Origin of the sequence: Acetobacterium sp., from assembly GCF_039830195.1 — a bacterium.
In the GTDB taxonomy this organism is placed as follows: Bacteria; Bacillota; Clostridia; order Eubacteriales; family Eubacteriaceae; genus Acetobacterium.
In genome coordinates, this window is sequence record NZ_JBDODG010000006.1 from 173,015 (window position 1) to 230,685 (window position 57,671).

Sequence of the window (57,671 nt, forward strand, 5' to 3'; positions counted from 1 at the left end):
TATCGGGATTGTTTTTTCGGGCCATGGCAAGCAGCTTATGGGAGGGATCAATCCCTACCGCATTGAGCCCATGGGTCTGGTCCAGGTAACGGACCGTGGCTCCCTGACCACAGCCCAGATCCAGTAATAAATCTGCTGATGTCCAATGACAGCATTCAACCCCCTTGGCGGTTAAATCAAAGCCCCCGGGCCGCAGGGTTTCACCCAGAAGTTCGGTCATCTGAGGACTTTCGTAGGCACAATTTCCAGACAATTATTTGTCCTCCAGTCCTTCTTCTACTTCCTTCATCTTCCCGAGGGCCAGTGCCTCGTCAATAAATACCTGGTTACAAGTGGGACACTTCATCAGATCCACTTCGAAATTTCCTTCCAGATATCGAACCTTGACCTTGGATAATTCGAGCTCCTGCTGACACTTATCGCAAAGCCATTTTGCTTGATCGTCGCTTTCATGCTTCATCTTAATCCTCCACTATTTCCATACGATGACTGTAGACGCTTTTAATCAAAAACGCTTCTCCCTCATTGGTATACTTCACCCAATAGGTCACGTTTTCCAGCCTCAGTTTTGCCAGATAATCCCCGGTTTCCGGGTTACAGAAACGTTCTTTGTTTTCTTCGGCATTTTTCAATACCGCCAGAATATCTTCCATTAATATGTATCGGGTTTCCATGCTCTTTTGAACATCTTCGTGAATAATCAGGGTAAACTCTTCTTCCATCTGTACCTCCATGGGATCCTCTCTCCAAATTTCTTTCAATAAGATCTGCTTCACACGACTTCGGTTTTGATGTCGTTCTGACAGGGTTGGACTTTTTCGGGTCGCAGCATCCGAATTATCTTTGGGATAAATCAGATCCAGTAAATGATAGGTTCGTTTCCCACCCGAAACAAAAAGATCCTTGCACATGCTGCAGTAAACCAGCAAGTCATTTTCGCTTTCCCCGATCCGTTCGACTACAAAGGCATTGGATTGCTCCCGATTGGCAAAATAAACCAATCCACCATAGCCGCAACACTTTGTTTTTTCCCTGGTATATTCCAGTTCTTCAATCCCGTAGCCCAATTTAGCCACAATTTTTCTGACACTTTCATGAAGCTCACTGTTTTCCCGGGTGGCACAGGCATCGTGGATGCTTAAAGTTTGGGGAGTTTTTATGTGATCCTTATTAGGTAGTCCTTCTCGGACATAAATATCCCATAGCGATTCGACTTTAATTTCCGGACAGTACTTCTCAAAAACACTGATACAGCTGGAACAAGCCAGAATAAAGGTCGGTCGTTCCATTTCTTCCCATACTTTTTTGATGACTTCAATGTTTTCACTCATTAAGCCCTGTTGACCGGCCCAATCCGCCGGTGCCCCGCAACACCCCAGATAAATACCGACATCCCCATTGACATGGCCAACCAGATATTCATAGATACTTTTGATATCATCAGGATAGGAAGCCGGCAACTGACATCCGGGATAAAAGAGATACTCCGTTTTACCGGTTCCTTTATATAAACCTTTGACATAATCCGAAAAAGAAATCAGTGGATAATAAAACAGGTCTTTGGACTCTTCCTTACTGGGTTGTTTACGTACCAGTGAAAAACGGGAACTATTGGAGAAAGCCATATCCTTAAGCGCAAAATCATGGGCTGATACTGGCATTTTCCCACGTTCCACCATACTTTCCCGGGTTTCCTGAATTATATCCTTCATACTGATATTTAAAAAACACTCTTCCATACACAATCCGCACTCGGTACAGGAATTAATCATTTTATTAGCATAATGCGTTCCTAAAATAATCCGTTCACTGTGGTTGATTTGCCGGATATAAGCATCCGGGGACATTTCATATTTGCGCAAATGGACACAGCCCTCAATACACTTTCGGCATTGACATTTGACACAGCGTTTAGCCTCTTCCATCGCTTCTTCTTGACTGTAAATTACCCCCGCTTTGGCAATGGGAGCGAATACCGCTTTGTTACTGATATCAAACTGGAGCGGTGTTACAAATGCGCCTTCCCGTTCCCGGGAATCAGTGAGGGATACTTTTGAAAGATAACGTTCAATCGAAATTGCCGCTCGTCTTCCAGAACTGGTCGAAAGAATCACCGAGTCAGATTCATTAACCAGCCGCCCCCCGACAAACAGGGTTGAATCTCCGACCTGAAAAGTCACTGGTTCATACTCAATTTTTTTTTGCCAATCACCGGTCCCCAGATAGACCGCATCGTACTCGGTCTGCAGCTTAGCCAGTTTATTTTGATCTATGGTTTCTTTAAAATGGATGGCTATTTTTTTATCAGCAATAACCTGTAATTCCTGTTGTAGTAATTCTTCGGGCAGCGAATCGCCCACAAAATCCCACAACCGGCCACCCAATCGATTGTTTTTTTCATAGATCGTTATAATATAACCCTTCTTATCCAGATCAACAGCAGCAGTCAAACCACTTAATCCCCCACCAATAATGGCAACCTTGCCTTTGTTTTTAGGCAACGGCCACACTTTTTTCGGTTTATAGGCACCATATTCCAGCACCGCTTTTTCAAGCTCTGATATCCGGATTGAGCCGCCGGCTTTGCTTCTTTCACAAGGCGCTTCGCAGGGATGATCGCAGATTCGTCCGATAATTTTGTGAAAAGGCATTTTCTTTTCCATCAGCTTATAAGCATTCTGAAAATTTCCTTTTTCTATCTCTGATAGAAAATCGATAATTTCCAGATGAACGGGACACTGGGCAGTACAGGTTGGGGGTTCCTTATGAATACAGCGATCCCCGGTTTCCAATAATTTATCTAAATTCATTGTTGGTCTCCTAACTCTTTTTATTATTCGGGACATTGTAGCAACTAAACATCATCACCTTGATTCGTTCCGATGTCTATTTCTATAATCAATTTTTATTTAAAATCATTGTGAAATTGATCGTAAAATGTGTGGCAATTTAATTAACACAAAGACAAATACACTTACCTTAAATTATATCATAGAAACAAACACCAGCGTCCAGTAACCCTTAGCAAAACCGGTGAATTTAAAATAGGAATTGAAAGCTTAGAAGCTTTCAATTCCTTTGGTAATGAGACTTGGTTTGCTTATTTTAAGGCTTCTAAACCTTCAAGTACTTTTTCTGGATAGGCTGGCAAATGTTTGATGCGAACGCCACAGGCATTGAAAATCGCATTTGCTATTGACGCATGTGGTGCTGACAATGGCATTTCACCAGAACCAGCAGCACCGTATGGTCCTAATGGACGTGGTGTTTCCTGATGAATCAAGACGATTTCATCGGGTACATCTTTAACTTGCGGAATTCCGCATCCGGTTAAGCTGGTGTGTTTGTTCAGATCTTCAAAGTCTTCGCTTAAGGCTAAACCAATCCCCTGAGTTAAACCGCCCCATAACTGACCTTCAAGAACAGTTTTATTAGTAATAGTTCCACAGTCAGATACTAACGTCATTTTGTCGACATGAGTTTTTCCAGTGGTGGTATCAACCGACACTTCGGATAATAATACCCCATACATGTAAACAGGGAATGGATTCCCTTGACTGGTTTCAACGGATGGAGCGGTACAAGGTGCTGTCCAGACGCCTTCATAACGTAATGGCAGGCCTTCGGCAACCATTTCATCATAGGTTCTGAACGTTCCATCGGCTTTTTTCATAGCCGCCAGTAAGTTTTCGCAGCCAACTTTGATGGCATTCCCAACCATTACGTTTGAACGGCTACCACCAGCTGGTCCACTGTTTGGTGTCAGTTTCATATTGTTCATAACCAGTTTGATTTGTTCTGGTTTGATGCCTAATGGTCTTAAGGTTTCGTGAGCAAAGGTTAATGTTCCCATGTCTGCCCCCTGGCCATGATCTTCCCAGGAATTTCCGACGATTACGCCATCCTTTGTTAATTCAATCCACATTTCCGCTGAGTCAGGGCCATCAAGACCACAACCATAGATGTTGAGTGAAATTCCAACACCATGTTTGATATTTCCCCCTTCGGCATTTAATGCTTCCGCTTTTGCCTTGGCAGCCTGATAAATAGGTCGAATCGTATCAATTGCCTGGGGTAAAGCGATGACATCTGGTGGACAACCTTGTGGTGTGGTATCACCTTCACGATAAACATTTTTATAACGCAGTTCCAATGGATCTTCACCCATTTGATCTGCCAGCATATCAATTAAGGTTTCAGACGCGAACAAACTCTGTGGTGAGCCGTAACCTCTAAATGCTGAACCCCAAGCATGATTGGTGGCAACCGTTCGGCCTTCACCGCGGATATTGGGAATATTGTAGCCGGCACCGATAAATTGTGAACCACGGGTCGTTACCAGATCACCAAATTCGCAATATGGACCATGATCCACTGACCAGTCCGTTTCCATCGCTTTCAGGATACCATTTTCGTCGGCACCCATTTTTACATTCATAAAGAATGGTGAACGTTTCCCGGTATAGGTGATTTGTTGGTACATATTAAATTCCAGGAATACAGGTCTTTTAGTAACTAATGCGGCGACACCAAGCAGGCCTTCGATGGTTGGGCTGAATTTATATCCGAAGGTTCCCCCGGTTGGGTTTTGAACGATGAAATATTTAGTCGGATCAACGCCAATCGCCTCAGCGGTCATCAGTTGGTGGAAATGCAGGGCAATACTCTTGGAATGAACCATCAGGTTATCTTCTTCGTCAAAATATGCAAAGCCGACATCTGGCTCTAGTGGTAAATGTGGTTGACGGCCAACATAGAAGTCATCTTCGATGATATTTGGCAGTTTTTCCATTAATGGCGCTGGATCGTCACCCTTAACGATATTGGTTTTGAAATAAACATTTGGTGTGCCAGGATGAATTTCGATAGCATCATCTGCCATAGCCGCCGGTGCACTCATATATGGTAGTAATTCTTCAACTTCAACAACTACCTTTGCAGCGGCTGCTTCGGCCTGTTCTGGGGTATCGGCCAATACCATTGCGATGGCATCCCCAAACTGGAAGATTTTTTTGTCATTTAAAATCGGGCGCTCCAGACCATCCCCTAAATTCGTCGGGAATGCCAAACCGTTGATACGGTTGGTTCCGGGAACATCTTTGGCAGTAATTACTTTAAAGACGCCTTCCATTTTTTCTGCTTCTGAGGTATCAACCGAAATAAGATTAGCATGAGAAACCTGAGCCTGAACCAGTTTGATGTGCAGAGTGTTTTCTGGCAGTTTTAATCCTAAATCGGCACCAAAATCCCAGGTTCCGGTCACTTTAGCAACAGCTGAAGGACGAGCCATGGTTGAGCCCATAATGGAAGCGCCTTCTTTTAATTGGAACCATAAATCTTCTTTTTTAATTTCGCCACGCATCAGTTTTGCTGCATCCATAACCGCATCAATGATGGGAATATAACCGGTACAACGACATACATTTCGATGTTTCTGGAACCAGGCCCGAACTTCTTCTCGAGTTGGGCTGGCGTTTTCTTCTAGCAATGCTTTGGCTGACACGATAAAACCGGGTGTACAGAAACCACACTGTGCAGCACCGTTGACCATCCACGACAATTGCAATGGATGCAGATTATCATGAGTTCCAACCCCTTCAATGGTGATGATTTCAGACTCGTCGTCTACCCGTTTCATTTTCATAACACAGGATCGCACAACCTTGCCATTTAAAATAACTGAACAGGCTCCACACTCCGCTTTGCCGCAACCAATTTTTGTTCCGGTAAGTCCCTGCTGTTTTCTGATTAAATTTGCCAGGGTTGTTTCCGGATCTACAATAACCGTCCTTTGAATCCCGTTAATGAACAATGTCTTTTTTTCCACGTGAAATCCTCCTTAAAATATTAAAAACTATTTACTCTATATGGATGCAAAAATCAACCTTTTCCAAATCCGCAATTGGGATAATGACAGTCCGGACAGGTAGAGCATAGTCCTCCATGTCCCAGTTTGGATATGTCTTTGGGAGTTAATCTTTCGCCGACCATCAGCTTAGGTACCACCAAATCAAAGACTGTTCGGTGGCTGTACATAATGCAACCGGGTAATCCCAACACCGGAATGTCACCCCGATAGGAAAGTAAAAACATCGCTCCTGGCAAGGTGGGTGCCCCATAAGAGACAAACTTGGCTCCAGTTTTTCCAATCCCCTCCGGTGTTACATCATCCGGATCCACAGACATTCCGCCGGTCACGGTGACAATGTCTGCCCCTTCTGCTATTAAATCCAGGATGCATTGGGCAATCATGTCCGAATCATCCCGGGAAAAAACCTGTTTAAACACATACGAATCAAGTTCTGCGAATTTCTCTCTGATCACATCTCCGAACTTGTCTTCGATTCGGCCATAAAAAATTTCGTTACCGGTGGTTACAACCCCCACTTTGAATTTTTTTAAGGGCAATACTTCTACAATCGGTTTACTTCTTGCGCATAATTCTTCCATCTTGATCAGTTTTTCATTATCAATCGAAAGCGGAATGATTCGAGTAGCGCCGACCAGGGTTCCCTTAGTCACCATGGTATCGGTATGAAGAGTCGCCATCATCATTTCACCAAATTCGTTGATTTCCTGTAAAGTTTCCACATTTATTTTTAGCAATCCCGATTGAGTCGCTGTCATCGTCACTTTTCCTTCGGATGTGCCGACAAATTCAACCCCAATTCCTGAAGCAGCTTTTCCTAATCTTAAGGCCGCGTCGTCTTCATGGATTGTTCCATCATTAAATTCAATAATGGCAATGTGTTCTTTTCCCATGTTCAATAATCGGGGGATGTCTTCTTCCTGCACAATATGCCCCTTCTTAAATGCTGCTCCTTTAAACTCCCCAGGGATAATCTGGGTCATATCATGTGCCAGGAACATACCCACTGATTCACGAACAGGTACTACCTTCATATTGTTTCCTCCATTAGCTTGATCTGGATCATTTTCACTGAGTTACTTATGATGGTTGTAATATATAGCAATAAACGTGCCAAATAAAAAAAAGCCTATTTAAAGGCTTTCTTTCTTATTTCCCATACTTGAGTGCTTATATTTTGATCATTTATCAGATCTGTGTTGTTCATTAATTGATCAACCGCTTCTTTATCGAACATAAAGGCTGATTTATTTTGAACAGTAAATGGTTTATATTCTCTTTTTCAGATTTAATGCTCAATTATTAATACATCTTACTCTCTTTCTATACCTGCTCATTTTTTATAATCATATAGGGCACGATCATATCTTCATAACAGATTCTGCCATGGGTTCCCCCTGAACCGCTTGGGTGGAGCCCATGGTCAGCGGTAATGATGATGGTTCCCCTAAAATCGCGGGTCAGATCCTGGACCATTCTATCCACTTCGTAAATTTGCTCGATTGACTCCCGGGAATAAGGACCATAGGTGGTAGCATCATCATCAATGCTATGAAAATGGGTGAAGATCAGTTGATTTTTTGCGTTGATTGCTTTTTTTGTGTTTTCAAAAACATTCCGGTCCTGGTCACCCACATTGACTGAAAGCACCGGTTCGATGGAGGTGTTCAGCATTTTAACGTCGCCTTCGATATAAGCTGCCGTCTTGTTGAGTGCCCGGGCTTTGTCAAAAATATCCGTACCGTTAAAGTCCATAACTTCCCGGTTGTTAATCCCATTACTATTGGGAAGTGTTCCAGTAATCATGGCCGCCAGTCCCGCCGGAGAAATTGGCGGATAAACAGATAAAGCCAACTGAGCGGACAAACTGGACAAATAAGGAGCTTTCCCCTGTTCCCCTGCCATTTTCAGCATTGTCCAACCCAGACCATCCAACTCAATGACCATCACATCACTGCCTTTTTCCAGCTGATGGATGGCATCCGAGGTCACATCGGTAATGGAAAACCGGGGCGGATCGCCGAGAACTCCAGCAACATCAGTGATGGTTGTCAGATCCGAGGCCGTGTAGTTGATCCCAGTCTCACTGATTTCAAAAAAACTTTTATCGCTCACCTTATCAAATTTGATGCTGCCATCCCGTCCAAATACAGCGATTTCTACCTGGAAATCGAGCAGATCTTCCGGTAAAACCTGCTTGTGGGTGGTGTAAACAGTGACTGTTTTTTCATTAATTTCAGACTGACCTTCAAATATTTGCTTCTCGGTGAAGCCACTCAGGTACAAATTACCGGCCGTGGTGCTCCGGTATCCCCTTTTGTCATCAATTCCGATGGCCTTTTTATCCTCATCCAGATCAGTCGAAATCACGATGATGGCACTTAGATTTTTGATCTGACTGGAGATCGGATGGCGGGTATTGATCAATTCCCAGTCATAGCGATTTGAATAGCTCAGATGGCAGTCACTGAGATCATTTCCGTTTATTTTGGAAGACAATCCATCTGCCCCGATTAACAGTAGATCATAACTGGTTGATCGGGGTTGGGCCGAAGCAATCACCTTTTCCAGGGCAATTGTGGTATAATTTTTTTCATCTTTGGTAACCCGCTTGATGGGATAACCCATCATGGTATTGATGGTCAATGGCGTCTCGACATCACCACCGATTGTAAAGCTTTTGGGATACTCACCGCCTAAGCCCTGAAAATCGCATCCGGAAAGAATGAAAGTGAGCAGTATCAAGGGGATCATTATCCGGATTTTTTTTACATAGCCGGTCATCTTTTCACCTACACAACCGCTTTAATGAAGAGTAGTCCTTTCACCGGAACTGCGTCTGCCCCTTCAAAAAAGCCATCAATACCACTGTCAGAACACGTTAAAATCCCCTTTTTAAGTTCTTCCAGGGTCATTTCTGTTTCGTACCCATCGGAACCCGTCAGCTTGTATCTGGCTGCCTCCCGGATTTTTAGCTCCTGGAATATTTTTTCGATAGCAACCCCGGATTTTCCATTCAGGGTGGTGGTGCCATATTTTTCCTGTGCTTTTGAAACACTCAAAAGCAGATCTTTTCCCAGCTTATTATAGAGCATATCCTTCATCCGCATCCCTTCCGGAAGATCCGGACCAATAAACATTGGCGCATTTTCGCCGGTAATTTTAATATACTGATTTTTATATAGATCATAATTTTCGGTTCGCGCCCAGCCATCCATCCCGGCCACATCCACTGTCTCTGTTTTCACAGCACCGGTTTTTTCCAATAGCTGACTGGTTGGTACCGCCTGATCAATGGCATCATAATATTTGTAGGTTTCTGGTGTACACATCAAAACTGCCGTTTCCAGCATGGCCAGATTTTCGGTTTCGACCTGGGTCACAGCCCCCTTAATTTCGATTTTATTAAGGAATTTCACCCAGTACATCGCCCGTTCCTCCGGCACCACCGTCCGCAAATCACAGGCTGCACCATTAACCTCATAAGCAATGATCACATCCCGAATCGCCAATACATCCCGGGGGATTTCGATGGCATAACCATCAGTGGCATTTAATACAATAGCATCATAGTTTTTTTGCGATTCCCCATATTGCGCCAGAATATCTTCCAGTTTGACTCCTTTTCCGGAGGTGGGCGTTTGTGTTCCACTGGCATCAATTGAAATCGCTTCGAATGTCACTGGCGTCATGGCCTTGATTTCATCGCCGGTGACGATCTTTTCATCGGCCAGACCGGTAATCAGCACTTCCTGACTGTCGGTTTTCTTTGCTACCGATGTGTAGCCCAGCTTTTGGGGATCGGCGCCAGCATCTGTTACACATTGAGCCACCGCACCAATGATGCCCCGGCTGGTCAGGGTCGCCCCAGAAACTGCATCAACGTCCAGACGTTGTTTTTCAATGATAATTTCCGGCATCCCTTCGACCGCTTTGGTTGCATAGTCCAGATCATCCTTGTGCGAAACCACTTGTACCGATTCAATTTTGTTTTTAGAAAAGGTCACCTCCACCTTGATGGGACCATTTTTCCCTTGCGCTGACCCTACATAGCTGCCAGCTTCATAACTGATGCCACCGGCACAACCGGCTAACATCACCATCATCAGACCGGTTAGAACCCCTATATAACCTCTTTTCATCTTTCCCTCACTTTCTCTTATCGCATAAATCCGTTAATCAGGAAATCTCAATTTCCTTCAGAAATTTTGTCCAGTTTTGTTTAAAGTTCTCATTCTTGGCCACGATAAAAAAACAATCATCATTCTCAAAGGCCAAATTTTCTCCATCCATTGCAAAGGTCAGAAAAAGTTTTTCCGGATCTTCCAGATCTGCTTTACTATAGGCCTTTGAAAAACCGTCCCGGGAAGTACAGGTGATCTGATTAACCGTACTCAAATCCACGCCGGTTGTTGCCAAAATATCTTTTAAGAGGATTCCCAAATGTTCATTGGTTATTGGTTCTTCGCCGCTTTTTCCCTGGGTCGTTTCAAACGCCACCAGCGGGGCGGTGGACATCGTTTTCTGATCAATGATCCATTCCTGACCAGCGGCAGTGAAGACCTTTACCTGGGCCGTTCCCGAAAATTTCGGTGCACTTGCAGAAGTTTTCTCACCACCGCCACTGCATCCCACCACCAGAAACATTGCCATCATTATCGCCAAAAACAGGCTGATACTCTTTTTCATTAAACTCTCCTGTTGATTTTTATTTTAAATAAGCTTATATATTTGCGGCATTGTTTTATTGCTTCTCTAGATCATCAAAGCCGCCGAAACGTAGCTGATACTCAGAAGAACTGCTGCAATCATCACCCCATAATCATATCCTTTTAGTCTGAGCACCAGGTATTCCACCCGGCTTTGATAGGCGCCGAAGGCTCTGCTTTCCATCGCAATGGCGATTTCTTCGGCGTGCTTTAATGAGGACAGAATAATTGGCGTAATCAGATAGACATAGATTTGAGTTTTCTTACCAAAGGGGATCTTTCTGAAATCAATCCCCTTTAACTGCAGCGCCACCATGGAATCCTGAAATTCTTCGGTGAAGATGGGAATAAACCGCAACGACAACGCCGTCATAAAGGCGATTTTATAGGGCACCTTCCACTGGATCAACCCCTGTATGGTCTCCCGGTAGTTTGAGGTCGACATAATAACCCCGGAAGTCAGTATGACCAGCATCCGGACAAATGTTTTAATCCCCATTTCAAGCCCTTTTTCGGTCAGCAGCGGGATCCCAAACACTTCAAAAATCACCTTTGTACCAGGTGTAAAAATACTCTGGACAATCGAGAGGGTCAAGAGCAAGATCAGAATCCGCCGATACCGCCTGATCAGCGCCAATAACTCCACCCCCATCAGCAGCGCGCAGGCAATTGAAATGATACCAATCCCCACAACAAAAGCCAGATTCTCGACCACCAGTACCATGGAAGTCAGACAGAGGACCAGCACTATTTTTGTCCGCGGATCGATCTTAGCAGCCATCGTCCACAACCTTTCCGTTTTCCAGTCTGATAATGCGATTGGTATGATCCCTGATAAATTGAAGATCGTGGGAAATCACGGCCAGACCAATGCCTTCCCGTGCCAGTTCTTCCATCAACTGGTACAGCGCTTTTTTTCGGTCCCGATCGAGCCCCGTAGCGGGTTCATCCAGAATTAAAAACCCGGGCTCCTGCGCCAGGGTTGCCGCCAGCACCAGGCGTTGTTTTTCGCCCCGACTCAGCCGCATCGGCACCCGTTCTTTGAGATGACTCAGCTCAAACCGCTCCAGCAGTGCGGCGGCCCTTTCTAGTGCGGTCGTTTTATCCACTCCCTTAATTTCCAGCGGAAAGATGATTTCATCCTGAACATTCGCAGCAAAAAGCTGACGATCCGGGTTTTGAAAGGCATAACCAATCTTAAATCCACGCTCACACAGCTTCAAGTTCTTTCCGTCGACTCCGTCGATTACGATATTTCCCGAATCAGGCATCAGAATACCCATGATAATTTTTCCCAGGGTGGTTTTCCCTGACCCATTTTCACCGGTGATCCCGACAATTTCGCCCTGATTCAGGGACATATTGATATCCCTTAAGGCAAACCTGCTGCGGGGATAGCCGTAGGATATTCCCTTGAGTTTGATATAGCTCTCCATTCTGGCTCCATTCATTGTTTAGCGCTTAATTTTTCACCGTTTGATCTAAATTTTTCTACAAGCTGCCATCATAGGGAATCAGACGGCCATGCTTCAGCACCAGAATGCGATCGGCAAGATTCATATTTTCAAAATCATGTTCCACCATGATGATTGATTTCCCCGCTTCTCTTAAGCGCCCCATGACCGCTTTAATCAGCTCCCGGCCGCGGGTATCGATCTGAGACAAGGCTTCATCAAACAGCAGTACCTGTGGTTCCATACTGAGGACTGAAGCCAGGGCAATCAGTTGCTTTTGACCACCGGAAAGATTATTAGGCGAATCAAACCGGTAATCCTCCATTCCCACCATTTTTAGCATCGCTGCAATCCGTGCCCCGATGATCTCCCGTTTGATACAAAGATTTTCAGGACCAAAGGCAACCTCCGCCTCAATGGTGGGGGAAAACAATTGATTATCCGGCTCCTGAAAGACAATTCCCACCGTTTCGGCTAATCTGGGCGTTTTCATTTCAAAAATAGATTCGCCAAACACGGTCACTTCGCCCTGTACTCTGCCCCGGATGGTTTTGGGAATGATCCCGGCCAGAATATGACACAGCGTGCTTTTGCCACAGCCAGAATGACCAGCGACAGCCAGAATTTCATTCTTTTCCAGACTCAGATCCAGTCCATGGAGGATATTGACCTCGCTGCCGGGATAACGAAAATAGAGATCGCGCACTTCTATGGGATTCATTTCGGCCTCCAGTTTTACTGATGATTATTTTTTGAATATCAACTGACTTCTTTTGTACTTGTGGCTTATTCATGGTTTGTCTTTTCCGCTGGATCGACTAATCCGGGATCACCACTGCGGCTGATATCGATCTCCTCCATCAGTTCCGGCTCATTGAAAGACCCCAAGCGGTTGACCTGATTGGCAATGGCGTAAGCCAGCAGTCCTCCCAGCCCTCCCGATAAGGCCGACAAACTCAAAGTCAGCAGCAGCGGGATCAGCGGCAAGCGGAAGAAGACAAAATTAACGCCAAAGCTCCCCAATACATTTGCCACCACCCCGGCACTAAAGCAGCCCCCTTTGGTGTATTTGTATTTTCCAATTAAAAAATAAAGCATTTCCACACCGATGCCCGGCATTAAATAGGTGAGCATACTCATGATGCCATGGGAACCCATGGTACCGGTGACGGTGACCAGAATCGCCTGAACCAGACAAACCAGAACGGCCGCTCCGGTTTTTTTTACCAGCATCGCCCCTAAAACAATAAACAGCATATAGATGCCCCCGGAAATGGATCCCCCCGGGATGAAAAATGGACCGGTGATAACATGTACCAGCGGCACCAGGACAACCTTTACCGCAATCCCCAAAGCCGCCATCATGGCAATTGTGACCAGGTCGAAAAGGGTTAGTTTTTCAAACTTTTTTTCAAACAAGCTTAGCCCTCCTTTCACTTATACGCACAAGCTCTTTTTCTTTTTCCTGCCGGACTTCATCCATATCAACCTTGAACTCGGTATCAAGGTAGTCTTCCAATTCCCGGATCAAAGCTTTTTTCCACTCGGTAAAGACCGGTTTATAGGTCAGGATAAAGGCTAGCAGTCTGCCATAATCAACCGCCGGCTTAAGCTTACTGAAATCTTCATAATCAATGGCATAAATAAGATTATCCCTAACGATGAAATTTCTGAGATTGATATCATAAAAAGTCAGACCTGTTTTTTGATGCAACCGATTCAGCCAGTCAATGGTTTTTTTTAACAACGCAGTGATCTCACTGTTCCGGTTGACGGGGCCTGAAAATAAGTCCGGTTCACAGACTTCCGCTATTTCCAGTTTCTCACAAAGCGTCATTTCGCCAAGATATTCGTACAAAAGGACCCGGCCAAACCGCCCCAAACATTCGGGGACGCTAAACTCCATTTCATGAAGCAGGCTTAACATTGACAATTCTTTTTTTAGCGCTGCTGCTTCTGTAAATGTTTTTTCGATCAGCCGGATCACCTGCTGATCCGCTGATATTTCGATCAGCTGAACCCGGTTTTTTTTACTTTTGAATTGTCTGAGCACCTGATAGTTTCCAGTTTGATAGTATTTTTGAATGGTCTCACTCATCATCTTCTGGTCTGCCAAGGTGAATTTTTATATCGGCACCTTTTTCATATCCTTCCAGTTCCGAAACGACACTGAGCACCACATTTTGAATCAGTTTTTGAACAAAGGGGACCATCACGACCTTTTGCTCATTGATTTTCAGCGTCACCCCGTCATCTTTGAGGGGACAATCCGCTCTTTTTACCTCGTTAGCGACAATCTGCCGGCAAAAACCAGCACAATCAGTGCCACATAAACCACAGCATTTTTCTGAAAAACCGGGCAAAAGATCAAACGCATATTGCTGAACCAGATCAACCAAACGATCCGGTTCTTGTAAGCAGTGAACCACTGCTTTTCCCCGATAGTTACTGCACTGGTCTGCGATAACTCCGGAAAATGCGAACACCGTGTCATCCAACCGCTCTTCAAGACCCTCATAATCGTGTCCGGTGACAATTTTGGGAATGGCCGGATCGTCAACACCCTCCAGTATTACATAATCATGATCATAGTGAGCCAGCAGCTTTCGAAGCGGCAGTTTTTCCTGGTAAAGAATATCTGTTTCTGCCATTCCCAACGCCGTTACCAGCTGTGCCCCCGCCTGTTTATGGCGATATGTGTTCGTTCCCGGTTGATCCATGGCAAAAGCTTCATAATGAATTTCCTTAACCGATCCCACCGAGTATCCTCTTCTTTGCAAACCGCTGATAATGGTTTCAATAACCGTTGTTTTTCCCGAATGGGTCAATCCCCGTACCGATATTACCTTCATCACTTCTCCTCATCTTCGTATGGTAACAGTCTTTTTACTCAAAATAAATTTCACTTAGATATTTGCAATTTCGCAAACTGAAGGTCTCACCAGTTATGACTATTTCCATCGGGCCCGTTCCACCCTGGGTTTTATCGGTATTTACGACGCCGTTGCGTTCATAGACAAGATAAACCCCATCGCCATCCAATTCGGCAATCGTTCCGGGAGAAGCATAACCATCAATCGCTTTATAGGTTACTTTTTCATACTGGTGATAGTCAAAATCAATGGTATCTAATACATCTTTTAGCAATACCCCGCCAAAGACAATCTCTTCCTTACCTTGGCTGGTATTTAAACCTTCATCCGTGAGAACCTTTGGCAGCGCTTTGACCGCATCCAGATCAAACTGAGCGACCATTTCATCATTGACGATGATTCTAACCGTTTCCCGGCCCAGCGCCGCCAACCGTTCCTCCGTCTGCGTTTTATTAATCGTGATCAGAAGCACTGACGAAAGGGTTAAGAATAGAATTATCAGTGGCAGAATCCATCGTTTGAGACTTTTCTTGTGATTGACAACGCGATCTTCTCTGAGTTCTTGTCTGCTCATCTTTATAGTTCTCCTCAACTGCTGAATTACTGATTTATTCCCAAACTAAAATAAAGCAGGCAAAGATAACCTTGCCCACTTAAGTCTTTATTATTTGACAGCACTCATTTTACTGATGTTCTGAACCCAGGCACTGGAACCTAAACTGCCGGCAACTACGCTGACCAGTTCTTCACCGTCTAATGAAACGGTCAGTAGCGAATCCTCAGCCTCAACTGTCGCCTTGTCATAGGCCTTGGAATAGCCATCTGATGCTGCCATTGTGATGCTGATGAAGTCGGTGATGCCTAATTGTTTAGCGACATCCTTTAAAGCATAACCTTGAAAAACACCACCCGTTTCTGAACCATCTTTTTTAGTCATTTTAATGGTTTTTTCTACCAGTGGAAGAGCGGCCAGATCTGCCTGAGTCAACTGGGTTTTTCCATCAACCCCTTCCAGAGTGATACTAAATTGCGCAACCGTCTCCTGACTCTGGGTTGCCGTTTCCGTTTTGGAAGCGTTTTCTTCTTTGCCTGAATTTGCTGCTGGCGCACTGCAACCAAGCAGACCAACCCCTAAAACCATCACCAATGCCAGTGTTAACAACTTCTTTTTCATTTTTTCCTCCTGAGCTTTCTTTTTAACGGAAGGCTGCGCAAACCAAAAATCCCAAAGGAAACATAAAAAAATTCAAATTCTGCAAAAAAAAGCAGGTTCAGCAAAGCTAAACCCACAAAAAATTCCATGCAAACATGATTTTTCTTACTTTTCCAATGTGGGAGGCCCTGTCGTTTCCCGCAGAACCCTAACGTCTTAACCTCCATGACATTTCCATGTTTTAGGAAGATAAGATCAGTAAGCAATTTCATTCCGTATTTGATTATTTTCATTATATTTTTTTAGCCTTTAATTGTCAACTTCTATTTGTAAATGGCACCGATAAATTTTCAGTTGCCACCCACTATCTCTTCACATAACGCTCACCTGTCCGAGATATGATAATAAAATGAAAAGCAACAATTCCTCTGGCTGGTTCTTTATAAATTAGGAGGTAATTATGAAAAAATCAACCCTATCCATGATCTCAGCAATGACCATCCTGTCGTTGAGCTTCTCAACCAATGTTTTTGCTGGATCCGATCGATCCACCACTACAACCGCAGTTTCAAATAGTATCGGCGTCGAGTACCGGGGCCATATTCAGAATACCGGGGACTCCCCCCTGGACAACACCTGGATCCAAGGCCCTACCGAATTGGGCACCGAAGGTCAAGGTCTGCGTCTGGAGGGCTTCTGGATTGAATTAACAGGAACCGTACCAGAAAATGCCCATATCGAATATCAGGTCCATGTTCAAAATGAAGGCTGGATGGACTGGGTTTCTGATGGTGAGTTTGCCGGAACCAGGGATAAAAGCCAACGAATCGAAGCCATCAGAATCCGTCTGGTGGATGATGAAGGCAATGCTTTGTCCGGTTATTCTGTGACGTACCGCGGTCACATTCAGAATCAGGGCGACACCGATTGGGTCGCTGACGGTGCCGAATTGGGAACGACGGGCTTGAGCCAGCGGTTGGAAGCGCTGGAGGTTCAAATAATACCCTCCGATTCGGACAGCAGCGATTCCGACGAGACCGACACCGATGATGAAAGCAATGAGGACACCGATGATTCATCAACCCCTTCAGCCGCCATCGCTTCACCAACTTCAACCATTGCGGTGGATAAGGAGTTCTCAAACCGCGAGCAAAATGGCAGTTACGAAGACAGCACCGCTACCCACGTAGTTTTTAACGGAACTGACATCCAGGTAACTGGTGCCGGCGCTACTGCCGAAAATGGCATTCTTACCATTACCGCAGAAGGCACCTATGTCGTGACCGGAAATCTTACCGAAGGCCAGATAAGGGTGGAAACCACGGATACGGAAAAGGTGCAGCTTGTCTTAAACGGCGTCACCATACATAATAGCAACAGTGCCTCCATTTATCTTATGAGTGCCGACAAGGTATTTATTACCCTGGCTGATGGCACAACCAATACCTTGTCCGATGGAACTGAATATATCCAGACCGACGACAATACGGTTGATGCCGTCGTCTTCAGCAAAACCGATTTAGCCATCAACGGTTCTGGTACCCTCAACATCACAGCTAACTATAAGCATGGGATTGTCTCCAAGGATGACCTGGTCATTACTAGTGGCACCTATAACATCTCCGCGGTAAAAGCCGGATTAAACGGCAAGGATGCCATTAAAATAAACGACGGTGTCTTCAACATCAGTTCTTCAGACGGTAAAGGCCTCACATCAAAACACGATAGTGACACCACCAAAGGCTATGTCTATATTGCCGGTGGGACCTTTAATATCACCAATTGCAGCGAAGGTATTGAAGGCACCGCCATTGTTATTGAGGGCGGTGACATCGACGTCACCGCCACCGATGACGGCTTAAATGCAGCCAGTGAAACAACCACCGATGCTGAAACAACGGAAACAACTGAAACCGCACAGATGCCTGATGGTGGTGCTCAAACACCCGGTGGTGGTGGGATGATGGCTGCTGACACCAATGCTTATATCTCCATCGCCGGCGGTACCATCCGTCTCAATACAACTGGCGACGGCATCGACTCTAACGGAAACCTCTACGTTTCTGGCGGAACCCTTTACGTCGACGGTCCCACCAGTGACGGCGAGGGTGCCATGGATTATGACGGTACTGCCGAGGTCAGCGGTGGCACGATTATGATTGCCGGAAGTTCTGGGATGGCCCAGAGCTTTTCGAATTCATCAACCCAGGCATCGATTCTCTATAATTTCACTTCAAAAATTGAAGCAGGTACCGAGATCAGTTTAACGGATGCCAGCGGGACGATTCTGGCTTCATTTACACCAGAAAAAGCCTACCAGGCGGTGGTGATCAGCACCCCCGAGATGAGCGTTGGATCAACCTACACCTTAACTGCTGGTAGCCAGACTGTTGAAATTGAGCAAACCGCTATCGTCACCAGTAACGGCAATGCCGCTGGCAGTCGTCCCGGTGGCGGCACTGGAGGAACACGTCCCGAACCGGGGACAACCCCAATGACACCACCAACCGAAACCGCTGTCTGATCTTAACGACGGTCAGATCAAAAAAGATGCCATCACAAAATGGCATCTTTTTTTGATTATCGATTAATAATAATACATAGAACTCATAATGGAAGCTATAATCGCGCCCATTACAATACTTAGCAGAATCCCTACCCCGATGGCAATTGCCATCATCACCAGGTATGCCCGGGCAAAATTCTTTTTGTTGGGGCCCGTTTCGCTACCGAAACCCCAGATAAAGAGCATCACAATACCGGCAATAGGGATACACATGATTAAAAACATAATCAGGTACTGACCCATTGTGATCAGATCTACTCCCCCGGATGCCTGAACCGATGGTTGAGGCGAACTCGGTCTAACCGGTTGGGGCTGTTGAACACGGTTCACGGTTTGCGGCGGTGCCGGCGTTCTTAACTGTTTAGCCCCGCAATGTGTACAAAATACCGCATCATCGGGAATTTGTTTACCACAATTTTCACAAAACATTGTCTTTCCTCCTTAGATTTTATTTTCCGTTTTTTCGTCTTCCGTTTTATCCGGTTTACTTTTCCCGCTTTTGTTCTTTTTATCTTTATTCTTTTTTCTGATCTTTATAAAGATAAAGAATCCCAAGCCGGCTAAGGCTGCAAATGGGATCAGTCTGAAAATCAAAACGATCAGAAATGATATGATATAGAGCAAAAGATTTAACGAGGTGACAAAACCTTCCCCAATTTTCGTGAATATTTCTGAAAATGGTGAATTGACCGCGGTGGAGGATAATCTCTTTTCATAGAGTGAAACGTAAATCGTTGAGTAAGCCATTTCGGTATCCCAGTTTTTAATGGTGGATGTCAGACTGTCAATTTCTGTTCGTACGCGGTTCAGTTCACTTTCGATGGCCAGCATGTCGGTAATGTTAGTCGCCTGCTTTAAGTAATCCAACAACCGCCCCTCTTCAATTTTCAGATTGTTGAGTTGCGCCTGAACATCCTGATACTGCTGAGAAATGTTGGTACTGCTGACGTTGGCACTGTTCGGGCTGCCCCATGACTGAATCTGCGTCATGGCTTCTGAAAATTTATCCGATGGCACCCGAATGGTAAGATAACCGGAGTTGGCCTGAACACCAGCCTGTTCCGAAGCATAGTTTGATCCAGAATCTTGAACAAATCCCCCCAGTTCGACTGCATAACTGCTGATTTTTTCAAAGGTATTCTGGTAGTCTTCGGTATTCAGACTGATATTTCCGGAATAAATAATTTTGGATGTATCAAAGGGAGTACAGGCATTGGCCGTAGCCTCAGGTACTGGCACGGCATTCGCAGTCTCACCGCCTGCCTGATCAGAGACCATCAATTCATCAGTTGCAGTTTTACTGTTTTCCTGAGTTGAGCCACTAAAACAGCCCCCAGCCACAATCATTATCAGACAGCATAAAATAATGGCTATACCCCCAAGCCAACCTGTTCTTGCTTTGAAAAACACGGGCTTCCCCTGCCTGAAATCCGCTGATGTATTTTTTTTAGATCCCATGTTTTGGTTCGGTTTTTCCTGATCCATGAATCCACCTCCTTAATAAAATTCCAAGCTGATGACTTTTCTTAGTCTCCTTACTTTTTACCCTAATTTTTAATAAAAATGCAAAACACTATTTTTTTATCATTTCCAGCCAATTCGCCTGTTTTTTAATGCGCCGTTAATTAATCTCTAAATTATCATAGGGGCATTTTGCCTGATCCTCAATCCCCTTTTCTCTTCGGTCTTTGTCAATTTTACGGTTCATGAGTGTTGCCATAATCCAATAAACCAGTCCAGGCATTTTTAACTGGGCCTGATAATACAGGGACGGTGGAGAACTTGCCTGCTTTGCCACATTCTCCAGAAATTGTTCAAACCCGCTCACAGCTTTTTTTCCATTTAGGAGCTTGTCCAGAGGCTGCCCATTTAGCATTGCCCCCATGCCGATCACAAATCCCCCTTTGTAACTGAGATCATTCTCTCCGGCAAATAATTCCAGCATTTTCAGACCTGATTCATGGGTATGGACATAGGGCATGCCGCCCTGGATAATGCCATAAAGATCTTGTCCATGGAGGACCTCCCGTTTTTTTTCAAGCGCTTCCAATAAATAAACCGTGTCTGCCGGATAGGTATCAATGTAACTGGGACCAACCATAATGATTGACTCGGCTTCATTGATCGCCGTCAATAATGGGTTCAGGTCATTCAAATTTGGATATAAATGCAGGATTTCCACCAGATAATCCCGGGCAGACAAAAATTCTTTGCAACGATTGGCCAGCATCATGCTTGTCCCTGCTTTTCGGGGGCTTAAATTTATAATAACTGCTTTTTTCATAGACTTAAACCCTCCACTGCTGATTCAAGGCAAGTTCCGATATTGCTGTCATCAACCATATACACGCTGCCCTTAATGTTCATAATCTTGATGTTTTCCTCAACCAGATTATTAAAAGCATTTTTTTCGTCATTCCTCCATTGATCCTTAACGCCGATCGCCATAAACGTGTGAACCCGACCAATTTTTCCTTTGACCAGCTCCCCATTTTTGCAATAATAATGACGATCTCCGATAATGGCACATTTGTCAAAAACACGTTTTGTTTTAAATGAATAGCTTCCCCATTTAACTGGAGTAACCATTACCATCACATCGGTTCTCATCAGTTTAGGTAAAATGAGATCGGCATCGTCCCGATGAATGCACTGTCCATAGGTTTTATCGGTACAGCCGCCGCAACTATAACAGGGACCCACATTCAAGTCAGTTAAGGAAATAAATTGAGTTTCTATTTTCCGCTCCCTTAATTTTGAATCGAGTTTTTCGCCAACTTCTTGTCTGGTTTGATCTGATAATATGGTAATCATAATCGTCCTCTTTTTCTTTATATTTACTGACACTGGGTGCCTCAAAACAACCAATTCTATAAAAGGTAATATATTACATATTATCTGTATTGTCAACCTAAACAGATGTCAGTATTTAATATCTTTCCATTTAAGTTAAAATCATAAAATTTAAACAATTTATAATTTTTATGATTCAAATCTTGGCTAAAATATGGTAGGATATAAGCAGATCTAATCCATAAACCTCAAGGAGTGTATAATGTACGAAAAAGGTATCCAGACAAGAAACCATCTTTATGAAATTTCAAAAAAGTGCTTTTATGAACAGGGTTATGAGAAAACCAAGATTAAAGATATCGTAACGGCAGCAGATACACCCATCGGTCTTTTTACCTATTATTTCAAAACAAAAGATAATATTGTTCACGAAATATATGCGGATTATTATCAGCAAATTGATAAGTGTCTGAATGCCCTGTCAATTGACGGATTTAAAAATTCCATCCTCCATCACGCGGCCTTGAGTTATATCTATTTTGATCAGATTCTCAACAATGAAAACAATCGTCGTTTTTACTACGAAATTCTCAAAAAAGCATCAAACTACCGAATTGCCGGCGATTTCATCCGCAACACCTACCTTGGTTATATCCAGGAATACAATCTGGTCGTCAGCGAGCGAGAATTCGATAACTTCCTTTTCATCGATTTTGGTGGACGGCGGGAGTATTTTCTTAACTATTTTGAAAAACCCCTTAACGATTCCATTGATGAACTGGTCTTTTTGCTCAACGGGATTCTTCCCCGATTGCTCGGCATTGATCAGCATTCTGTCACCACCCTTCTTTTCAAAGGTATTCAAATCGCTAGAACCATTGACTGCAGTCAAATTAGATTTCTTTAGGAATAATTTTTTTCATCAAAAAGGAGGTTTCACCCAGATTAATAACTGGGTGAAACCTCCTTTAATTATTACATTGCTTTAAAACATTTCTTTTGTCATTTTATCAATCTCTTCATCCGTTGCTTCATAAACACCGGGGAATGAGCTGACATTTAATCCCTGGCTGGCACCAGGTATGAAATACAGTTTTCCGCATCGTCGACATGCCGTTTCTACCTTTTCGGCAATGTTCTCCTGGGTCCAACCCGGGAAATCAATGACGCCACTGTCAATATCACCCATGAATGTAATTTTTCCGCCGTATTGTTTGATCAGCTCGGGGACATGATTAGTAGTCATAACCCCCTGCCAGATGTCAATTCCCATTTCAATCATCGATGGCACCAGGTTGGCTGCGTAGCTGTCACTATGATGAATGACCAGTTCTACGCCATTATCCTTATAATATCCGTAAATTTTCTTGTATGCCGGTTCAAAGAATTCTTTAAACATGGCCGGTGAAATGAAGGAGTTAATCTGGCTACCCCAGTCATCATGATGAAAAAGTGCATCCGGGTGTAAATGATCGATAAACTCTTTTGCCAGCTTCAGTTCAAATTCTACAATATAATCAATGAGTTCATGCATGGCTTCTGGCTCTTCGTAAAATGCCATCAACGCTTCTTCCATACTCATCAGATAATGAACCTGCTCAAAGATGCCTGGTGCTACAAAAACTGTCACATATTGATCATTTCGGTCAACCGCTTCAGCTTCAGCGATGGCAGTTGCCCATTTTTCGGCCGGTTGTTCGACTGAAGGCGCTTTTACATAGTCTTGCCATTTTGTAATATCTTTAACCACAATGTGTTCTTCATCGTGCACGGGGAAAGCACCCAATTGACCTTCTGGCCAACGGATGGTGACACCCCACTCATTTACAATTTCTCCGCCTACTGGTGGCTTGATTCGCGTGATTGGCGTTTTCATCATCATCGCAAAAGCTTCATATTGTTTTACAAATCGATCCGGATTTCCACCCTTCATGACCTCCACAAGATTTTGTCTTTTTGTCAACATTTTAATTTCTCCTTCCTAATGTTATCATTTTCCATTTATCATCTTCTATTTTTTCTGACCGAAAATCCCTTCCCGGTAAGCGCCAATATACTCCATACAGTAGTCATCTTCGCCCATTAACGCTTCAGTGGCAAAGATGATGCCCATTAAATCGCCATTGGTTGGGTCAAGAATAGCACTGTCCAGACCAGCGTTCATGGCCAGGACGGTAAAGCCCATGTTAACCATTTTACGAGCAGGCAAGTTGAAAGAAATATTGCTGACCGCACCGGTAACATGAATGGTGGGGTATTGTTGTTTAATGCTGCGGATCACTTCGACGACCATGGCAATCCCATCTTCGGACGTACAAAGCATTTCTACCAGGGGATCAATGTGCATTCTTGATGGATCGATGCCATATTCTTTGACCTTGGCCATTAAATCGGCAAATACATCGAGACGGTCTTTGGCGGTTTTAGGAATCCCTTTGTCACTGTTTAACAGCGCTACGCATTCCCATTTTGTATCGGCAATGGCTTTAAATGCCGCGTCGATCTTATCGCCTTCTAACGATACGGAGTTAAATAAACCGGGTTTGTTACAGTATTTCATCGATTCGATACAGGTATAAACATTGGGGCTGTCCACCGCAATGGGGGTTTCGGTGACTTCCTGAACCAGGTCAATCAACCATTTCATGGTTTCCAGTTCAATGTCGTCATCGACTGAAGCACAGACATCGATGTAATCCACACCGGCTTCGGTTTGAATCTTGGCTAGATTTTTAATGAATTCGCCGTCTTTGGCGGCGATGGCCTTAGCTGTGGAAGGAATCGCACCGTTAATTTTTTCTCCGATAATAATCATGTTTATCAATCTCCTTAAATTTATAATGATAAGTAATTGCAAGGTGCTATGAACTTTGCGATCAGTTTCTCAATTACTTATATTTGAATCTGAACGGGAAATCATTCTATGGGTCTCTGCGATTTTCATCGCATTCGTAAATAATATTGTAATTAATCTTCTATTTTCAATTTCATTGTACTCGTATTCATTGAGTCTGTCAATCGTTTTTTAGTATATTTTTAATAATATACTATTTTTTTGTTATTGTAATCGTTAATTTTTGACTATTTACTTTATTATTACCCTGTTTTTCATTTTTCCAACACTTTATTTTATTTTAATTCTATCTTTAAATACAGTTCCCTATATTATAATATGCTTTTATTTTATAATATCATCCGAATAAATAACAATTTTCAGTTGCTCTTTCAGCAGTGTTAACTTTCTGATATGCTGTTTTCTTAATTTATATTCCTCACTACTCAAATTATTTAATTACTTATTAGCTACCTCCTAATGCATCTCCTGTTTTGATGAGGCAACCCCGGGTATAATAGATAAAGATAAAATATGTGCGGATGCTTCATTATTTAAATACCCTGGTATCTCTCGATCGATTAGTTATTTAAAATTAATTCACAGCAAAAACGCAAATCATATTTTAAAACCTTTATTTTTGAAACAATGAATAGGAGAAGTACAATGTACGAAAAACTGTGTCAAAGCTGCGGAAAACCCATGGGGCAAAGCGATGAGCTCTATGGAACTGAAAAAAACGGTACTAAAAGCCGAGACTACTGTGACGATTGTTATAAAAATGGCGAATTCACAACAAACATCACCATGGAACGGATGATCGAGGTGAGTATTCCCTATTTCTTAAAAGAAAAACCGGGAATTGACAAAGATGAAGCTCGGGAAGAGATGGAAGCCTTTTTTCCCATCTTAAAACGGTGGAAAAAAACTTGAAATCTGCTAATAATAATTAGTCGAAATATATTAAAACTCATTTATTTTTTTAATTCTGAAGCATTCTTGTTTTATAAATAAATCATTGTATTCTTTATTAAAATTATGCATAATAGTAATATAAAATAATTCGAACTTTATTTATCAAATCACCGGATTAAACAAATGTATTTTCAAAATAAAAGAAAAGCCTTGAGTTCTTTTACAAAGGAGGCCAGGAATTATGGCAAATAATTTTTATCACAATATTATTAAAAACCTACATGTGGGCTATGCCTATCATCGAATTATTTGTGATTCCCAGGGTGTTCCTGTAAATTATGAATATCTCGAGGTCAATGAAGCCTTTGAAACAGCTACCGGTCTGATCGGTGAAGAAATCATTGGTAAGACAGTTACTGAGATTTTTCCCGGCGTTGAAAACTCTGACGACTTTCTTGATTGGATCGAGATCTATGGAAAGATTGCACTAGACAAGGGTTCCAGGGAAATAGAGAAGCACTCAGAGCATCTGAACCGATGGTATCGGGTCCAGGTTTATTCTCCCGAAACCAATTATTTTATTACCCTGTTTCATGATATAACCAGGGAAAAACAGGATCTGGCTGAGAAAAACCTACTTCTCACTACCCTCCATGATATTGTCTTTGAAGTCAGTACTGATTATCATTTCACCAATGTTATTGTCCAAGATGAGTCCACTCTTTTTATTCCAAAAGATATTTTCATCGGAAGTCATGTTGCTGATATCTTTTCGAAAGAGTTCGCCGACGAAATGCTTATGATTTTTGAGACCGCATATGCTACCGGAAAAAAACAGGATTTTGAGTATAAGTCTCCGCTGCCCGCTGATGAACGGTGGTTTTTGGCCGAAATTTTTTATATCAAGGAAAATGAATCGCCCCGATTTGTAGTCAGCATCCACGATATTACCCAACGCAAAGCCATTGAAAAATCGCTCTTTATCGAAAAAGAGCGTTTTCGAACTACCCTGTTATCCATTGGCGACGGTGTTATTTCAACCGATGCTCGGGGCTGTGTTACCCTCATCAACAGGGTCGCTGAAAATCTAACCGGGTGGTGCCAGCAAGAGGCTTACGGCTTACCGCTGGATCAGGTTCTTACTCTGGTTGACGAATACACTCGGGAAAGCTGCGAAAATCCGGCCCGCCGGGTGCTGGAAACAGGAACAATCACCGAGCTGAACAATCACACTATTCTGCTGTCTAAAAGCGGCCGGGTAATCCCTGTTGAAGACAGTGCTGCCCCGATCAGGGATCCGGATGGTCATATTACCGGGGTCGTGATTGTCTTCCGGGATTTTACTGATAAAAAGGAAAAGCAGGAACAAATTGAATACCTGAGTTTCCACGATCACCTCACCGGTTTATATAACCGCCGCTATTTTGATGAGGAACTGAAACGATTGAATACACCACGAAACCTGCCCTTATCCCTACTTATTTTTGATGTTAACGGATTAAAGCTGACCAATGATGCCTTCGGACATATGGCCGGAGATCGATTGTTAAAAAAGGTTGCCCAGACCATGCAGGAGATCAGCCGGAGCGATGATATTATCGCCCGCATCGGCGGCGACGAATTTGTGATCCTGCTCCCCCAAACCAGTATCCAGGAAGCCAAGGAATTAGCAAAGCGGATCAATACGTCTCTGAGTCACGAACATCTGGAAGCCGGCCAGGTCTCTATCTCCAGCGGCTGGGGTGTAAAAACCACTGTTGATGAGGAAATCGCCGAAGTGTTTAAAGCTGCCGAGAATAAGATGTATCAATACAAAATTTCTGAACGCAACAGCACCCGAAACGAAGCCATCCAGTTTATTATGAAGACCCTTTATGAAAAACTGCCCCGGGAGCAGGAACACTCGGAACGGGTGAGTAAGATCAGCGGCCTGATTGGCGCCGCCATGGGAATGACCAAAGAAGAAATAAATGAACTAAAGACTGCCGGTGCCCTGCATGATATTGGAAAAATAGCCATTGGCAACGAGATCCTGGATAAGGTTGACGAACTCAGTGATTTTGAATGGCTGGAAATCCGACGACACCCGGAAATCAGTTTCAGCATCTTAAGCTCACTAAATGATTACGCCCCGCTGGCCAATATCATTCTTGTCCATCATGAGCGGTATGACGGTAAAGGCTATCCAAAAGGTTTAGTGGGAGAACAAATTCCATTACCAGCCCGGATCATCGCCATCGCCGATGCCTTTGATGCGATGACCTATGGCCGACCTTACAAAGAACCCATGACCGCGGAAGCGGCGATTCAGGAAATCGCTGATGGCAAAGCCACTCAGTTTGATCCAGAAATTGCCGATATTTTCTTGCGGATTCTGTCAGAAAACAATAATGAACTTTAAAATAACCGTGCATCCATAAAAGATGTACGGTTATTTTTTACCCACTTATTCCAGCGGCGTTCGTTTCAAATCGTCAATGAGCTTTTCATGCCAGTTCAAAACCATCTCGTAATAGGTCCTGCCAAACTGAAGGCTGGCATATTCAAAAGGGTCCATCCCATCACCGGTAGCCCTTTCGATTTCCGAAAGTTTTTCCATCGCATCCTGAACTGTCCCACGGAATAGTTCGATATTGAGAATCGCATCATTTTTCTTTAAATGCTTATAAAAAAACAGTTTTGCTAAAAATTCCAGATTAAAAGGCGAGAATGTGCAGGGTGTTTGTAGCCATTCGATAAAATGTTCCCGACCTCTGGGGGTAATTGTATATATTTTTTTAAACCGGTTGCCTTCAACAATTTCTGCAAATGTAATCAGACCAACCTTTTCGAGTCTTTTCAGCATTGGATAAATACTGCCAAAACTGGCATCGATAAAATTCGAGGTCCGTGTAACCATCATTTGCTTGATATCATAGCCAGTCATGTCCCGATCCAATAAAAAGCCAAGGATTGCAAATTCTAACATGCCGTCCTGCTCTCACAACTATTTTTCTTATCCAATTCAAGCCACCTGATCATGCCTTAAGAGCATCATCTCTTTCCTTTTTGTTGTTTTGTATCCATTTTAACAGGACTTAAACCTTTATAATGATACATCTTCCTAATTTTATCAACGTTCAAGAAGATTGATTCTCTTAAGTGTACTCGAAAAAGAATCGATTCGCAATGCAATTGTATATGTTTTTAAATAGGTCGATAGAATTTTTTAATTTCTGATCGCATTGCAGCTGTTCACTTTTTCCAGGGAATAACTACATAGTTTCCTTTAGTCTCTTCAGCGATTCGTTTAATCCATTTTTCTTCGTTATTAGCTCTTGCCCGTAAGAAAGGATCCTTGGTGTCGGTGGCCAACAGACTGGCGTTCATTACCCACCATTTATTCAGAATACCGGCACGTTTTAAATCAGCTTCTAATCGGAGTGCTTCAAAAACCGGTGTTGCTTCTGGCAACGCCACAATAACAACTTCTGTTTCGGCCTGATTTTGCAGACGCGGTAACAGATTGACAACAGAATCAGGAATTTCTGCATTGGATCGCTGCATTTCTTTATGATAGCTCTCGGTGGAGTTAAGCAGCAGTAAGGTATGGCCGGTTGGCGCGGTATCGATCACAACTACCCCATCTTCGGCTTTTTCTACCTGTTCAGCAAAGGCTCTGAATACAGCGATTTCCTGAGTGCAAGGGGATTCCAGATCTTCAATAATATAATCAATGTCATTCTGACTCATGTTAGCTGCTTTTGCTTTTCCAATGACTTCATCCCGATATTTTTGCAATTCTTCGGCTTCGTCGATATTACTGACGATGATATTTTCACCGCCCATCGTAGCTGCACTCATATGACCAGCCGGATCGGTAGTAGTCAGATAAACTTTCTTTCCCATTTTTGATAAGCCCAGCGCAATGGCGGCTGCGATAGTAGTTTTTCCAACGCCGCCTTTACCCATGGTGAAGATAACTTTTTTATTTGTGTTGTACATATCTTTGACTAGTCTGTCTAAGCCGGGCAAGTCACTGATTTCTCGAACTTTTTCCACTTCAATCACATCATCTTCGGTAAATAAACGACGGATATTGTCTACCCCAGCAACATTATATGCACGCAGCGGCAGGGTATAAATGTCCAAGGTCTTTAAACTGTTCGGAATATTTTTGACGGCATCTTTTTGCTTGCCGTAGAAAGCCGTGGCGATCTCATCTGTTTCATCAAAGTTCTCCAGCGCTCCGTTGATAATCAGAATTTGATTTTCAACACCAATCTCTTTTAATTCCTTTGACGCTCTGGCGGCTTCTGCCAGTGGGGATGGTTCCGGTCGCGAAACCAGAATCAAGGTAGTCAAATTGCCATCGGATAGAGTTCGTACGGCTTTTTCGTACATTTTCTTTTGCTCGGTTAAACCAGATAACTGCCCCAGACAGGAAGCCCCGTGGGTACTATCGTCAATAAAGCTGTCCCAGGCTGAAGGTAATTGCAGCATCCTCAGGGTATGGCCAGTAGGGGCTGTGTCAAAGATAATATAATCATAATCTTTGTTCATTTTCTCATCGGTAATGAATCGGGAAAATTCGTTAAAGGCGGCAATCTCAACGGTACAGGAACCCGCCAACTGTTCTTCCATACTGGCAATAGCCACATCTGGTAGTTTCCCTCGATATGGGCCGACCACGGATTCCTTGTATTCTTCGGCAGCCTGGATGGGATCCAGGTTGGCAACCATTAAATTGGGAACGTTTTTAATCGGAACGCCTTGTCCGGTTAGTTCTGTTTCAAAAACATCTTGTAAATTAGAAGCCGGGTCGGTACTGACCAGGAATACTTTCTTTCCCTGATCGGCAAGACTCACTGCCGTTGCACAGGCCGTGGAGGTTTTACCGACGCCGCCTTTTCCGGTATAAAATAAATATTTAGTTAAGTTAACATTATCGGGTGAAAAATTTTTGTACATCATGGGCCTTCTTTCTTATATGAACATAAATTCATATGCCTTTATGTTCATATGATAACTCTTTCATGCGAACATGTCAAGTTTTTTTTAGTTTATAGCCGCAATGCTACCTTATTGATTGATTTTCCATGAACATCATGAAGGGCTTCCATGATCGCTTCAGACAAGGTTGGGTGAGGGTGAATCACATCCCCTAGTACTTCAGCCGTTAACCCGAGGTGTACTGCCATCGTTAACTCTGTCAGGAGCTCGGTCGCCTCAGGCCCAACAATCGAAGCGCCGATAATCACATCTTTTTCATCAACAATAATTTTAATCTGTCCCTGGATTTTAGCAATGATTTGAGCTTTTCCCAGTGATCTAAAATCAAAGCTACCGATTTTATAAGGAATCCCCCGTTGCTGGGCTTCTTTTTCTGTTACCCCAACGGCGGCAACCTGGGGTTGCGTATACACACATCGGGGGATCGCTTTATGAACGCCCGTTTTATTTTCCCCCAACATATTTTCTGCCGCAATAATACCTTCTTTAGATGCGACATGGGCCAAATAGGGGGTATTAATAAGATCCCCTACGGCATAAATCCCTTTGACACTGGTTTCCAGTCGATCATCGACTGGTATATGACCCTTCTGATCAACTATAATTCCTACAGCTTCCAGATTGAGTCCTTTTGAAAAGCTGGATCGTCCAATCGAAAGTAGCATCATCTCCGCTTCTAAAGTTTTACCATTCGTCAATGTCACCTCCACCCCGGAGTCCTGGACATTCACGTCCGCAACACCATTGGCTGTCAATACTTTTATTTTTTCCCGTTTAAATTGTCGTAATAGTTGTTTTGCAACACTCTCGTCCTCGGATATTAATATCTGATCAGCCATTTCCACGATCGTTATCTGCGTCCCCAGTCGACTAAAAAATTGTCCCAGTTCACACCCGATGACGCCACCGCCAACAACAATCATCGATTTTGGCGGGGTTTTTAACGCTAATGCCTCCGTGCTGGTAATCACTTTTTTGCCATCATAATGAAACATTTCCGGACAGATAGGGACTGAACCGGTTGCTAATAAAATTTTATCACTCACCAGTGTTTCAACTGCACCATCATTACGCTTCACTTCTACCGTTTTTGAGTCGATCATTTTGCCACTACCGCGAACCAGATTAACACCGTTTGATTCGAAAAGAAATTCGATCCCCTTGACTAAACCAGATACCAATTTATCTTTTCGCTCAATTATTTGCTCTAGATCGGCAGTCGTATGATCATTAAAAACCCCAAACTTCTCGGCTTCCAATGAAGTCGTCAAAACATCTGACGAGGCCAGCAACGCCTTGGTCGGAATACAACCAACATTCAGGCATGTGCCGCCAACCTCGTTTTTTTCAATAACTGTCACTTCTGCACCTAATTTTGATGCCATAATGGCGGCCTCGTATCCGCCCGGACCAGCACCGATAATAGTAATTTTCATTGTTACTCCTTTTTTAGCTATCTGATTATTTTATGTTATTATCATTCAAATAACCGCATGTTCATATGATATCTTGTTCATACGATATCGTGTTCATCCCAATTTGTCAACCGTAATATTTTTACCCCTTTTCCAATCCGAATCATGCCATCAGAATTTTTATCAACCTAAATTCTACCTGTTAATTTTATTGACGAATTTATTATTAGCGACTATGATAAAGGAAACAACTAAGCATATTATTATTTGATTATAGAAGGAGTTTTTTATGGATATTTATTTGGATAACGCTGCAACCACCTTTCCCAAACCAAAGGCTGTACCCGAAGCAATTTACGATTATATTGTCAATAATGGCGGGACTTCCGGCCGCGGCTCCTACGAAAAAGCCATACTGGCTGATGGTTTGGTCTATCAGACCAGAAAAAGCCTGGCAAAACTCTTTAACCATAACGACCCAAAAACGGTGGTCTTCACCTCTTCTGTTACTGAATCAATAAACCTGGCTCTCCAGGGAATCTTAAAACCCGGAGATCATGTGGTCACCAGTTCTCTGGAGCACAACGCCGTCTGGCGATGTCTGAAAACCCTGGAACGTGATCTGGGGATTTATATATCGGTAGTCCCGGCTACCGCCCAGGGCGAAACCGACATCCGGGATGTGGAAGCGGCGATCACGCCGGACACTAAAATCATCGTCTTCACCCATGCCTCTAATGTACTGGGGACCATCCAACCGATTGCTGAAATCGGCGCCTTAGCCCGCAAGAAAAACATCCTTTTTCTGGTGGATGCCGCTCAGACTGCCGGGGTTGTGCCCATTGATGTCCAGGCGCAGAACATTGATCTGCTGGCCTTTACCGGACATAAAAGCCTTTTAGGTCCCATGGGTACCGGCGGCTTGATCGTAAATTGCGATGCCGAAATCCATCCGCTCATCTCCGGCGGCACTGGCGGTGATTCGGCCTATGAATACCAGCCAGATTATTATCCCAACCATCTGGAGGCCGGTACCATGAATGTCAGCGGCATTATCGGTCTGGGCGCGGCCCTGGCGTTTCTGGAAGCTGAAGGCCTGAATACAATCCGTGATAAAGAAGATACCCTGATGGATTATGCACTAAACGCATTGACTACTGTCCCCGGCATTGAAATTTACGGTCCCCGTGATTCTTCCCAAACCGTTGGTGTTATTCCTTTTAACATCGAAGGTCACGTCCCCGAAGAAATCGCTTTTTATCTGGATCAGGAGTGCCATGTGATGATCCGTTCCGGCTTGCACTGTGCACCCAGTGCCCATCGTCTGATTGGTACAGTTACCCGGGGAACCTGTCGAGTCGGCATCGGCTATTTTAACGAGAAAGCTCATATTGATGCCCTGATTAATGGATTAAAATCTTATCTAAAGGAGAATAACTAATGTACCTCTCAACAATCAGTCTCATTTATATCAAGCCCTGTACCACTGGTGGTGGTCGGATTAAATTTCGTGCTAAACTCAGCAATCCAGTCCCTGAAGTGATGCCTTATCTCAATACCGTGATTAAAACCGGACTTTATATTCCCTCAGCGCATACCTTTACCTATAAGATCGGTAGTCATATTATCAATATTCATGATCGAAATCTTACCTGCACCCAGTTAACCAACGAAGCTCAGTGTTATGAAATGATTGATCATATCTATAATCTGATCAATGAGACCTGGGATAACAAAGATTCCATCGAGCCCAACGAAGAAACCCGGGAGCGCCCCAGCGCGATTCAGCTTTATAAATTGTTACCCAAGAAAATTGGCTGCAAGGTCTGTGGTCAGGGTTCCTGTATGGCCTTTGCTTCCAAACTGATTTTAGGCACCAGTCGACTAAATCAGTGTACCCTGATGAAAGAAGAAGAATATGCCCCCAATTATTTAAGCCTGGAAGCCCATCTCCAGCTGCTTGGTTATGAAACCGACTGAATCATTTCATGAAAATTTAATCACCGCACAAGAAAAGCCAGATCTTCGCTGTCGATGATCTGGCTTTTTTATTATTAGCTTTTTATGGTTTTATTGCTTTGCTAAAATCTCATCAAAAATTTGACAGGTTTTATCAGCTGTTTGCTTCACATATTCCATGTGCTCATCGGTAAGATTCCGGGTGGACAGCGGTTTATCAAGGGCTTTGGCTTCGCCAATAATCTCAGCGACATCGACACTACCAGCTACGGCATTACTATATTTTTCAATGGCCCGTTTGGCACAACATTTTGAACAGCCATCTACGGCAATGGTGGGATATTTTTCGGCAAATTCCCGTTCCCCGCCATCACCGGCAATAAATAATGGCAGACATAAGGTGGATACCATCCCGGGTTTCAGTTCTTCCATCATTTTTCTTACCGCTAACCGGGAAATCGTCCCCCCGAGACATTCTTCACCGCTGCATGAAATAACCCCAATTTTATTCGTTATCATATCAGTTCACCCCTGCTTTTATTTCTTTGACGTCTGCAACTAAAATTTCGGCCAGTTCTTCCGCGTATTTCCAGCCATCGTCAGTAAGAGCGGTTCCGCTGCCATGTTCTTCGCCTCGATGGGCTTTCATAAAATCCGGCACCTTATGACTTTTTACGACATTACCACCGGTTTCTTCGACGCTTTTCTTGGCGCAGTATTTGGCGCAGCCATCCATGGTTATGCAGGTTTCACCTTTAATTTTTGCTACCACTTCATCATCGCCGGTGACCACATGGGCCAGACAGAGGGTTTCGGTATCATTGGGGCATTTCTCCTCAGTCACCATTAACACCGACTCCCGGGCCAATAGCCCAAATACTTTTCCAATCCCGCTACAGGGTATAACTTTAATTTTAGACATCGATTTCTGCTACCTTTCGTTGTAAAAATTCAAAATAGGCCGGACAATTATGAAGCAGATCCTGATCCTCTTCAAAATCACTGAGGCGAACTTCCACCAGCCAGCCCTTTTCATAGGGACTTTCGTTGACCTGTTCCGGGGCATCATTTAAGCTGGTATTTACGGCAACCACGGTGCCAGAGACCGGTGAAATAATTTCAAATACCGCTTTGCTGGATTCGATGCTGCCCAAATCGTCAAACTGTTCGAATTCATCACCGATTTCCGGCGGATCCACATAGAGAATATCGGACAAATTTTGTTGCACATAATCGCTGACCCCCACCCGAGCCATATTCCCTGATACCGTCACCCAACAATCATTTTCGTTGAAAAAATAATTGGCCTTTGGTACTTTGAAAATGAATTTGCCGTGAGAAAAGGTATTATAGTCGATCGATTCCGGCTCAATAAACTCCGATTCAGCCTGATCTGCAACGGAACTGTTTAGTTTTTCCAGCACCGCCTGAACGACTGCCTGGGTGTCCTGATCGTCCCGGATCTCGACTCCCAGTTTGATATCCTGAGCCTTGGCAACCTCGCTGATATTGACTTTTTCTTTGATGGCAAGATCCAAATCCCCGGTCAGTTTACTGGCACAGCGAGTATTGCAACCATCAATGACGGTTAAGTCACCAGCGGACAGGGCTTTTTCGTAACGGCTGCTGTTCTGATTTAATAAAACCGGACAGATCAGCTCCACTTCTTCAGCTTGAGCCAGTTCCAGGGCCACTCGTCGGGACAGGTCGCCGGCACATTTATCCAGTCCATTACAGGGTAATACACATATAGACTTACTCATTAGCTTCAGCCTCTTTTTCTGCCGCTTTTTCTGCCTTTCGGATGGCTTTAATCATCTTGGTGGTTTCTGTTTTGTCAGGAAAGGTAATCGCATCCGGTCCACAGGTTTTACTGCAAGCGCGACAGAAAACCACACAGTTATTGGGGTTCTTGACCTTCAGTTTCGGTTTGGCATTTTCATCCACTTCAAAAACCTGATGGGGACAAAATTCCACACAGTCCATACAATCGTTGCATTTTGTAAAATCAATTCGGGGAGACCAATCGATCCGATCCCGTTCGACACCCATAAAAGTTGATTCACTCATGACTATACCTCGTATCCCATTTCTTCCAGCTTGTTTTCCACCACTTCAAAGGCTTTTTCATTGGTCATATCGCGGATGTCCAGCATCACGGCATCTTCTTCTATATTAAGGCCGGCTTCTTTAAAGGCATCCTTAAACATTTTACGCTGCATATTGGGCGCGCAGGCACCAATGATTACCTTTCGATGAGACTTTAAAAAATCGGCTAAAAAGCGATCGCCATCTTCCTCACAAAGCTGCGGATGAATAAAGGCGTATTCGACCGGCAACTCCACCCGTACCTGATTGATAAAATCCCAAATATCCATGGCCTGAAATCCAGGACATTTTCCGGTACAGACGCACATAATAAAACCTGGTAATTCTTGACTCATATCGTCCACCTCTTATGTAATATAATTATTTCCTTATGGATAAAATCATTATACGCCTCTCGTTTCTGGGTGTCAAGCGCAAAAGATAAAGATTGCTTTATCATAAGCAATTGCTTATAATGTTATTGAATTAACCGATTCTGTTCGTCTTAATTTAACCATCAAAAGAAAAGAGGTCGCTCATGAATTCTGAAGAGGTATCCGTAAAAATTTTTAAAGCACTGGGACATCCCATTCGTTTGCAAATAGTAAAATCACTCCTGGACACGTCACTTTGTGTGTGTGATCTCAACCTTTCTTTTGATTTCAGTCAGGCTAATCTATCTCAGCATTTGAAAATTCTCCGTGAAGCAGGAATACTGGAAAGCAAAAAAATCGGTGTTGAAGTGCATTATCGTGTGAAACTAAAAGGTATCTCAAGACTGCTAAATGCCATGGATCAAACCGTTGAAGAATATTTTGAAACACTGGATTATTAAAAAAACAAATGAAAGCAGGTAACCATGATGAAACTTAAGATTTATCCCTGTCCCGGGCATTGCAATGTCAGTATGATGACAAAAACTGTTGCCCAGTATTTTGGCATCATTGATGAGGAAAATATCACCATCCTCCCCCACGTTAGCATGAACATTCTCCAGGAGGTTGAAGCAGCTGGTGACAATGAAAAGTACATTTCGCTGAATGGCTGTCCCTCGACCTGTGCCTCCATGGCATATGAAGACATGGGGTATGAACTCTATGACGAAATTGTGATGACCCCGGATTATGATGTCAAACACAATGAAAAATATGCCAATCTGGAAGATATTGAAGCAGAAATCGAACATGTCCAGAAGGCTCTTGATAAAATTATTGCAAGTTATTAATCGCGGATGTTCTACTCATAACATTGACTATTAAACTACGAGCATTCAGCAGAACACCCGGCAGGCATAGCACAAGTCTGCCGGGTGTTTTTTGTATGAAATTGTTTCTAATCAAATTTCAAAATTTAACACAACTTGTCTCGTTCGCATTTTTTGATTGTGTTATGCTTATAGCCAAATCTTTATTATACGAGGAGTCAGAAATATGATTAAAGTTCTTTTCGTTTGTGTTCATAATTCCGCCAGAAGCCAGATGGCTGAGGCTTTTTTAAATGATTTAGGGAAAGACTATTTCATTGCCGAAAGTGCCGGTCTGGAACCAGGCACCATCAATCCCCTGATTGTCAAAGTGATGGCTGAAGTCGGCTATGATCTCAGTCAAAACAAGACCAATTCGGTGTTTGATTATTTTAAGGAAGGACGCCTGTATTCCATTATCGTTAAGGTCTGTGATCTGGAAAATGGTCAGCGCTGTCCGGTTTTTCCGCTGGCTATGAATGTGCTTAACTGGCCCTTTGAAGATCCGGCCGATTTTATTGGTACCGAAGCGGAACAGCTTGAACAGGCCCGCCATCTACGATATAAAATCCGCGAAAACGTCATCGATCTGATTAACACCTACAAAGATTCAATTTAGATTATAAAAAACAGGAGAAAATAATGAACAAACCCACAGTTGCCTTTATCTGTGTCCATAATTCCTGCCGCAGCCAGATGGCCGAAGCCCTGGGCAAAAAATTTGCCAGTGATGTCTTTGACAGCTATTCCGCCGGAACCGAGACCAAACCGCAAATCAATCAGGATGCCGTCCGGTTGATCAAAGAACGGTATGACATCGATATGGAAGCTACCCAGCATTCTAAACTGCTGACTGATCTTCCACCTATTGATATTGTCATCAAAATGGGATGCAATGTCGTCTGCCCCTACCTGCCCAGCCGTTACGTGGAAGACTGGGGACCGGATGATCCGTCTGGAAAAAGCGATACAGAATTTATGGCAATTATTGATCAGATTGAAGCAAATGTGAAAAAACTGGCTGAGTTGATCAAGGATGATAAACTTAAGCTATTTTAACCCCACCTACAAAAGACCGGTTGGATTTCATCCTCCAACCGATCTTTTGTTCTTTGCTGATATAGTTCTTATACTACTGCAGATATTTTTTCAACTCTTTAACTGAAGGGATCTTGCCTGAAAACTTGACCTTTTCATCAACCACCAATGCCGGCGTTGACATAATCCCATAAGCCATAATTTCTTCCATGCTTTCGACTTTTTCAATCGTGGCTTCTATCCCCAGCTCCTGCAGCGCTTCTTTTGTGTTTGCTTCCAACTTTTTACAATTTTTACAACCTGGTCCTAAAACTTTAACAATCATATCATTTCTCCTTCAAACTATTTTATGCTATTCCCGATTAGCGGGAATTAACAGTATCGATGCTGATGAATGTCTGGCCACCTGGTGGCTGACACTCCCTAAAAAAACTTCATTTAAAAAGCCGCGCCCCTGCGAGCCCATCACAACCATCGAAATATTTTCATCCTTGACTGTTTTGATGATCTCTCCCGAGGGCGAACCGACGGGCAGCTGCACATCCACTTCCACATTTCCCATCGTTTGCAGTTCCACTTTCATTGTCTGAAGTCTGGTATTATCCAAACGGATAAAATCCTCCAAACTTTCTTTGAGATAGGGATCCACCACCGCCTTGTCAATGACATGGATCAGGGTAACCTTTTTAACCCCGTCCATTACCATTTTTTTGACGACCTCAAAGGCTTTTTTTGCGTTTTCGGAAAAATCAGTGGGAAACAGAACGTGTTCAATCAGATTACAGGATTCGATCAGTTTTAAACGCGCTTCCTGTTCGTTAACAATACGAATCAAAAGCACCGGTTTCTGAGCATGCAGAATCACTTCATGGGCGGTGCCGCCAAAGAAAACTTCCCCAGCCATCGAGTGTTCCGGGGCCCCGACAACCATCATCGAATAATCTTCTTCGACGGCAATGCGGTTGATTTCGTTTTTAATATAACCGGTCGCCACCCGGGTATTGACCGTATATCCCATTTTTTCCAGTAGTGCTTTCTGCTGACTAAGATTTTCTTCAACAATGGCCGTATAAAACGATGAGATCTTCGCATCCAGGTCATGGGGACTCAGATATTGCACCAGCAGACACTCTTTGACTCCCAGTCCCTTCATTCTTTCCAGACAATGCAGCATATTAAAAGCAGCTGGAGACATTTCTGATGCAATAACAATTCGACTGAACATAATAATTCCTCCTTTGTGAAATTAATCAATTATTATTTAAACAGCTGTTTATCACAACACTTATCTACCTCTGCCTGCAATGTAACATGATAAATCCCTTCTTTTTCCTTAAGCATATGCTCAATTTGATTGGTAACTTGACAAACCTCAGACAATGGCATATCTTCCATTTCGATATGGGCTTCGAAGTAAATGGTCTTCTCATCGGACATCCAGGTATGAACATGATGAATGTTCTTGACTTTTGCTATTTTTTCAATTTCCGTTTTGATGGCTTCATAATCCAGTACTGCCGCGGACTGCATCAGAATATTGACCGTTTTTTTGATGATCTGCCAGGTTTCCCGAATAATATAGACCGAAATCAGGGCTGTGATCAATGGATCAATCCAGACAATGCCCCATAGCTGAATCGCAACACCCCCAATCAGCACACCAATTGAAGAAACGGTGTCACTGATTAGGTGTAAATAGCTGGATTTAATATTTAAATTATGGTGCGAATCTTTTTCTAATAAAAAAACAGCAATAAAATTGGCAAGTAGTCCTACCAGGGCAACCACGATCATCATCATCCCATTGATGGTTTCCGGCGACTGCCACCGTTTGAAGGCTTCAATAATCAACAAAACCGATAAAACCAGCAATACGCTTCCATTTACCAGGGCAGCCAGGATTTCAGCGCGTTTATATCCATAGGTTCGCTTTTCATCCCGGGATTTTTGAGCCAAGCGATTGGCAAAATACGAAAGAGCAATGGCAATCGTGTCACTTAAATTATGTAAAGCATCTGACAGCAAGGCTAAACTCCCTGAAAGAATACCGCCGATGATTTCAGTCGCGGTAATAATCGCATTTAATACCGTCACCCAAAATATTTTTTTACCGGATAGATTAGAATGATCATGGCTGTGCCCGCCCTGTTCATGATCATGGTCATGATTATCTTCCATTTTTATCTCCTGTCTTTCATCGATATCAAAATTTCTTACAAGAATAGATAACTAAAAGCATTAAAACTATAACCGATAATCAAAATTCCGGCCGCGACGATTCCCACAAAAATAACCAGCAATTTGGTTTTAACCACTTTTTTTAGCATAATTATCGATGGTAGCGACAATGCGGTAACTGCCATCATAAATGCCAAGACAGTGCCAAGGCCAGCGCCTTTTGAAACCAGCGCTTCAGCGATAGGGAGCGTCCCAAAGATATCGGCATACATGGGGATCCCGACTAATGTTGCAATCAGTACCGAGTACCACTTATCTTCTCCCAGCACTGCTGAGATAATATCTTCCGGTATCCAATTATGAATCACTGCTCCAATCCCTACCCCAATCAAGACATATAGCCATACTTTTTGTATAATCTCCAAGACCTGATCTTTTGCAAAGGTCATGCGATCCTTAATTGTTAAGGATTCCTGATCCATTTCGATCATCTTATTGCTATAAACAAATGGTTCCACATAATCTTCAAGATTTGATTTACCGATGATGGTGCCGCCGATCACTGCCAATATTAAACCAACAATGACATAGGCAATGGCTATTTGCCAGTTGAAGATGCTGGCAAGCATAATGACAGAAGCCAGATCAACCAGTGGCGATGAAATCAGAAATGAAAAGGTAACACCAATGGGTAAACCTGCGCTGGTAAAGCCGATAAACAGCGGGATTGATGAACAGGAACAAAAAGGTGTAATGGTCCCCAGCAACGCTCCGAGAATATTGGCTGGAACGCCTTTGAAATTACCGAGGATCTTCCGGGTTCGTTCCGGCGGAAAAAAACTCTGAATATAAGAAATCATGAAAACCAGAACGGACAGTAGGATAAAAATTTTAATGACATCATAAATAAAAAAATGAATGCTCCCGCCCACCTGACTCTGGGGATCCAGTCCAAATACATTTTGGACCAGCTGAGCCACTAAATAGCTGAGCCACTCCATTTTCAGTAATTGATTATTTAACCATTCAAATACAAACATAAGATCATCTCCTAACTTTTTTTAATTTATAATTGGATCGTATGATGGTTACAGCATTGATCCAATAGTTTTTGATTATCGATATTTTTTTTTTGATCAATAACAAGCTGCGGATAAACCGCAATATTATCTATTATATCTTTTAATATATGGTTCAAAATCTCATTATCAGTCTTTATCTTATAGAAAATAAATTTCTCTCTTCGTTGCGAAGTAACGAGATTTAACTCTTTTAGCTTCGTCAGATTTTTTGAGATGTTGGGCTGAGAAACGTCCAAAATATAGCTGAGTTCGCAAACACACAATTCATTTTGGGCCAGCAGAACAATAATCCGAAGCCTTGTCTCATCTGACAGGATTTTAAATATATCGATGAGTGGTTTCATCTGATACTCCTTTCACATTTACAGGTAGAACCTGTTTGTTAATCATATACTTACATAAGCATATGATTATAATATACCTACTACTCAAACTTGTCAAGCTCTTTATAAAAATCAGTCAACCTAGTGGTCGAGAAGATACAGTGAAATAAAAAAGCAGCTGTTTCTGGATAATGTCCCAGATCTAGCTGCCGAAATTATTTTATATTTTTCTCTATAATTTATGACGTTTTGAAATCATAAACCGGGATATTATTCAGAAAATGTAGCAATACCACATTATCCAGTTGGCTCCGCCCCTGATGACTCAGATAGTCAATAGCCTCCAGGGCGGTTTTCCCTTTTTTATAAATGCGATTGGTGGTCATGGCGTCATAGACATCGGCGACGGCGATGATTTTTGGTAAAAGTCCCACATAATCATCGGTAGCGCACAGCGGATAGCCTTTGGCGTCGATCCGCTCATGGTGAAACAGGACCGCCCGTTTGACCGCCAGATTGAATTCGCTGAATTCATTAAGCAGCGAATAACCGTAAAGCGGATGCAGCTGGATGATTTCATATTCCTCCCGGGTTAAGGCCCCAGGCTTGTTTAATATTGCCGCGGGAATATATATCTTCCCGATGTCATGCAGAAATCCTGCCTGGGTGGCATTGATGATGTCCTGTTCTCCCAAGCCCATCCACATTGCGATAAACATTGAATAAAAGGCCGTATTGACACTGTGAGTAAAGGTGTATTCATCCATTTCTTTGATCAGTTCCAGGGCTTTAAGAATAGTCGGATTACCTGCGATGCTTTCATACATATGAGCCATAAACTGGGTCACATGGGTGTAGGTGTACTCTTTCTGAAACAACACATTACTGAGGTTTTTTTTCAGTTCCACCAGCATCTTGCGATTGAGCTGTTCGGTCATGCTTTCGTTAAGATCACACAGATAATGAGACAGCGGATATCCAGTTTTTTCCCGTTTACTATCATGGTGCATTGTTTGATCAGCGCCCTGTTCAAACCGTGTATAATTATTAATGTGATCTTCTAGAATTCCCATTTTTACCCCATATTTTTTACTGATCGACTTTGATCACACCTAGTTTATTCATGACTTCTACCAGTTTATCGGTATCAACCGGTTTGGCGGCATAGGCTTCACAGCCCAGCTCAAAGGCAGTATTGACGAACTCGGTATCGGCCAGAGCGGTAATGATAATGATCTTCACTTTGTTTTCAGGTAGGATTCCCCGTTGCACTTCAAAATCCCGGATGGCTTTAAGGACCTTGACCCCATCCACCTTTGGCATCATAATATCCAGGCAGATCAGGTCATAGGGATCTTCTTCTTTGATGCCAATCAGATAGGCATCCAGGGCCTCCATCCCATCCACGACAATATCACATTCTCCATATTGGGCCAAAAATTTCCCAAAAAAACGTCGGCTTACCATGTCATCTTCCACAATTAATATTTTCATTTCTATTCCTAACCTTTCTTTTACTGTTTTATTTAATCTGGTCGCTTTTATCGATTGTCTTTATTCGCAATTATACTGTTTTTTTGTAGACGGCGTAAATATGATTAATCTGACTGACCTTTCCAGCGGCAGCTTCAAAATTTCCTCGCCGAATATCCAGTTCGATTTTAAAGGCAACCACTTTTAAATCTTCAATGTCCATGACAATCGCCAGTTTTTTGATCTGGTTCGCAAGTTTTTCCAAGTCTTCCAGTTTTCCAGCTGCCACCTGATCGTTTAATTCGTTGATCAGTTCAGCCAGTTGATCTTCCTTTTCCTCATCATAAACCTTCCCGATCAGACCATCCGACGCGTTTATTTCCTGAATGATGATTTCGCCATTGGCATCAATATGCATTTTAAAATCTCCGGATTGCCGGGTCGCTTCTTTATGGCTAATACACTTTTCAATCTCCTCCACCAGCTTTTCCACTTTGATGGGTTTGGAGATGTAGCCATCCATTCCCTGGGACAGGAATTTTTCCCGGTCGCCGTGGAGAGCATAGGCCGTAATGGCCAGAATCGGTATATTCTGATTGATTTCCCGGATTCGCTTAGTGGCTTCAATCCCGTCCATTTCTGGCATTTGAATATCCATTAAGATGATGTCGTAGTTATTTTGACCGGCCATTTCCACCGCCTCATAACCATTACCGGCAATATCCACCCCATAGCCGCATTCATTGAGCATTCGGGAAATAACCAATTGATTGACCTTGTCATCTTCAGTCAGTAGTATTTTATATTGCTGGTTGATCTTAAAATAATCGGGATGTTTTTCCGGTTGGCGGTCTTCGTCTGAACCAGGTTCAAAGGAAAGCTGGAAATAGAAGCGGCTGCCCACGCCTTCGGTACTTTCGACCCATATTTTTCCGCCCATCAGTTCCACCAATTGTCGGGTTATGGCGAGGCCCAAACCAGTGCCTCCGAATCGCCGGGTAAATGAACCATCCACCTGACTGAAGCTTTCAAAAATCCGCTGCCGGTTTTCTTCGGCAATGCCGATGCCGGTATCTTCAACGACAAAGAGCAGTTCAACCTGTTCGTCGGTTATCGCCTGGCTTTTAACCTTGACCCAGACCTCACCGTCATCCGTAAATTTGATGGCGTTACTGATCAGGTTGTTGAGAATCTGCTGAATCCGATGAAAATCGCCCATCACAAATTGGGGCACGGCCGCGGAAAAAGCGTAGTTGAGTTCGATTCCCTTGCCGGCTGCCACCGGGGACTGAGCTTTGATGGTGTGTTCCACCAGGGCTTTAATATCACAGTTTTTCTTTTTAATCTCCAGTTTCCCGGCTTCCATTTTTGAAAAATCGAGAATATCATTGATCACATTAAGCAAGGCATTGACACAGGTTTTGATAATTTTAATATTCTCCTGCTGTTCCTGATTTAAATTTGATAAACGCATGAGATTGACCATACCCACAATCCCATTTAACGGGGTTCTGATTTCATGGCTCATATTGGCCAAGAATTCACTCTTGGCCTGATTGGCGGATTCTGCTTCTTCCTTGGCCAGTTTTAAGGCCTGCTCCACGGCCAGCCGCTCGCTGATATCCCGGACGATGGTAATGGCCACTTTTTTTTCATTCAAATAACAATGGCTACATAAGACTTCAACGGGCAGGGTTGATCCATCCTTCCGTTTGGCGATGGTCTTGATCGCAACCTGATTTTTTTCCTGCAATTCATGGCAATAATTCTGGCCAACATCAGGTGAATCCATCAATTTGAAAACCGGGTCGGCAAATCCGAAGAATTCCTCGTAGGTGTAGTTAAACATATCCCCGGCGGTCTGATTGACCTCAATCAGGCGGCCATGACATCCATCCTCATTGGTTTCCTGAACAAAGATGGCATCTGACGAATTATGAAAAACCTGGCGAAACTTTTCTTCGCTGTCAATCAGGGCATTTTCAGAATCTTTTCGTTCGGAAATATCCCGAATAATACAGATAATCACCCGCTTATCGATGATCGTGGTGGTTTTGGCACTGACTTCAACGGGAAATTGGGTTCCGTCCTGGCGTTTATGGACAGTTTCAAAAAAGACCCCATCCTTTTCACCATTTTTCATCTCTTCGACGGCCACCGACCGTCCGCCCTCAATCAAATCAAAGACTGTAAGTTTAAGCAGTTCCTCCCGTTTGTAACCATAAAGTTCGACAGCCGCATTATTGGCATCGATTATCTGACCACTGATTTCGACAAAAAGAATGGTATCCCGGACCTTTTCGGCCAGCATTTTATAGCGGATCAATCCTTCTTCCAGACTCTTGCGATCGGTAATATCAATCCCAATGCCGATATAACCACCGTAACTGCCGTCCACCTCGAAGGACGGGCTGTAGATCCCTTCGACCCAGCGATACTTGCCGCTGGCATGACGAATTCGATACTGAATCGTAAAGGATTTTTTACTGCGGAAAGCCTGGTTTTTCATTTCCTGATAAAGCTTCCGGTCCTCGGGATGAATCAGATCCAGCCACTTTATCCCCAGATAGTCTTCGTTCTGCTTACCGGTGAATAAGGACCAGCTACGGTTAAAATAAACCACATTACCTTCCAGATCGGCTTTCCAGATCAGGGTGGGGAAGTTTTCAAACATCCGGTAATAATAATCCCGGGACTGTTCCAGCGACAGCTCGCGGTTTTTGCGCTCAGTGATATCGACAAAGGTCACTACCGCATTTCTTTGCTGATCCCGAAGCAGCGGCGCAATGCTGACTCTGAACCAATAGTCGTTTTCTTCATCATCCACAAAAATGCTTTTCTTAAATTCTATTTTGATCGGTTCGGCGGCTGATTCCAGTACTTTTGCAAAGGCATTGCGCAGTTCACAGAACTCACAGGACGGGTCAAAACCACAGCCCAGTTCGTTTAACCGGCTGCTTTTACACTGAACCGCATCGCCAAACTGTTTGCCAATGAAGTCTGCCCTTTTCCGATTGAAATAGTTCAGCAAGGGATCATTGACTTTGGTGACTTTGGCATTTTCATCGATCACCACCACCCCCACAGCTATGGCATTAAATTCCTGAATAAAATTCTCTTCCGTATCCAATCGCTCCTCCTTTAACATTTTCTCTCTCCCTTTTATCTTTTACTCGGTAATATTAAGTGCTACGATGGGTTGTCCATCAGATAATCATATTCTGATGCCAGATGTTTATATCACCACTGGCTACTTCCAGTTCAATGGTGCGGCTGACTCGGGCTCCGGTTTCAGCATATTGAATGCCCAGATTCATATCTTTGAGAATCCTTTTTGTGATTTCCAGGTTATGTCGGCCGACGTTAAAAGTATCATTCTGCCGCATCGATTCAGCGCCACCAAAAATGCGAATCACCAGTTCATTTTTCAAACACCCGTAATTACTGGAAAACTGCTGAATAAAATATGGCAATCCGGTGGTGGCATAATAGCAATGCCGGTCGACGGCATCTTCCATCCGCGCTGGTCGGGGCAGGGCAATATGGATGATACCTCCGACTTTCCGGATCGGTGAATAGGCTGTGATCCCCAGACATGAGCCTAAGGCAAAGGTCTTAATGGTATCGTCGTGATTGTTGGAAATGGCCATTTCGCCGATTCCAATTATTTTTGTCATAGCTTCACCTATTCCTTTAATGCTGCAAAAATGCAATGATGAATGTTTTCCAGGGCGGACTGAACCGCCACGGCGCCGATGTTATAGGCGACCTTGTTCATCCCATAGACCACCGAGGATGCCTCATCCTGGCCAATGGTGTAACCGCCGTGACGGCGGATATCAAGGAGTCCTTTGGCACCGTCATTACCCATCCCCGTCAGTAGTACCCCAATTGCCCGCGGGCCGGCTTCCCGGGCCACGGAATCAAAAAGCATATCCACCGAAGGACAATGGCCATTCACTTTTTCTCCCGCAAAAACTTCGACCCGATACTTCTGGCCGATCCGTTTAATCTGCATATGCCGATCACCGGGGGCAATATATACCCTTCCCGGTTCCAGATAATCTCCGGATTGGGCTTCTTTGCAACGTAAGGGGGTTTGGGTGTCCAACCGCTCAGCAAACATTTTTGAAAACACCGGTGGAATATGCTGGACAATCAAGATTCCCGGACAATCCGCCCGCAGATTTTTAAGAATCTGATAAATTGCTTCGGTACCGCCGGTTGACGCACCAATAGCAATGAGCCGGTCGGATGACTGCCCATTGCCTGATGCTTGTGGTATGTGATTGTGGTTGCTTCTTTGCGAGGCGGGGCTTTTTTCTGGCTGGACAATCCTGATCCTGGCGGCCAGCCGGATCTTCAGGGTCAGCTCAACGAGAAAATCTGCCATTGTTTTTGCTGATCGGGGATGGGGTTTTTCGACAAAATCCTGGGCGCCGGCCTGTCTGGCCGCCGCGCCGATCTGATTATCGCTGATCATCACCACCGGCAAAGGATATTGGGGCAGTAGCCGCTCAATAAACTCGATGCCATTCATTTTGGGCATTTCCTGATCACAGACAACCAGGTCCAGATCATATTTAAGAATTTTATCCCGGGCCTCAAAGGCATCAGCGGCAGTGGCAACGACCTGGATCTGTGGGTCAATGGACAGTTTTCGGGACATCATTTCCCGAAAAGACTTGCTGTCATCAACGACGAGAACGCTGATCTGGTTTTTCTTTCGCATTTTTCTCATCCTTTCTGACCGCTCAAGAAATGTTTAGAACCCCGCCGTGATCAGCCAATGGGTCCTAATCGCCGGATTGATGATCCGGCGATATTGAGCTGATAATTTTTGATGCTTTATAGTGTTGTTTTTCTAGTTTTCACCAAGTGCATATTTTTATGTATACCCATTTTCTGGCTATTTGTCAATATTTGCCGAATTCATTGTCGGTCAAAGCAATTCGGGTCGGTTTTGAAATCGGATTATTGGCGGTTTCTCTCCGGGCTCCGCGGCTTTCTATCACTTCTTCTGCGGCTCCCTGGTAGGCAAAGTGACCGCCTTTTTTAAGACTAAAGCGGGCTGCCTGATCTCTTAACAATTCGGCCTGACTGGATAATTCTTCACTGGCAGCGGCGCTTTCTTCGGAAGTTGCGGAGTTCATTTGAACAACTTCGGAGACCTGCATAATACCCTGGTTGATCTGAGAGATGCCAATTGCCTGTTCATTGGAAGCCGTGGCAATATTTCCGACAATGCCGGAGACCTTAGCCACATCATCGACAATTTTATTCAGGGCAGCAGCGGTGGTGGTGGCAATTTTGGTGCCATCGTCCACTTTTTTTATCGATCCTTCAATCATCCGGGTGGTTTCTTTGGCAGCATCAGCTGATCGGGCCGCCAGATTTCTGACTTCTTCGGCAACCACTGCAAAACCTTTACCATGCTGTCGGGCCCGGGCGGCTTCCACCGCGGCGTTTAAGGCCAGAATATTGGTCTGGAAGGCAATCTCATCAATAACCTTGATAATTTTAGATATATTGGCTGATGATTCGTTGATTTCTTCCATCGAGTCCAGCATCCGTTTCATTTCGTTATTACCCTGAACGGCGTTTTCTCTGGTGATCTCCGCCAATTCATTGGCCTCGCTGGCGTGATCGGCATTGAGGCGAGTCTGGGCTGAAATTTCTTCGATGGAGGCGGTCAGTTGTTCAATCGAGCTGGCCTGTTCGGTGGCACCCTGGGATAATCCCATGCTGGAATCGGCAATCTGTTTAGACCCGGCAGCCACCTGTTCGGCCGCGGAATCAATATTGGTCATGATTTCATTGATATGATCGGTCATTTTTACAAAGGCCAGTCCCAACTCACCGACTTCATCGCGGCTGTCGATTTTGATATCCACATCGAGATTACCATTAGCAATTTCCTCAGCTGAATCAACCATCCGTCGTAACGGTTTGCTGATCATATTGGCGACCATCAGTCCCAAACCAACTGCCAGGGCAATTCCGACGACGATAAAAATGATCATCACCATGCTTTGAGTTTTGAAGTCAGTCGTATTCTGAGTCAAAATTTCTTCCGAAAGTTCTGTGTTGTAATCGATCAGGTTTTGCAGATCTTCAGTAGCCACTGTTCGCGCCTGGGTTACAGCATTGAGTCCCGCCAACGCTTCATCATATTTTTGGACCTTTACCAATTCCAGATTGGCATTGCGCAATTCCCGGTAGGAAGCCATACTTTCGGTCAGAGTGGTATAAAGCGCACGATTTTCATCATCCTGAATGGTGGCTTCATATTCTTTTAACAGCGCATTATCACTTTCGACTGCGGCATTAATCGCATCCAGCCGAGTTTGCAGAGTACCGGGATTGCGTTCATAAACTGCCAGCAGCTGATTGGCCCGGATATCTTCCAGAGCTGAATGAATACTGGCCAGTTTTTGCGACGGCACCAGGTTATTGTAATACATGTTTTCCGACTGGGTGTTGATGGTATTCATGGTATAGATGCCAAACACCCCAACAATTCCGGTGACCACTGCCAGTACGATAAAACAGGTGACCAGCTTTTGTTTTATTTTCAGGTTTTTAAAAAATTCCATTTTGTGTTTCCTCCATCAAAGTTATTATTTGCTTACTTATATACAAATCAGGCTTCCTGACTGGGACTTTCCATTTCATCGTCCTCAAGCAGTTTCTGGCAGTCCAGAATCAATTTAACCGCTGTTCCAACTTTTCCGATGCCGCGCACAAATTGCCGGCTGTCCGTTTCATCAAGATCCGGATGAGGAACAATTTCTTCCTCGGGTATGGCCACGACCTCAGCCACCCCATCGACGATCAGTCCGACCGTGATATCAGAAATTTCAACAACGATCACGCAGGTCCGCTCGTCGTAGTCACGACCGGGTTTCCCAAACCGAAGCCGCACATCCACCAACGGAATGATCTGTCCCCGGAGACTCATAATCCCTTTGACGTATTCTGGCAACTCCGGCACTTCCGTAATTTTCTGAATCCCGACTATTTCCGTGACATAAGTGATTTCCAGCCCATAGGCTTCACTATCCAGATTAAAGGTTAAATACTTCCCTTCTTCGGTTTCATCATCCTCTTCCAGCTCCAGCTCATCAAATTCATCAAACTCTTCCGCCATCGTTTCGCCTCCTTCACTTAGTTTTTAAGCCGTTTCTGGGTCAGTCCGTTGACATCCAGAATCAGGCTGATGTTGCCGTCGCCCAGCAGGGTACAGCCGGCCAGCCCCTCGATTTTTTTCATTCGCTGAATATACTTCGGCAGGGTTTTCACGACCACCTGCTGCTCACCCAATAATTCATCGGCAAAAAGACAGGTGGTTTTGGTTTCCCCTTCCAGCATAATCAAAATGCCGTCCTCAATCTGGGTGGCTCCGGTTTTGACCTGGTAATGTTCTTTAAGCCGCATGATCGGATAGCACTGACCCCTGATCATAATCATCTCATTTTGCTCGGTATCCCGGAAGACCTCCTGGGCCTTGGGAATAAAAGATTCTTTGATGGACATAATCGGCAGGGTATAGCAGCTTTCCCCGACCCGGATATTCATCCCTTCGATGATCGCCAGGGTCAGGGGAATTTTCAGGGTAATCGTGGTGCCCCGGCCTTCCACACTTTCAACCAGAATAGTGCCGCCCACGGCTTCAATATTTTTGGCCACCACGTCCATGCCAACGCCCCGGCCGGAAAACTCTGTCACCGCTTCCTTGGTCGAAAAGCCGGGCAGAAAGATCAGATTGAATACTTCGGTATCGGTCATATTGGCCGCTTCTTCACCAACGACGCCGTTTTCCCGGGCTTTTTCCAGAATCCCGTCCCGACTCAAACCTTTGCCGTCATCGCGAATGATGATCAACACCTCACCGCCGGCGTTTTTAGCTTCCAGGGTAATGGTGCCGGCCCGGGGTTTGGCCTGAAGAATCCGCTTCTCTGCCGTTTCAATGCCATGATCGGCCGAGTTTCTGACGATGTGCATCAGCGGGTCACCAATCTGCTCAATGATATTTTTATCCACCTCGGTTTCTTCGCCGAGGATTTTCAGGTTAATTTCTTTGCCCAGCTTTTTGCTGATGTCCCGGACAATCCGGTTCATCTTAAAAAAAGTCGGCCCCAGGGGTACCATCCGAATCGACATCACCATATCCTGGAGTTCGTTGGTGATTTTTTTCAGCTGGCGGGCAGATTTACTGAAATTATCCAGTACCAATCCTTTAAGATCCGGGTTCTGGGTGACCATCGCTTCGGAAATGACCATCTCCCCGACCAGATTCATCAGTTTATCCAGCTTTTCGACACTGACCGAAATCATACTCTGGCTGTGACTGCCGTTGGTCCCCGCAGTTTCTCTGGCTGGAGTCGGTTCAATCGCCGGATTTTTAAGCTGCGGAACCATGATATTTTCGTCTTGAACAAGGATCTTCAGCTCTTCCCGGATTTCCTGAAGTTCATCCATTTCTGTGATCTCAATCTGATCGATAAAGGCCATGGTGCGGAAAAAAGCTTCCAGTTTTTCCGGAGATTCCGAGGTTCTAATTTGCAGTGCAAAACCATCCCGTTTGATGATCTCTACACAATCCGGATCATTGATCACATCCTCGGGAATACTGGTAAAGGTATCGGTGATGTCTTTGAGATTATGAACCACGGTAAATGCCCGGATGTTTTCCATCCCGCAGTTTTCTTCAAATTGAAGGATCGTTTGATAGGTTTTAACGGCGCTGATTTTTGCCGCCTTGTTGGAGCTGATATAATATTTTTCGGTGACCGGCTCATTATTAACGGCCTGAGAATCAGTCAGATTATTATTCTCTTTGAGAATCTTCAGGTGTGCTTTGATCTTATCAATCAAAATTTCCGGATTGCCATCGGCGTCCGCTCCGTTTTTTATTTTTTCCAGTTCCCCTTTCATAAAGTCAATCCCTTCAAAGACCAGGTCTGAAAGAGTTGAAACATCAATGGACTGCGGCTTTTCTTCGCGGATAAAATAAAACATATCTTCGGTCGTATGGGCCACCACCGACATGTTATTGATCAGCATCATCGCCGCCGAACTTTTGATGGTATGCATAATTCGAAATATTTCATTGATGGTTTCGCTGGGATAGCTGCCCAGGGCTTCGGTCTTAATCACCGACTGTTCCATTTGTTCCAATTGCTGGGACGTTTCAAAAATAAAAACTTCCTGCATCGGATCATTCATATACTGCTCTGCCAATCGCGTCCCTCCTTGTTTTAGTTTTCGATAAAACCACTTAACAGCATTTCGACCATTTCCGCGGTTTTTTCTTTGATCGAAAAACGGTACCCGGCCATTCGCCATTTCAGACAGATTTCCTTGCTGCCGCCGGTGAGAATATTTTCCAGTACCGCCGGATCCAGATTGGTGCGGATGATTTTCTGGTCGATGGCTGCCTGGATCGTTTTGGTAATAAAATCGGATCGTTTATAAATAATTGCACTGACTTTATCCGACAGTTCAGCATCGCACATCAGGCTATCGTAAGCTTGAACCACCACGGTGATTTCCGGGTAGTTCTGATAATATTCCGCATAGGCATTATAAAAATAGCGGATCGCTTCTAATGGCGAAAAGTTCTTTTGGTGACAGGTTTCAATGATCGCATCGTCATACTGCGAAAAATGATCCACCACCGCCAGCATAATATCAGTCTTCGTCTTAAAATGCCGAAACAGGGTTCCTTCGGAAACACCTTCCTGTTTGGCAATCATTTTGGTGGATAGATTTTGAAGTCCAACCTCATTTAAGGTTTGGATGGTTGAGACGATAATGCTTTCATGCCTTTTTATCAAAGATTTTTGCATGGCGCTCCTCCTACCGGAGTGAATACTTACTCCTGTGTTTTGAATTATACCCTTTTCTCTCTAATTGTCAACTTTTTATGTGACGCTTTTAAGGCTTTTTGGTGACTTTTTACCGAACTTTTACAAAGCACCGCCTCCCGGCCGGACCGATCCCCCCATCTTTAAGTATTTTGTCACGACCACACCAATTTTTTTGTGATTTTGATAAGTGCCATGTTATAATGGTTTCCATCATATAACACCACAGGAGGATCTGATGATTCGAATTCCCAATCTCAAACTTGAAATCAAACAGGCCAAAAATAGTGATGCTGAAAAAGAGGCCTTGAAAAACGCTATTCTGTCCAAACTTAAAATTAATCCCAAGGACTTAATCGCCTTTTCCATATTTAAAAAGTCCGTTGATGCCCGCAAGAAAAACGCCATCGTCTATATCTATACGGTCGATGCCAGCCTGAAAAATGAGCCGGCACTTCTGAAAAAAGGCAACAAATCCGGCCTCACTCCCAGCCCCGATTTATCCTATCAAGCGGTAACTCCGGGAAATCTGTCCCTGGAACACCGACCGGTGATCATCGGCATGGGTCCTGCAGGTCTTTTTGCCGGTCTGATCCTGGCCCAAAATGGTTACGCCCCGATTATCCTGGAGCGAGGTGATACGGTGGATATCCGCTCCGCTAAAATCGACACCTTCTGGCAGACGGGCGAGCTGGACCCGGAAAGCAATGTGCAATTCGGCGAAGGCGGCGCCGGCACCTTTTCTGATGGCAAGCTGACTACCCTGATCAATGATCCCCGCTGCCGGAGTATTCTGGAAGCTTTTATTGCCGCCGGGGCGCCGGAGGAGATCCTCTATCTCAGCAAGCCCCATATCGGCACCGATCTGCTCCGGGAAACGGTGAAGACGCTGCGCCAAGAAATTATCAGCCATGGCGGCGAGGTCCGGTTCCGCTCTCAGGTTACTGATTTTCTGATCGAAAACGGCCAACTGACCGGGGTGGTTATCAACGACCAGGAAACTTTGGACTGCCGGGTGGCATTGCTGGGTATTGGTCACAGTGCCCGGGATACCTTTGCGACCCTTTATGATCGTGGTGTCACCATGACTCCGAAAGCCTTTTCGATCGGTGTTAGGATTGAGCATCCCCAGAGCCTGATCGACCACGCCCAATACGGATCAGCCGCCGGCACGGCGGGATTGGGGGCCGCCGACTATAAGCTCTCCTATCATTCTCCCAACGGCCGCTCGGCCTATACCTTCTGTATGTGTCCCGGGGGCTATGTGGTGGCGGCGGCTTCGGAAGCCAACGGCGTCGTCACCAATGGCATGAGCGAACACCGCCGGGATGGCGCCAATGCCAATGCTGCGCTGCTGGTCGGCGTTCAGCCCGAAGATTTCGGTGACGATCATCCGCTGGCCGGGGTGGCCTTTCAGCGCCAATGGGAAGGCCGGGCCTTTGCTCTGGGCGGTCAAAACTATCACGCCCCGGCCCAGCTGGTGGGCGATTTTCTGGCGGACCGGCCCAGCACCCGCTGGGGCAGCGTCACCCCAACCTATACTCCGGGCCTTTGCCTGAGCCAGTTAAAAGACTGCCTGCCGGATTATGTGGTTGCCACCATGAAGGAAGCGCTGCTTCATTTTGACAAAAAGATCAGCGGTTTTGCCATGGCTGACAGCATTATGACCGGGGTCGAAACGCGAAGCTCGTCACCGGTGCGGATCAACCGCAACGATGATCACCTCGCCAATATTGCCGGACTCTACCCGATGGGTGAGGGCGCCGGTTATGCCGGGGGGATTATGTCATCCGCGGTGGACGGGGTCAAAACCGCTGAGAAAATTATCCAGCGCTATGCCCGTTTCAATTCCGAAAACTAATTCGGTTTTGCTAAATTTTTTAATAGCCTGATTATCTGACTCATAACGATTCGCCGGCTATAAAAAGAGCTCCTGAAGATTTTTCTCCAGGAGCTCTCTTATTTAATTTACTTTTTTAAATTACTTTTTTACTGACCTGCTAGCCAGCTTCAAACTGCCGCTAAACCGCGTTGCAGATTTCAGCGATTAGGCTGGTAATCTCGGCTTCTCTTTTTTTATTCTTCCAGCTGACAATAAAGGATTTTTCGACCGTCCCACCTTTTAACTCAACTGCTGATTTGATCTGTCGGTTTGCCTTGGTTCCACCGGTAAATTTGGACGCCAGTTGTTTGGTAACAAAACTGAAGACCTTTTTACCCTGAAGGGATGCGACTTGTTCAAGATATTCTTTCATCACCCCGGCCAATGAGAAAGCCCACACCGGGCTGGCAAAGATTACCACATCATAGGGGGCTACATCTGGCTGATTGGTAAATACAATCGGCGGTTTTACCCCGGGATCATCATTTTCGGGGACAATCCGCTGGATTTCCGCATCCAGACCCTTTTCGGCCAGGTTAGTCCGCAATCTTTCAGCGACAGAAAACGTATTGTTGGTTTTGGAAAAGACAATAATACCAATCTTCATTTCACTCTCTCCAATTTCTTTAGAATATGACCATGTTTAGAATAAGAATAAAGCCTATGCACTTTTAGTCATTAATTATTCTCTTATTGACACTAAGGTACCTCATTTTGTTATTTATTTCAAGTCTTTTCTGCAACCCCAACAAAAGAATTTTTAACCATTGGCCATTCAACCTAAAAGCCGCTGCCATAAGAACAGCCTGAGACCTTTTTCTGATCTCAGGCTGTTGGTATAGATTATTCTACATCGTGATCATTTTTGCTCATTGATTAAAATAAATATCGCCGTTGGCATCCACCGAGAAGATTTCAAAGTCGGTATAGAGAGAACTGCCAAAAATGTCGTCGATCTGGAAAGAATAGTAGTAGTCTCCCACGGCCAGCGGTTCTTCATAGATCACCGGGTCATTATTAAAGGTATAGGCCTCACCTTCGTAAATGCCCTCTTCATCGGTTTTCATACTATAGGAGTAATACATCGGGGTGATCAGATCACCCTTTTTAAGCTTGGTAATCTCTTTGGCAGACTGTCCGGTGACCGCATCGATGCCATCCCAGGCACCAATAATGGTGATAGTGTAATTGCCGTCGCTAGTGAAATCAATTTTTATCCGCAAATTGGTTTCCACCCCGTTAAGCATCACTGGTGAGGTATAAATATTGTAGTTTTCGCCCTGTTCGACAATATAGGTGGCCAGTGGCTGGCCATCGGGTAGGGATACCCAATAGCCGCTGAAGTTATCTTCAAACTTCCCGGTATTCCAGTCGGCGGTAATATTGTCGTCCAGCCCCAGTTCAATCAGAGTTTCGCCGTCCCCAGCATCCATAAACACATCGCAGTAAACAGCCTCAACGTAATCCAGCGTATCGGCGGAAATGGTAAAGCCGTACATCCCCTCGGCATTGATGGCGGGCGCTGATGAATACGTAACCGCCGTTTCCGCTTCACTGAAATTGTATACTTCGGTGGGTTCCTGATCCAGTTCCGACCAGTAAGCAGACCCCGCTGCTTCATCATAGCTGCCGCTCCAGTAAAGGGAGTTTTCGCCAAACCAGTCGCTATCGCTGTAGCTTCCAAAATCGCCGTTGGTATCACTCCCATAAGCCATTTTATCAACGAAGGACATATAGTAAGGACTGACACAGATATCCTTGAAAATTGACAATTCCTCGGAGCCCTGAATGGCTAACGGATAATAGATCGCCAAGCCGTGAGAATCGGCCTTGTCGCTGCCGTTTTTCATATAGACAACGCAGTCCGCCAGAGCCGCCAGAGCTTTATCGGTACCAGCTATGTTACCGGTCATGTTTTTTAGCACCGAGCCGAGATCAACCATATTGGTATAACCTTCGGACTTGCTGTTGCCGCCATAGTTTTCCGCTGATGTGATCCCCTTAACCATATTCGACAAAACCTCAGTTTTTGTGGTGGCACTGTACATTTCCCGGGCCACATCATTAAAGGCATAGACCAGTTCATCGATTTTGGACAGATCAATACAGGACAGAGTTGCTTCGTTGTGACTGTCAATGGCAACACAGGCGTCATAGAAAGAATCCACCACGACCTTGCCCAGTTCGGCCCCGCCAGCCGCCGGATTGTTGCCAATAAAGTTACCCATAGCGGTGTAATCCCAGCCATAGCCGGGTTCCAGTTCTTCCGATGCGACCATATAGCGGGCGTGGGGCGCCAGCATATTTCCGGTTTCCACCGTTCCCATCAGGCAGGCATCGAAGCCAATAAATTCAAAGGCGTCGGTCATCTTGGGATAAACCGAAGTCAGCGCGTTTTCAACTTCCAGCAAGGACAAACTGTCACTTTCGTTCTGCTCGTCAAAGCAGACGCCGGTAATGCTACCGCCTCCGTGATTCCAGAAAACCAGTCCCATTTTTTCGGCAGGATAGGCAGACACCCCCCAATCCAGAAATTCGGCCAGCGTTTCAGCGCTGCCCATATTGGCGCCGTCTGCTGCTTCAATCTCTTCCATATTCTGATTTTCTATCACAAAGCGTTGGGTCAATGAATCATCGACCAGATCATTATCCCAGGCATTGGCGCCACCAGTCTGAACCACAAATTTAATCTTGTCGGACTGGGTTGCATCAATCATTTCCTGCAGGTCCATCGTGGCCAGGCCACTTTCACTTTCCAGGTCCGAACCGCACATATAAACAAAAATGGTCCAGGTACCGGATGCGCCCATTTTTTTTGTTTCGGTGCGGGTCAGCCGCTGAATTTCCAGATCACCGCCAGAACTCACCTTCATCTCGGTACTCCGCGCCAGGGATGTATCAAGGCCGCTGTTTTTATGGGTACTGGTTCCCCCACTTTCATCTGAGCAAGCTGTCAAAGACAGC

57 protein-coding genes and 1 riboswitch (2 of these 58 running past the window's edge) are annotated in these 57,671 nt (G+C 44.3%); of the genes, 11 read left to right on the forward strand and 46 right to left on the reverse strand.

All coding sequences use genetic code 11. The features are described 5' to 3' along the window. The 16 genes from trsM to ABGU93_RS02060 form a co-directional block, all read right to left on the reverse strand. On the reverse strand, window positions 1–253 hold the 5' end (the start) of the coding sequence (gene trsM / locus ABGU93_RS01985; protein ID WP_347411829.1) for a DVU_1556 family methyltransferase. Its footprint begins 464 nt before the window's first position; the window shows 253 of its 717 coding nt (coding positions 1–253); its start codon is at window positions 251–253; the stop codon falls past the left edge of the window. Beyond that, window positions 254–460 carry a DVU_1557 family redox protein gene (locus tag ABGU93_RS01990; RefSeq protein ID WP_347411830.1) on the reverse strand — a complete coding sequence of 69 codons (207 nt, stop codon included), beginning with the start codon at window positions 458–460 and terminating at the stop codon, window positions 254–256. 1 nt (window position 461) lies between these two features. Next, window positions 462–2,810, reverse strand: a complete 2,349-nt coding sequence (locus ABGU93_RS01995) for a pyridine nucleotide-disulfide oxidoreductase/dicluster-binding protein (protein ID WP_347411831.1) — start codon at window positions 2,808–2,810, stop codon at window positions 462–464. 290 nt (window positions 2,811–3,100) lie between these two features. Continuing rightward, entirely contained in the window at window positions 3,101–5,827 is a 2,727-nt protein-coding gene (locus ABGU93_RS02000) for a molybdopterin-dependent aldehyde oxidoreductase (protein ID WP_347411832.1), read from the reverse strand. A 53-nt stretch (window positions 5,828–5,880) separates the two neighbouring features. Beyond that, window positions 5,881–6,903 (reverse strand): molybdopterin-binding protein, encoded by a 1,023-nt coding sequence (locus ABGU93_RS02005; RefSeq protein ID WP_347411833.1) that lies wholly within the window; start codon window positions 6,901–6,903, stop codon window positions 5,881–5,883. A 289-nt stretch (window positions 6,904–7,192) separates the two neighbouring features. Then, on the reverse strand, window positions 7,193–8,653 hold the full coding sequence (locus tag ABGU93_RS02010) for an alkaline phosphatase family protein (RefSeq protein ID WP_347411834.1): 1,461 nt from the start codon (window positions 8,651–8,653) through the stop codon (window positions 7,193–7,195). A gap of 8 nt (window positions 8,654–8,661) precedes the next feature. Further along, entirely contained in the window at window positions 8,662–10,011 is a 1,350-nt protein-coding gene (locus ABGU93_RS02015) for an FMN-binding protein (protein WP_347411835.1), read from the reverse strand. A gap of 37 nt (window positions 10,012–10,048) precedes the next feature. Further along, window positions 10,049–10,558 (reverse strand): hypothetical protein, encoded by a 510-nt coding sequence (locus ABGU93_RS02020; RefSeq protein WP_347411836.1) that lies wholly within the window; start codon window positions 10,556–10,558, stop codon window positions 10,049–10,051. A 66-nt stretch (window positions 10,559–10,624) separates the two neighbouring features. Then, a complete protein-coding gene (locus tag ABGU93_RS02025; RefSeq protein ID WP_347411837.1) occupies window positions 10,625–11,359 on the reverse strand; it encodes an energy-coupling factor transporter transmembrane component T in 735 nt (244 codons plus the stop codon). Continuing rightward, window positions 11,349–12,014: an ABC transporter ATP-binding protein gene (locus tag ABGU93_RS02030; protein WP_347411838.1), complete on the reverse strand. Its 666-nt coding sequence runs from the start codon at window positions 12,012–12,014 to the stop codon at window positions 11,349–11,351. Before ABGU93_RS02030 ends, ABGU93_RS02025 begins: the two co-directional genes overlap by 11 nt. Window positions 12,015–12,069: 55 nt before the next feature. Continuing rightward, complete coding sequence (locus ABGU93_RS02035; RefSeq protein ID WP_347411839.1) at window positions 12,070–12,753, reverse strand: ABC transporter ATP-binding protein; 684 nt, start codon at window positions 12,751–12,753, stop codon at window positions 12,070–12,072. 65 nt (window positions 12,754–12,818) lie between these two features. Beyond that, entirely contained in the window at window positions 12,819–13,451 is a 633-nt protein-coding gene (locus tag ABGU93_RS02040; protein ID WP_347411840.1) for an ECF transporter S component, read from the reverse strand. Then, window positions 13,444–14,130 carry an RIO1 family regulatory kinase/ATPase gene (locus ABGU93_RS02045; protein ID WP_347411841.1) on the reverse strand — a complete coding sequence of 229 codons (687 nt, stop codon included), beginning with the start codon at window positions 14,128–14,130 and terminating at the stop codon, window positions 13,444–13,446. The genes ABGU93_RS02040 and ABGU93_RS02045 overlap by 8 nt, the downstream gene beginning before the upstream one ends. Next, on the reverse strand, window positions 14,123–14,884 hold the full coding sequence (mobB, locus tag ABGU93_RS02050; RefSeq protein ID WP_347411842.1) for a molybdopterin-guanine dinucleotide biosynthesis protein B: 762 nt from the start codon (window positions 14,882–14,884) through the stop codon (window positions 14,123–14,125). The genes ABGU93_RS02045 and mobB overlap by 8 nt, the downstream gene beginning before the upstream one ends. A gap of 34 nt (window positions 14,885–14,918) precedes the next feature. Then, the gene (locus ABGU93_RS02055) at window positions 14,919–15,479 is read right to left on the reverse strand and encodes a hypothetical protein (RefSeq protein WP_347411843.1); all 561 of its coding nucleotides are present in this window, start codon (window positions 15,477–15,479) and stop codon (window positions 14,919–14,921) included. A gap of 90 nt (window positions 15,480–15,569) precedes the next feature. After that, window positions 15,570–16,079, reverse strand: a complete 510-nt coding sequence (locus ABGU93_RS02060; RefSeq protein WP_347411844.1) for a hypothetical protein — start codon at window positions 16,077–16,079, stop codon at window positions 15,570–15,572. 129 nt (window positions 16,080–16,208) lie between these two features. Beyond that, window positions 16,209–16,331, reverse strand: a riboswitch (molybdenum cofactor riboswitch). 187 nt (window positions 16,332–16,518) lie between these two features. On the opposite strand from ABGU93_RS02060, the gene ABGU93_RS02065 reads away from it, so the two are divergent. Then, window positions 16,519–18,582 (forward strand): carbohydrate-binding domain-containing protein, encoded by a 2,064-nt coding sequence (locus ABGU93_RS02065; RefSeq protein ID WP_347411845.1) that lies wholly within the window; start codon window positions 16,519–16,521, stop codon window positions 18,580–18,582. Between the two features lie 63 nt (window positions 18,583–18,645). Here ABGU93_RS02065 and ABGU93_RS02070 read toward each other — a convergent pair whose 3' ends face one another. From ABGU93_RS02070 to ABGU93_RS02085, 4 genes are all read right to left on the reverse strand, one after another. Further along, on the reverse strand, window positions 18,646–19,053 hold the full coding sequence (locus ABGU93_RS02070) for a zinc ribbon domain-containing protein (RefSeq protein ID WP_347411846.1): 408 nt from the start codon (window positions 19,051–19,053) through the stop codon (window positions 18,646–18,648). Between the two features lie 12 nt (window positions 19,054–19,065). Then, the gene (locus tag ABGU93_RS02075) at window positions 19,066–20,109 is read right to left on the reverse strand and encodes a DUF4349 domain-containing protein (protein WP_347411847.1); all 1,044 of its coding nucleotides are present in this window, start codon (window positions 20,107–20,109) and stop codon (window positions 19,066–19,068) included. A 136-nt stretch (window positions 20,110–20,245) separates the two neighbouring features. After that, window positions 20,246–20,908: a hypothetical protein gene (locus ABGU93_RS02080; protein WP_347411848.1), complete on the reverse strand. Its 663-nt coding sequence runs from the start codon at window positions 20,906–20,908 to the stop codon at window positions 20,246–20,248. Next, window positions 20,905–21,438, reverse strand: coding sequence for an NAD(P)H-dependent oxidoreductase (locus tag ABGU93_RS02085; RefSeq protein ID WP_347411849.1), 534 nt, complete (start codon window positions 21,436–21,438; stop codon window positions 20,905–20,907). Before ABGU93_RS02085 ends, ABGU93_RS02080 begins: the two co-directional genes overlap by 4 nt. A gap of 241 nt (window positions 21,439–21,679) precedes the next feature. Here ABGU93_RS02085 and ABGU93_RS02090 point away from each other — a divergent pair, with 241 nt between their 5' ends. Then, window positions 21,680–22,324, forward strand: a complete 645-nt coding sequence (locus tag ABGU93_RS02090; protein WP_347411850.1) for a TetR/AcrR family transcriptional regulator — start codon at window positions 21,680–21,682, stop codon at window positions 22,322–22,324. A gap of 78 nt (window positions 22,325–22,402) precedes the next feature. Here ABGU93_RS02090 and ABGU93_RS02095 read toward each other — a convergent pair whose 3' ends face one another. Next, window positions 22,403–23,383, reverse strand: coding sequence for a uroporphyrinogen decarboxylase family protein (locus tag ABGU93_RS02095; RefSeq protein ID WP_347411851.1), 981 nt, complete (start codon window positions 23,381–23,383; stop codon window positions 22,403–22,405). Window positions 23,384–23,428: 45 nt separating this feature from the next. Beyond that, window positions 23,429–24,232 carry a methyltetrahydrofolate cobalamin methyltransferase gene (locus tag ABGU93_RS02100; protein WP_347411852.1) on the reverse strand — a complete coding sequence of 268 codons (804 nt, stop codon included), beginning with the start codon at window positions 24,230–24,232 and terminating at the stop codon, window positions 23,429–23,431. Window positions 24,233–24,916: 684 nt separating this feature from the next. On the opposite strand from ABGU93_RS02100, the gene ABGU93_RS02105 reads away from it, so the two are divergent. Both ABGU93_RS02105 and ABGU93_RS02110 read left to right on the forward strand, forming a co-directional pair. Further along, window positions 24,917–25,183, forward strand: coding sequence for a zinc ribbon domain-containing protein (locus tag ABGU93_RS02105; protein ID WP_347411853.1), 267 nt, complete (start codon window positions 24,917–24,919; stop codon window positions 25,181–25,183). 223 nt (window positions 25,184–25,406) lie between these two features. Further along, window positions 25,407–27,566, forward strand: coding sequence for an HD domain-containing phosphohydrolase (locus tag ABGU93_RS02110; protein ID WP_347411854.1), 2,160 nt, complete (start codon window positions 25,407–25,409; stop codon window positions 27,564–27,566). 45 nt (window positions 27,567–27,611) lie between these two features. Here ABGU93_RS02110 and ABGU93_RS02115 read toward each other — a convergent pair whose 3' ends face one another. The 3 genes from ABGU93_RS02115 to lpdA form a co-directional block, all read right to left on the reverse strand. Beyond that, window positions 27,612–28,133, reverse strand: a complete 522-nt coding sequence (locus ABGU93_RS02115) for a PadR family transcriptional regulator (RefSeq protein ID WP_347411855.1) — start codon at window positions 28,131–28,133, stop codon at window positions 27,612–27,614. 266 nt (window positions 28,134–28,399) lie between these two features. Next, window positions 28,400–30,115, reverse strand: a complete 1,716-nt coding sequence (arsA, locus tag ABGU93_RS02120; RefSeq protein WP_347411856.1) for an arsenical pump-driving ATPase — start codon at window positions 30,113–30,115, stop codon at window positions 28,400–28,402. A gap of 92 nt (window positions 30,116–30,207) precedes the next feature. Beyond that, window positions 30,208–31,593 carry a dihydrolipoyl dehydrogenase gene (gene lpdA, locus ABGU93_RS02125; protein WP_347411857.1) on the reverse strand — a complete coding sequence of 462 codons (1,386 nt, stop codon included), beginning with the start codon at window positions 31,591–31,593 and terminating at the stop codon, window positions 30,208–30,210. A gap of 268 nt (window positions 31,594–31,861) precedes the next feature. Between lpdA and ABGU93_RS02130 the strand changes: the two genes are divergently transcribed. Together ABGU93_RS02130 and ABGU93_RS02135 are read left to right on the forward strand one after the other, a co-directional pair. Continuing rightward, complete coding sequence (locus ABGU93_RS02130) at window positions 31,862–33,013, forward strand: aminotransferase class V-fold PLP-dependent enzyme (RefSeq protein ID WP_347411858.1); 1,152 nt, start codon at window positions 31,862–31,864, stop codon at window positions 33,011–33,013. Continuing rightward, window positions 33,013–33,552, forward strand: coding sequence for a (Fe-S)-binding protein (locus ABGU93_RS02135; RefSeq protein WP_347411859.1), 540 nt, complete (start codon window positions 33,013–33,015; stop codon window positions 33,550–33,552). Before ABGU93_RS02130 ends, ABGU93_RS02135 begins: the two co-directional genes overlap by 1 nt. Before the next feature lie 90 nt (window positions 33,553–33,642). Here the strand turns inward: ABGU93_RS02135 and ABGU93_RS02140 are convergent, their stop codons facing one another. The 5 genes from ABGU93_RS02140 to ABGU93_RS02160 are packed head-to-tail and all read right to left on the reverse strand — an operon-like array spanning window position 33,643 to window position 35,975. Then, window positions 33,643–34,050 carry a putative zinc-binding protein gene (locus ABGU93_RS02140; protein WP_347411860.1) on the reverse strand — a complete coding sequence of 136 codons (408 nt, stop codon included), beginning with the start codon at window positions 34,048–34,050 and terminating at the stop codon, window positions 33,643–33,645. Window position 34,051: 1 nt separating this feature from the next. Then, window positions 34,052–34,453, reverse strand: a complete 402-nt coding sequence (locus ABGU93_RS02145; protein ID WP_347411861.1) for a putative zinc-binding protein — start codon at window positions 34,451–34,453, stop codon at window positions 34,052–34,054. Continuing rightward, the gene (gene gcvH / locus ABGU93_RS02150) at window positions 34,446–35,294 is read right to left on the reverse strand and encodes a glycine cleavage system protein GcvH (RefSeq protein ID WP_347411862.1); all 849 of its coding nucleotides are present in this window, start codon (window positions 35,292–35,294) and stop codon (window positions 34,446–34,448) included. The genes ABGU93_RS02145 and gcvH overlap by 8 nt, the downstream gene beginning before the upstream one ends. After that, on the reverse strand, window positions 35,287–35,601 hold the full coding sequence (locus ABGU93_RS02155; protein WP_347411863.1) for a 4Fe-4S dicluster domain-containing protein: 315 nt from the start codon (window positions 35,599–35,601) through the stop codon (window positions 35,287–35,289). Before ABGU93_RS02155 ends, gcvH begins: the two co-directional genes overlap by 8 nt. A 2-nt stretch (window positions 35,602–35,603) precedes the next feature. Next, window positions 35,604–35,975 carry a hypothetical protein gene (locus ABGU93_RS02160; RefSeq protein WP_070371406.1) on the reverse strand — a complete coding sequence of 124 codons (372 nt, stop codon included), beginning with the start codon at window positions 35,973–35,975 and terminating at the stop codon, window positions 35,604–35,606. Between the two features lie 182 nt (window positions 35,976–36,157). On the opposite strand from ABGU93_RS02160, the gene ABGU93_RS02165 reads away from it, so the two are divergent. The 4 genes from ABGU93_RS02165 to ABGU93_RS02180 all read left to right on the forward strand — a co-directional run bounded on the left by ABGU93_RS02165 (window position 36,158) and on the right by ABGU93_RS02180 (window position 37,921). After that, window positions 36,158–36,454, forward strand: coding sequence for a metalloregulator ArsR/SmtB family transcription factor (locus tag ABGU93_RS02165; RefSeq protein ID WP_347411864.1), 297 nt, complete (start codon window positions 36,158–36,160; stop codon window positions 36,452–36,454). A 27-nt stretch (window positions 36,455–36,481) separates the two neighbouring features. After that, on the forward strand, window positions 36,482–36,844 hold the full coding sequence (locus tag ABGU93_RS02170; RefSeq protein WP_347411865.1) for a putative zinc-binding protein: 363 nt from the start codon (window positions 36,482–36,484) through the stop codon (window positions 36,842–36,844). 205 nt (window positions 36,845–37,049) lie between these two features. Continuing rightward, window positions 37,050–37,481: an arsenate reductase ArsC gene (locus ABGU93_RS02175; protein ID WP_347411866.1), complete on the forward strand. Its 432-nt coding sequence runs from the start codon at window positions 37,050–37,052 to the stop codon at window positions 37,479–37,481. 23 nt (window positions 37,482–37,504) lie between these two features. Beyond that, a complete protein-coding gene (locus tag ABGU93_RS02180) occupies window positions 37,505–37,921 on the forward strand; it encodes an arsenate reductase ArsC (RefSeq protein ID WP_347411867.1) in 417 nt (138 codons plus the stop codon). Window positions 37,922–37,994: 73 nt separating this feature from the next. Here ABGU93_RS02180 and ABGU93_RS02185 read toward each other — a convergent pair whose 3' ends face one another. The 14 genes from ABGU93_RS02185 to ABGU93_RS02250 all read right to left on the reverse strand — a co-directional run bounded on the left by ABGU93_RS02185 (window position 37,995) and on the right by ABGU93_RS02250 (window position 52,807). Next, window positions 37,995–38,225, reverse strand: coding sequence for a thioredoxin family protein (locus ABGU93_RS02185; RefSeq protein ID WP_026394314.1), 231 nt, complete (start codon window positions 38,223–38,225; stop codon window positions 37,995–37,997). A gap of 27 nt (window positions 38,226–38,252) precedes the next feature. Then, window positions 38,253–39,125 (reverse strand): universal stress protein, encoded by an 873-nt coding sequence (locus ABGU93_RS02190; protein WP_347411868.1) that lies wholly within the window; start codon window positions 39,123–39,125, stop codon window positions 38,253–38,255. A 32-nt stretch (window positions 39,126–39,157) separates the two neighbouring features. After that, complete coding sequence (locus tag ABGU93_RS02195) at window positions 39,158–40,078, reverse strand: cation diffusion facilitator family transporter (protein WP_347411869.1); 921 nt, start codon at window positions 40,076–40,078, stop codon at window positions 39,158–39,160. Between the two features lie 35 nt (window positions 40,079–40,113). Next, window positions 40,114–41,118 (reverse strand): permease, encoded by a 1,005-nt coding sequence (locus ABGU93_RS02200; RefSeq protein WP_347411870.1) that lies wholly within the window; start codon window positions 41,116–41,118, stop codon window positions 40,114–40,116. 26 nt (window positions 41,119–41,144) lie between these two features. Further along, window positions 41,145–41,504: a metalloregulator ArsR/SmtB family transcription factor gene (locus ABGU93_RS02205; protein WP_347411871.1), complete on the reverse strand. Its 360-nt coding sequence runs from the start codon at window positions 41,502–41,504 to the stop codon at window positions 41,145–41,147. A gap of 218 nt (window positions 41,505–41,722) precedes the next feature. Next, window positions 41,723–42,556, reverse strand: coding sequence for an HD-GYP domain-containing protein (locus tag ABGU93_RS02210; RefSeq protein ID WP_347411872.1), 834 nt, complete (start codon window positions 42,554–42,556; stop codon window positions 41,723–41,725). 16 nt (window positions 42,557–42,572) lie between these two features. Next, window positions 42,573–42,977, reverse strand: a complete 405-nt coding sequence (locus tag ABGU93_RS02215; RefSeq protein ID WP_347411873.1) for a response regulator — start codon at window positions 42,975–42,977, stop codon at window positions 42,573–42,575. 70 nt (window positions 42,978–43,047) lie between these two features. Next, a complete protein-coding gene (locus ABGU93_RS02220) occupies window positions 43,048–46,104 on the reverse strand; it encodes a PAS domain S-box protein (RefSeq protein ID WP_347411874.1) in 3,057 nt (1,018 codons plus the stop codon). A gap of 58 nt (window positions 46,105–46,162) precedes the next feature. Continuing rightward, window positions 46,163–46,633 carry a chemotaxis protein CheD gene (locus ABGU93_RS02225; protein WP_347411875.1) on the reverse strand — a complete coding sequence of 157 codons (471 nt, stop codon included), beginning with the start codon at window positions 46,631–46,633 and terminating at the stop codon, window positions 46,163–46,165. Between the two features lie 8 nt (window positions 46,634–46,641). After that, window positions 46,642–47,688, reverse strand: coding sequence for a chemotaxis response regulator protein-glutamate methylesterase (locus ABGU93_RS02230; protein WP_347411876.1), 1,047 nt, complete (start codon window positions 47,686–47,688; stop codon window positions 46,642–46,644). Window positions 47,689–47,872: 184 nt separating this feature from the next. After that, entirely contained in the window at window positions 47,873–49,552 is a 1,680-nt protein-coding gene (locus tag ABGU93_RS02235; RefSeq protein WP_347411877.1) for a methyl-accepting chemotaxis protein, read from the reverse strand. A 47-nt stretch (window positions 49,553–49,599) separates the two neighbouring features. After that, window positions 49,600–50,106 carry a chemotaxis protein CheW gene (locus ABGU93_RS02240; protein ID WP_347411878.1) on the reverse strand — a complete coding sequence of 169 codons (507 nt, stop codon included), beginning with the start codon at window positions 50,104–50,106 and terminating at the stop codon, window positions 49,600–49,602. A 17-nt stretch (window positions 50,107–50,123) separates the two neighbouring features. After that, the gene (locus ABGU93_RS02245; protein ID WP_347411879.1) at window positions 50,124–52,199 is read right to left on the reverse strand and encodes a chemotaxis protein CheA; all 2,076 of its coding nucleotides are present in this window, start codon (window positions 52,197–52,199) and stop codon (window positions 50,124–50,126) included. A gap of 17 nt (window positions 52,200–52,216) precedes the next feature. Then, window positions 52,217–52,807: a TetR/AcrR family transcriptional regulator gene (locus tag ABGU93_RS02250; protein ID WP_347411880.1), complete on the reverse strand. Its 591-nt coding sequence runs from the start codon at window positions 52,805–52,807 to the stop codon at window positions 52,217–52,219. 256 nt (window positions 52,808–53,063) lie between these two features. Between ABGU93_RS02250 and ABGU93_RS02255 the strand changes: the two genes are divergently transcribed. Beyond that, on the forward strand, window positions 53,064–54,686 hold the full coding sequence (locus ABGU93_RS02255) for an FAD-dependent protein (protein WP_347411881.1): 1,623 nt from the start codon (window positions 53,064–53,066) through the stop codon (window positions 54,684–54,686). 160 nt (window positions 54,687–54,846) lie between these two features. On the opposite strand, the gene ABGU93_RS02260 is transcribed toward ABGU93_RS02255, so the two are convergent. Beyond that, entirely contained in the window at window positions 54,847–55,314 is a 468-nt protein-coding gene (locus tag ABGU93_RS02260) for an NAD(P)H-dependent oxidoreductase (protein ID WP_347411882.1), read from the reverse strand. Window positions 55,315–55,576: 262 nt separating this feature from the next. Beyond that, window positions 55,577–57,671, reverse strand: the 3' portion of a protein-coding gene (locus tag ABGU93_RS02265; RefSeq protein WP_347411883.1) for a clostripain-related cysteine peptidase. It continues 44 nt past the right edge of the window; only the last 2,095 of its 2,139 coding nucleotides appear in the window; the start codon falls outside the window, past its right edge; the stop codon is at window positions 55,577–55,579.

Coding starts and splice junctions, on each gene's coding strand:
- ABGU93_RS01990 (WP_347411830.1), bottom strand. CDS start 460: ATGAAGCATGAAAGCGACGATCAAGCAAAATGGCTTTGCGATAAGTGT.
- ABGU93_RS01995 (WP_347411831.1), bottom strand. CDS start 2,810: ATGAATTTAGATAAATTATTGGAAACCGGGGATCGCTGTATTCATAAG.
- ABGU93_RS02005 (WP_347411833.1), bottom strand. CDS start 6,903: ATGAAGGTAGTACCTGTTCGTGAATCAGTGGGTATGTTCCTGGCACAT.
- ABGU93_RS02010 (WP_347411834.1), bottom strand. CDS start 8,653: ATGACCGGCTATGTAAAAAAAATCCGGATAATGATCCCCTTGATACTG.
- ABGU93_RS02015 (WP_347411835.1), bottom strand. CDS start 10,011: ATGAAAAGAGGTTATATAGGGGTTCTAACCGGTCTGATGATGGTGATG.
- ABGU93_RS02020 (WP_347411836.1), bottom strand. CDS start 10,558: ATGAAAAAGAGTATCAGCCTGTTTTTGGCGATAATGATGGCAATGTTT.
- ABGU93_RS02025 (WP_347411837.1), bottom strand. CDS start 11,359: ATGGCTGCTAAGATCGATCCGCGGACAAAAATAGTGCTGGTCCTCTGT.
- ABGU93_RS02030 (WP_347411838.1), bottom strand. CDS start 12,014: ATGGAGAGCTATATCAAACTCAAGGGAATATCCTACGGCTATCCCCGC.
- ABGU93_RS02035 (WP_347411839.1), bottom strand. CDS start 12,753: ATGAATCCCATAGAAGTGCGCGATCTCTATTTTCGTTATCCCGGCAGC.
- ABGU93_RS02045 (WP_347411841.1), bottom strand. CDS start 14,130: ATGAGTGAGACCATTCAAAAATACTATCAAACTGGAAACTATCAGGTG.
- mobB (WP_347411842.1), bottom strand. CDS start 14,884: ATGAAGGTAATATCGGTACGGGGATTGACCCATTCGGGAAAAACAACG.
- ABGU93_RS02055 (WP_347411843.1), bottom strand. CDS start 15,479: ATGAGCAGACAAGAACTCAGAGAAGATCGCGTTGTCAATCACAAGAAA.
- ABGU93_RS02060 (WP_347411844.1), bottom strand. CDS start 16,079: ATGAAAAAGAAGTTGTTAACACTGGCATTGGTGATGGTTTTAGGGGTT.
- ABGU93_RS02065 (WP_347411845.1), top strand. CDS start 16,519: ATGAAAAAATCAACCCTATCCATGATCTCAGCAATGACCATCCTGTCG.
- ABGU93_RS02070 (WP_347411846.1), bottom strand. CDS start 19,053: ATGTTTTGTGAAAATTGTGGTAAACAAATTCCCGATGATGCGGTATTT.
- ABGU93_RS02075 (WP_347411847.1), bottom strand. CDS start 20,109: ATGGATCAGGAAAAACCGAACCAAAACATGGGATCTAAAAAAAATACA.
- ABGU93_RS02080 (WP_347411848.1), bottom strand. CDS start 20,908: ATGAAAAAAGCAGTTATTATAAATTTAAGCCCCCGAAAAGCAGGGACA.
- ABGU93_RS02085 (WP_347411849.1), bottom strand. CDS start 21,438: ATGATTACCATATTATCAGATCAAACCAGACAAGAAGTTGGCGAAAAA.
- ABGU93_RS02090 (WP_347411850.1), top strand. CDS start 21,680: ATGTACGAAAAAGGTATCCAGACAAGAAACCATCTTTATGAAATTTCA.
- ABGU93_RS02095 (WP_347411851.1), bottom strand. CDS start 23,383: ATGTTGACAAAAAGACAAAATCTTGTGGAGGTCATGAAGGGTGGAAAT.
- ABGU93_RS02100 (WP_347411852.1), bottom strand. CDS start 24,232: ATGATTATTATCGGAGAAAAAATTAACGGTGCGATTCCTTCCACAGCT.
- ABGU93_RS02105 (WP_347411853.1), top strand. CDS start 24,917: ATGTACGAAAAACTGTGTCAAAGCTGCGGAAAACCCATGGGGCAAAGC.
- ABGU93_RS02110 (WP_347411854.1), top strand. CDS start 25,407: ATGGCAAATAATTTTTATCACAATATTATTAAAAACCTACATGTGGGC.
- ABGU93_RS02115 (WP_347411855.1), bottom strand. CDS start 28,133: ATGTTAGAATTTGCAATCCTTGGCTTTTTATTGGATCGGGACATGACT.
- arsA (WP_347411856.1), bottom strand. CDS start 30,115: ATGTACAAAAATTTTTCACCCGATAATGTTAACTTAACTAAATATTTA.
- lpdA (WP_347411857.1), bottom strand. CDS start 31,593: ATGAAAATTACTATTATCGGTGCTGGTCCGGGCGGATACGAGGCCGCC.
- ABGU93_RS02130 (WP_347411858.1), top strand. CDS start 31,862: ATGGATATTTATTTGGATAACGCTGCAACCACCTTTCCCAAACCAAAG.
- ABGU93_RS02135 (WP_347411859.1), top strand. CDS start 33,013: ATGTACCTCTCAACAATCAGTCTCATTTATATCAAGCCCTGTACCACT.
- ABGU93_RS02140 (WP_347411860.1), bottom strand. CDS start 34,050: ATGATAACGAATAAAATTGGGGTTATTTCATGCAGCGGTGAAGAATGT.
- ABGU93_RS02145 (WP_347411861.1), bottom strand. CDS start 34,453: ATGTCTAAAATTAAAGTTATACCCTGTAGCGGGATTGGAAAAGTATTT.
- gcvH (WP_347411862.1), bottom strand. CDS start 35,294: ATGAGTAAGTCTATATGTGTATTACCCTGTAATGGACTGGATAAATGT.
- ABGU93_RS02155 (WP_347411863.1), bottom strand. CDS start 35,601: ATGAGTGAATCAACTTTTATGGGTGTCGAACGGGATCGGATCGATTGG.
- ABGU93_RS02160 (WP_070371406.1), bottom strand. CDS start 35,975: ATGAGTCAAGAATTACCAGGTTTTATTATGTGCGTCTGTACCGGAAAA.
- ABGU93_RS02165 (WP_347411864.1), top strand. CDS start 36,158: ATGAATTCTGAAGAGGTATCCGTAAAAATTTTTAAAGCACTGGGACAT.
- ABGU93_RS02170 (WP_347411865.1), top strand. CDS start 36,482: ATGAAACTTAAGATTTATCCCTGTCCCGGGCATTGCAATGTCAGTATG.
- ABGU93_RS02175 (WP_347411866.1), top strand. CDS start 37,050: ATGATTAAAGTTCTTTTCGTTTGTGTTCATAATTCCGCCAGAAGCCAG.
- ABGU93_RS02180 (WP_347411867.1), top strand. CDS start 37,505: ATGAACAAACCCACAGTTGCCTTTATCTGTGTCCATAATTCCTGCCGC.
- ABGU93_RS02185 (WP_026394314.1), bottom strand. CDS start 38,225: ATGATTGTTAAAGTTTTAGGACCAGGTTGTAAAAATTGTAAAAAGTTG.
- ABGU93_RS02190 (WP_347411868.1), bottom strand. CDS start 39,125: ATGTTCAGTCGAATTGTTATTGCATCAGAAATGTCTCCAGCTGCTTTT.
- ABGU93_RS02195 (WP_347411869.1), bottom strand. CDS start 40,078: ATGGAAGATAATCATGACCATGATCATGAACAGGGCGGGCACAGCCAT.
- ABGU93_RS02200 (WP_347411870.1), bottom strand. CDS start 41,118: ATGTTTGTATTTGAATGGTTAAATAATCAATTACTGAAAATGGAGTGG.
- ABGU93_RS02205 (WP_347411871.1), bottom strand. CDS start 41,504: ATGAAACCACTCATCGATATATTTAAAATCCTGTCAGATGAGACAAGG.
- ABGU93_RS02210 (WP_347411872.1), bottom strand. CDS start 42,556: ATGGGAATTCTAGAAGATCACATTAATAATTATACACGGTTTGAACAG.
- ABGU93_RS02215 (WP_347411873.1), bottom strand. CDS start 42,977: ATGAAAATATTAATTGTGGAAGATGACATGGTAAGCCGACGTTTTTTT.
- ABGU93_RS02220 (WP_347411874.1), bottom strand. CDS start 46,104: ATGTTAAAGGAGGAGCGATTGGATACGGAAGAGAATTTTATTCAGGAA.
- ABGU93_RS02225 (WP_347411875.1), bottom strand. CDS start 46,633: ATGACAAAAATAATTGGAATCGGCGAAATGGCCATTTCCAACAATCAC.
- ABGU93_RS02230 (WP_347411876.1), bottom strand. CDS start 47,688: ATGCGAAAGAAAAACCAGATCAGCGTTCTCGTCGTTGATGACAGCAAG.
- ABGU93_RS02235 (WP_347411877.1), bottom strand. CDS start 49,552: ATGGAATTTTTTAAAAACCTGAAAATAAAACAAAAGCTGGTCACCTGT.
- ABGU93_RS02240 (WP_347411878.1), bottom strand. CDS start 50,106: ATGGCGGAAGAGTTTGATGAATTTGATGAGCTGGAGCTGGAAGAGGAT.
- ABGU93_RS02250 (WP_347411880.1), bottom strand. CDS start 52,807: ATGCAAAAATCTTTGATAAAAAGGCATGAAAGCATTATCGTCTCAACC.
- ABGU93_RS02255 (WP_347411881.1), top strand. CDS start 53,064: ATGATTCGAATTCCCAATCTCAAACTTGAAATCAAACAGGCCAAAAAT.
- ABGU93_RS02260 (WP_347411882.1), bottom strand. CDS start 55,314: ATGAAGATTGGTATTATTGTCTTTTCCAAAACCAACAATACGTTTTCT.